Annotated in this window: 42 protein-coding genes; 22 read left to right on the plus strand and 20 right to left on the minus strand. The window is 72.7% G+C overall.

The annotated features are described in order from the left end of the window. Window positions 1-86 precede the first annotated feature (86 nt). Window positions 87-446, plus strand: a complete 360-nt coding sequence (locus tag AB0E67_RS10110) for a zinc ribbon domain-containing protein YjdM (RefSeq protein WP_362023367.1) — start codon at window positions 87-89, stop codon at window positions 444-446. A 104-nt stretch (window positions 447-550) separates the two neighbouring features. On the opposite strand, the gene AB0E67_RS10115 is transcribed toward AB0E67_RS10110, so the two are convergent. The 4 genes from AB0E67_RS10115 to AB0E67_RS10130 form a co-directional block, all read right to left on the minus strand. Continuing rightward, window positions 551-2065: an FG-GAP repeat protein gene (locus tag AB0E67_RS10115; RefSeq protein WP_362023370.1), complete on the minus strand. Its 1515-nt coding sequence runs from the start codon at window positions 2063-2065 to the stop codon at window positions 551-553. Window positions 2066-2443: 378 nt separating this feature from the next. Then, window positions 2444-2917, minus strand: a complete 474-nt coding sequence (locus AB0E67_RS10120) for an anthrone oxygenase family protein (RefSeq protein ID WP_362023372.1) — start codon at window positions 2915-2917, stop codon at window positions 2444-2446. Between the two features lie 170 nt (window positions 2918-3087). Continuing rightward, window positions 3088-4083 carry an ABC transporter permease gene (locus AB0E67_RS10125; RefSeq protein WP_362023375.1) on the minus strand — a complete coding sequence of 332 codons (996 nt, stop codon included), beginning with the start codon at window positions 4081-4083 and terminating at the stop codon, window positions 3088-3090. Continuing rightward, window positions 4080-6845, minus strand: a complete 2766-nt coding sequence (locus tag AB0E67_RS10130; RefSeq protein ID WP_362023378.1) for an alpha/beta fold hydrolase — start codon at window positions 6843-6845, stop codon at window positions 4080-4082. The genes AB0E67_RS10125 and AB0E67_RS10130 overlap by 4 nt, the downstream gene beginning before the upstream one ends. Before the next feature lie 250 nt (window positions 6846-7095). Between AB0E67_RS10130 and AB0E67_RS10135 the strand changes: the two genes are divergently transcribed. Continuing rightward, window positions 7096-7650, plus strand: coding sequence for a hypothetical protein (locus tag AB0E67_RS10135; RefSeq protein WP_362023381.1), 555 nt, complete (start codon window positions 7096-7098; stop codon window positions 7648-7650). A gap of 99 nt (window positions 7651-7749) precedes the next feature. Here the strand turns inward: AB0E67_RS10135 and AB0E67_RS10140 are convergent, their stop codons facing one another. The 3 genes from AB0E67_RS10140 to AB0E67_RS10150 all read right to left on the minus strand — a co-directional run bounded on the left by AB0E67_RS10140 (window position 7750) and on the right by AB0E67_RS10150 (window position 9915). Then, window positions 7750-8472 carry a DUF981 family protein gene (locus AB0E67_RS10140; RefSeq protein ID WP_362023384.1) on the minus strand — a complete coding sequence of 241 codons (723 nt, stop codon included), beginning with the start codon at window positions 8470-8472 and terminating at the stop codon, window positions 7750-7752. A 149-nt stretch (window positions 8473-8621) separates the two neighbouring features. Continuing rightward, window positions 8622-9293 (minus strand): DUF4291 domain-containing protein, encoded by a 672-nt coding sequence (locus AB0E67_RS10145; protein ID WP_362023386.1) that lies wholly within the window; start codon window positions 9291-9293, stop codon window positions 8622-8624. A gap of 130 nt (window positions 9294-9423) precedes the next feature. Continuing rightward, complete coding sequence (locus AB0E67_RS10150; protein WP_362023389.1) at window positions 9424-9915, minus strand: transglycosylase SLT domain-containing protein; 492 nt, start codon at window positions 9913-9915, stop codon at window positions 9424-9426. A gap of 443 nt (window positions 9916-10358) precedes the next feature. On the opposite strand from AB0E67_RS10150, the gene AB0E67_RS10155 reads away from it, so the two are divergent. Beyond that, entirely contained in the window at window positions 10359-10805 is a 447-nt protein-coding gene (locus tag AB0E67_RS10155; protein WP_362023391.1) for a hypothetical protein, read from the plus strand. Window positions 10806-10980: 175 nt separating this feature from the next. Here the strand turns inward: AB0E67_RS10155 and mmsA are convergent, their stop codons facing one another. The 4 genes from mmsA to iolC all read right to left on the minus strand — a co-directional run bounded on the left by mmsA (window position 10981) and on the right by iolC (window position 16618). Then, window positions 10981-12480 (minus strand): CoA-acylating methylmalonate-semialdehyde dehydrogenase, encoded by a 1500-nt coding sequence (gene mmsA / locus AB0E67_RS10160; RefSeq protein ID WP_362023394.1) that lies wholly within the window; start codon window positions 12478-12480, stop codon window positions 10981-10983. 118 nt (window positions 12481-12598) lie between these two features. Beyond that, on the minus strand, window positions 12599-14488 hold the full coding sequence (gene iolD, locus AB0E67_RS10165; RefSeq protein WP_362023397.1) for a 3D-(3,5/4)-trihydroxycyclohexane-1,2-dione acylhydrolase (decyclizing): 1890 nt from the start codon (window positions 14486-14488) through the stop codon (window positions 12599-12601). Continuing rightward, the gene (gene iolB, locus AB0E67_RS10170) at window positions 14485-15369 is read right to left on the minus strand and encodes a 5-deoxy-glucuronate isomerase (protein ID WP_362023400.1); all 885 of its coding nucleotides are present in this window, start codon (window positions 15367-15369) and stop codon (window positions 14485-14487) included. The genes iolD and iolB overlap by 4 nt, the downstream gene beginning before the upstream one ends. Window positions 15370-15502: 133 nt before the next feature. Next, complete coding sequence (gene iolC / locus AB0E67_RS10175; protein WP_362023402.1) at window positions 15503-16618, minus strand: 5-dehydro-2-deoxygluconokinase; 1116 nt, start codon at window positions 16616-16618, stop codon at window positions 15503-15505. A 137-nt stretch (window positions 16619-16755) separates the two neighbouring features. Here iolC and AB0E67_RS10180 point away from each other — a divergent pair, with 137 nt between their 5' ends. From AB0E67_RS10180 to AB0E67_RS10195, 4 genes are all read left to right on the plus strand, one after another. Further along, window positions 16756-17796 (plus strand): sugar phosphate isomerase/epimerase, encoded by a 1041-nt coding sequence (locus AB0E67_RS10180; RefSeq protein WP_362023404.1) that lies wholly within the window; start codon window positions 16756-16758, stop codon window positions 17794-17796. Window positions 17797-17915: 119 nt separating this feature from the next. Next, window positions 17916-18416 (plus strand): peptidoglycan-binding protein, encoded by a 501-nt coding sequence (locus AB0E67_RS10185; protein WP_362023407.1) that lies wholly within the window; start codon window positions 17916-17918, stop codon window positions 18414-18416. A gap of 207 nt (window positions 18417-18623) precedes the next feature. Beyond that, window positions 18624-18935 (plus strand): heavy-metal-associated domain-containing protein, encoded by a 312-nt coding sequence (locus AB0E67_RS10190; RefSeq protein ID WP_362023410.1) that lies wholly within the window; start codon window positions 18624-18626, stop codon window positions 18933-18935. 124 nt (window positions 18936-19059) lie between these two features. Further along, entirely contained in the window at window positions 19060-21501 is a 2442-nt protein-coding gene (locus AB0E67_RS10195; protein ID WP_362023413.1) for a heavy metal translocating P-type ATPase, read from the plus strand. Window positions 21502-22068: 567 nt separating this feature from the next. On the opposite strand, the gene AB0E67_RS10200 is transcribed toward AB0E67_RS10195, so the two are convergent. Both AB0E67_RS10200 and AB0E67_RS10205 read right to left on the minus strand, forming a co-directional pair. Further along, complete coding sequence (locus AB0E67_RS10200) at window positions 22069-23367, minus strand: citrate synthase (RefSeq protein WP_351521881.1); 1299 nt, start codon at window positions 23365-23367, stop codon at window positions 22069-22071. 129 nt (window positions 23368-23496) lie between these two features. Beyond that, on the minus strand, window positions 23497-25797 hold the full coding sequence (locus tag AB0E67_RS10205; protein WP_362023416.1) for an ATP-dependent RecD-like DNA helicase: 2301 nt from the start codon (window positions 25795-25797) through the stop codon (window positions 23497-23499). Window positions 25798-26068: 271 nt separating this feature from the next. On the opposite strand from AB0E67_RS10205, the gene AB0E67_RS10210 reads away from it, so the two are divergent. Further along, window positions 26069-26587, plus strand: a complete 519-nt coding sequence (locus AB0E67_RS10210; RefSeq protein WP_362023419.1) for an SRPBCC family protein — start codon at window positions 26069-26071, stop codon at window positions 26585-26587. Window positions 26588-26871: 284 nt separating this feature from the next. Beyond that, the gene (locus AB0E67_RS10215) at window positions 26872-27597 is read left to right on the plus strand and encodes a hypothetical protein (RefSeq protein ID WP_362023422.1); all 726 of its coding nucleotides are present in this window, start codon (window positions 26872-26874) and stop codon (window positions 27595-27597) included. 12 nt (window positions 27598-27609) lie between these two features. On the opposite strand, the gene AB0E67_RS10220 is transcribed toward AB0E67_RS10215, so the two are convergent. Continuing rightward, the gene (locus AB0E67_RS10220) at window positions 27610-27933 is read right to left on the minus strand and encodes a hypothetical protein (RefSeq protein ID WP_362023425.1); all 324 of its coding nucleotides are present in this window, start codon (window positions 27931-27933) and stop codon (window positions 27610-27612) included. A 485-nt stretch (window positions 27934-28418) separates the two neighbouring features. Here AB0E67_RS10220 and AB0E67_RS10225 point away from each other — a divergent pair, with 485 nt between their 5' ends. Next, window positions 28419-29486 carry a serine hydrolase domain-containing protein gene (locus AB0E67_RS10225; protein WP_362023653.1) on the plus strand — a complete coding sequence of 356 codons (1068 nt, stop codon included), beginning with the start codon at window positions 28419-28421 and terminating at the stop codon, window positions 29484-29486. Window positions 29487-29832: 346 nt separating this feature from the next. On the opposite strand, the gene AB0E67_RS10230 is transcribed toward AB0E67_RS10225, so the two are convergent. From AB0E67_RS10230 to AB0E67_RS10240, 3 genes are all read right to left on the minus strand, one after another. After that, the gene (locus AB0E67_RS10230) at window positions 29833-30660 is read right to left on the minus strand and encodes a sugar phosphate isomerase/epimerase family protein (RefSeq protein WP_362023428.1); all 828 of its coding nucleotides are present in this window, start codon (window positions 30658-30660) and stop codon (window positions 29833-29835) included. After that, entirely contained in the window at window positions 30657-31838 is a 1182-nt protein-coding gene (locus AB0E67_RS10235) for a dihydrodipicolinate synthase family protein (protein WP_362023431.1), read from the minus strand. The genes AB0E67_RS10230 and AB0E67_RS10235 overlap by 4 nt, the downstream gene beginning before the upstream one ends. A gap of 80 nt (window positions 31839-31918) precedes the next feature. After that, the gene (locus AB0E67_RS10240; protein ID WP_362023434.1) at window positions 31919-33070 is read right to left on the minus strand and encodes a Gfo/Idh/MocA family oxidoreductase; all 1152 of its coding nucleotides are present in this window, start codon (window positions 33068-33070) and stop codon (window positions 31919-31921) included. A gap of 208 nt (window positions 33071-33278) precedes the next feature. Here AB0E67_RS10240 and AB0E67_RS10245 point away from each other — a divergent pair, with 208 nt between their 5' ends. The 5 genes from AB0E67_RS10245 (at window position 33279) to AB0E67_RS10265 (ending at window position 43973) form a co-directional block, all read left to right on the plus strand. Further along, complete coding sequence (locus AB0E67_RS10245; protein WP_362023437.1) at window positions 33279-34526, plus strand: LacI family DNA-binding transcriptional regulator; 1248 nt, start codon at window positions 33279-33281, stop codon at window positions 34524-34526. Window positions 34527-34935: 409 nt separating this feature from the next. Further along, entirely contained in the window at window positions 34936-38013 is a 3078-nt protein-coding gene (locus AB0E67_RS10250; protein WP_362023439.1) for a type 2 lanthipeptide synthetase LanM family protein, read from the plus strand. A gap of 239 nt (window positions 38014-38252) precedes the next feature. Next, a complete protein-coding gene (locus tag AB0E67_RS10255) occupies window positions 38253-38444 on the plus strand; it encodes a hypothetical protein (protein ID WP_362023442.1) in 192 nt (63 codons plus the stop codon). 75 nt (window positions 38445-38519) lie between these two features. Further along, on the plus strand, window positions 38520-41534 hold the full coding sequence (locus AB0E67_RS10260; RefSeq protein WP_362023445.1) for an AAA family ATPase: 3015 nt from the start codon (window positions 38520-38522) through the stop codon (window positions 41532-41534). Window positions 41535-41861: 327 nt separating this feature from the next. Continuing rightward, the gene (locus tag AB0E67_RS10265) at window positions 41862-43973 is read left to right on the plus strand and encodes a BTAD domain-containing putative transcriptional regulator (protein WP_362023448.1); all 2112 of its coding nucleotides are present in this window, start codon (window positions 41862-41864) and stop codon (window positions 43971-43973) included. Window positions 43974-44091: 118 nt separating this feature from the next. Here the strand turns inward: AB0E67_RS10265 and lanKC are convergent, their stop codons facing one another. From lanKC to AB0E67_RS10280, 3 genes are all read right to left on the minus strand, one after another. Continuing rightward, on the minus strand, window positions 44092-46698 hold the full coding sequence (gene lanKC / locus AB0E67_RS10270; RefSeq protein ID WP_362023450.1) for a class III lanthionine synthetase LanKC: 2607 nt from the start codon (window positions 46696-46698) through the stop codon (window positions 44092-44094). 36 nt (window positions 46699-46734) lie between these two features. After that, window positions 46735-48234: an MFS transporter gene (locus AB0E67_RS10275; protein ID WP_362023452.1), complete on the minus strand. Its 1500-nt coding sequence runs from the start codon at window positions 48232-48234 to the stop codon at window positions 46735-46737. A 219-nt stretch (window positions 48235-48453) separates the two neighbouring features. Then, window positions 48454-48612, minus strand: coding sequence for a hypothetical protein (locus tag AB0E67_RS10280; RefSeq protein WP_199883168.1), 159 nt, complete (start codon window positions 48610-48612; stop codon window positions 48454-48456). A gap of 494 nt (window positions 48613-49106) precedes the next feature. On the opposite strand from AB0E67_RS10280, the gene AB0E67_RS10285 reads away from it, so the two are divergent. The 7 genes from AB0E67_RS10285 to AB0E67_RS10315 all read left to right on the plus strand — a co-directional run bounded on the left by AB0E67_RS10285 (window position 49107) and on the right by AB0E67_RS10315 (window position 57345). Beyond that, entirely contained in the window at window positions 49107-50270 is a 1164-nt protein-coding gene (locus AB0E67_RS10285; RefSeq protein ID WP_362023455.1) for a radical SAM protein, read from the plus strand. Continuing rightward, window positions 50267-51064, plus strand: a complete 798-nt coding sequence (locus AB0E67_RS10290; RefSeq protein ID WP_362023458.1) for an iron-containing redox enzyme family protein — start codon at window positions 50267-50269, stop codon at window positions 51062-51064. The genes AB0E67_RS10285 and AB0E67_RS10290 overlap by 4 nt, the downstream gene beginning before the upstream one ends. Further along, a complete protein-coding gene (locus AB0E67_RS10295) occupies window positions 51061-51261 on the plus strand; it encodes an aroma-sacti cluster domain-containing protein (RefSeq protein WP_073783162.1) in 201 nt (66 codons plus the stop codon). Before AB0E67_RS10290 ends, AB0E67_RS10295 begins: the two co-directional genes overlap by 4 nt. 222 nt (window positions 51262-51483) lie before the next feature. Then, window positions 51484-54912 carry an adenylate/guanylate cyclase domain-containing protein gene (locus AB0E67_RS10300; RefSeq protein WP_362023461.1) on the plus strand — a complete coding sequence of 1143 codons (3429 nt, stop codon included), beginning with the start codon at window positions 51484-51486 and terminating at the stop codon, window positions 54910-54912. Window positions 54913-54914: 2 nt separating this feature from the next. Next, window positions 54915-55856, plus strand: coding sequence for a S8 family serine peptidase (locus AB0E67_RS10305; RefSeq protein ID WP_362023463.1), 942 nt, complete (start codon window positions 54915-54917; stop codon window positions 55854-55856). Continuing rightward, the gene (locus AB0E67_RS10310; RefSeq protein WP_362023465.1) at window positions 55856-56476 is read left to right on the plus strand and encodes a GAF domain-containing protein; all 621 of its coding nucleotides are present in this window, start codon (window positions 55856-55858) and stop codon (window positions 56474-56476) included. Before AB0E67_RS10305 ends, AB0E67_RS10310 begins: the two co-directional genes overlap by 1 nt. A 71-nt stretch (window positions 56477-56547) precedes the next feature. Beyond that, window positions 56548-57345: a sugar phosphate isomerase/epimerase family protein gene (locus tag AB0E67_RS10315; protein ID WP_362023467.1), complete on the plus strand. Its 798-nt coding sequence runs from the start codon at window positions 56548-56550 to the stop codon at window positions 57343-57345. Window positions 57346-57671 lie beyond the last annotated feature (326 nt).

The following is a 57671-nucleotide window of genomic DNA, read 5'->3' on the forward strand; positions in this document are numbered from 1 at the left end:
CCTCGCGGCCGGCGCCCCGGCCGACGGCCGTCCGCCCACAGTTGCAAAGTTTCGCAATTCGTATAATCGGCAGTTACCGTACCGGGGTGATCGCGAATCTGCCGCCCTGTCCCAAGTGCTCGTGCGAGTACACCTACGAGATGAACGCCCTGGTGGTGTGCCCCGAGTGCGGCCATGAGTGGGTCCCCGCCGAGGGCGACGCCCAGGACGAGGGCGCCTCCGGGGAGCGGGTGATCAGGGACTCCGTCGGCAATGTGCTGAAGGACGGGGACTCCGTGGTCGTGGTCAAGGCGCTCAAGGTCAAGGGCAGTCCGTCCGGGATCAAGGCCGGTACGAAGGTGCGCGGCATCCGGCTCGTCGACGGGGTCGACGGGCATGACATCGACTGCCGGATCGACGGGTTCGGGGCCATGCAGCTCAAGTCCGGCGTGGTCAAGAAGGCCTGATCCCGATGTGTGACCGGTCCCGCCGGGGAGCGGCGGGACCGGTCGCATCCGCGGACGGGGCCGGTCGCGTCGACGGGTGGCCGGTCGCGCCGACGAGCGGTCGGTCAGCGGTTGAACGACGAGCCGAGCCCCGCTTTCGTCGGGGTGGTGCCCAGCGTCCCGTGGCCGAAGGTGAACGACCCCTTGGCGGTCGGGCCGGAGGCCGTGGTCGGAAAGACCCAGAGGGAGCCCGCGTCGGCGTTCTCGCCGGGGGCGCCGACGAGCAGTTCCGCGCGGCCGTCGCGGTTGGCGTCGACCAGGGTCGCGGCGGCGCCGAAGCGGTCGTTCGGCTCGGCGACGCCGGGGACGTCCGCCGTGTCCTGGTTGAAGCCCACCGTGCCCTTGCCGGTGGGGCCGGACGCGGTGCCGGGGAGGACCAGGACCGAACCCGCGTTCTTCGTCGTGCCCAGGTCCTCACCGGGTACGCCGACGGCGATGTCGCCGTAGCCGTCGCCGTTCACGTCCCCGATGGAGACGGAGGCTCCGAATCCGTCGGACCGTTCGGCGGCGCCCGGGACGCCGGGGCTGTCCTGGTTGAGGACCTGGGCCCGGTCCCCCCGCGGGCCGGTGGGACCGCCCGGCACGTAGGTGATCATGCCGCCCTTGGCGAGCGGGAGGTCCACGTCGCTGTCGTAGCCGTCGACCGGGCGGCCCACGACGAGGTCGGCGTACCTGTCGCCGTTCACGCGGCCCGCAGCGATGGTCTCGCCGCCCTGGAGACGGGAGCCGTCCGCGCGGTCGACGACGGTGTACTCCTCGCTCGGGCCGGTGGCGCCGCCGCTGCGGATCAGGATGCGCCGGGCGTCGTACTCGTCGCCGTCGTGGACCACCGCGGCCAGGTCGTCGCGGCCGTCGCCGTCGAAGTCGCCCGCGGTGATGTCGAGGTAGCGCAGGTCGTCCATGTCGCGGATCACCCTGACGGGGGCCGCCGGACCGCCGTCGCGCCCGAACGGGCCGGACAGGACGTGCGTGTCGCCCTGTCCCCTTCCGAGAGTGACGACGTCGACGGCCCCGTCGCCGTCGAAGTCGCCCACGGCGGTCCGGGTGCCCATCCCCTGATACTGCTCGTCGCCGGTCAGCAGCGTGGCACCGCCGGACAGGCCCCGCGGGCCGCCCCAGATCACGGTGAGCGAGCCGGCCTCCTCGGTGGTGCCGGCCGACTCCCCGGGCGCGCCGATCACGAGGTCGTCGTACCCGTCCCGGTCGAGGTCGGCGGAGACCAACGAGCTGCCGAACGCGTCACCGGGCTCGGCCCCGTCCGGGACGCCGGGCGAGTTCTGGGTGAGGACCTGCTTGGTGGAGGTCTTCGGACCGCTCGCGGATCCGTACACCACGCCCACGTAACCTGCCCCGGCCTTGCCGTCGACGGTGGCACCGGGCGCGGTGAACGCCACGTCCGGGTAGCCGTCGCCGTTGAAGTCGTTCCGCCCCGGCGGCTGGGCGGGGGCGGACGCGCCGGGCGCGGATGCGACGGTCTCGACGGGCACGGCGGGTGCGGCCGTCGCGGCGGCGGCCGCCGTGGCGGCGAGGACGACGGTGGTTCCGAGAACAGCAGCGGTTCCGAGGACGCGGGATGTCACGTCGATTCCTTTGTTCGGGCATGAATATCGGATGTGAATACCGACACTCCACCCATTCGGACCGGCGGCCGGACGCGTTGGTTGCGCGGCCCGCCGTGACCGTCACAGCTCCTCCACCCGTACACAGCACCTCGCCCACAGAACGGCCGTCCGAGAAGGCGGAACGATCATCGGCGAAGGCGGAACGGAAGTCCGCGAGAAGGCCCGTCGGCCAAGGGCCGTCCCGTCGGCCCCGGCGGGCGCCCGAGGTCGGCCGCGGCACCTCGCCGCATTGCCGGAACGCCCGCATGCCTCCCCGTACACGGGCGTCCCTCCGTCCTGCGAGGCACCGCATCCGACGCCGCGCGCCGATCCGCCACGGATCACGGGGCGGCGCCCTCAGACGACGGCCATCGCGGTCAGCAGGACGAACGCCGCGAGGGAGAGTGCGGTCCGGATGCGGTGGAGGCCGTTCCAGCGGGCCTCGAACGCCGCGCGGGCCGCCCCGTCGTCGCCGTCGCCCTCGGATTCCGCGAGCGCCTTGTTCAGCGGGATGTTCCCGGCGATCGTGACGAGGTGGCTGCCGAGTGCGCAGGCCAGGGCCGCCACCGCGCACGCCCGTTCCGTGCCGCCGGTCCCGGCGCCGCTCGCGAAGGCGGTGACGACGACGGCCGCCGGGAGGACGACCACCCCGACGAAAAGGACCAGGAAGAGTGGGCCGGGCACCTTCTCGTTGAAGCGGCGCATCGCGTCCGCGAACCGCTCGTCCGGCAGCAGCGCGATGCCCGGCATGATCGCGACCAGGAACGTCAGCAGGGATCCGGCGTAGATACCGGTCGTGATCACCGCGAATATCAGGAAGAGGGAGGGCATGGCCTCCATCATGGCCACGGCGGGCGGCGCGCACAGCCGGTTTCCGCGGGAGCGGCCCGCGCACAGCCGGCTCCCGTACGAACGGCCCGCACCGCCGGTTCCCGGCTCCCGATCGCGAGTTGCGGCTTCCGGTTCCGGCTCCCGAACCCGGTCGCGGTACGGGCGAGGAGTCAGGACACCACGTCCTTGCGGCCGAACCCCCTGAACGCGAGCGCGAACAGAACCAGCGCGTACGCCACCGAGACCGACGCCCCCTTCAGCATCCCGCCCCATTCCAGTTCGGGCTGGAGCGCGTCCGCCCACGCGAACTGCCAGTGCGCGGGCAGGAATTCGCGCCAGGAACCGAGCGCGGTGACGGCGTCCAGCACATTGCCGACGATCGTCAGCCCGACCGCCCCGCCGACCGCGCCCAGCGGGGCGTCGGTCCTCGTCGAAAGCCAGAACGCCAGCCCGGCGGTGACCAGTTGGGACACGAAGACGAACGCGAGGGCGAGCGTCAGCCGCGACATCGCCGTCGTGGCGTCGAGCGCGCCGCCGGTGGGGAGCTGGAGCGGCCCCCACCCGTACGCGACCGTTCCCGCGGCCAGGGCGACGAGCGGCAGCAGCACCATCGCGGCCAGGCTGAAGCCGAGGGCCACGACGAGCTTGCTCCACAGCAGCCTGACCCGGGGCACGGGCGCCGCCAGCAGATAGCGCAGCGAGGACCAGCTGGCCTCGGACGCCACCGTGTCGCCGCAGAACAGTGCCACCGGGATCACGAGCAGGAACCCCGCGGACACGAACAGGCAGGTCGCGGCGAAATTCGCGCCGGACGCGGTCGCGGTGTCCATCAGGGTGATCCGTCCGCCACCGCCGCCCCGCGAGGACGGTGTGCCGCCGATCGCGAACGCGGCGATCAGGACGAACGGCAGCAGGGCCAGCACCGCGCCCATGAACAGCGTGCGGCGCCTGCGCAGTTGGCGCACCGCCTCGACGCGCAGCGGAAGGGTGCGCCGGGCGCGGTAGCCGGGCGCACCCGCCCCGCCCCCGGCACCGTGCGCACCGGAGACACCGGAGACACCGGAGACACCGGATGCACCGGATGCACCGGATGCACCGGACGCTTCGGATGCTGACGGCACGTCGATCGCCGCGCCGGTCTCTGTGGCATCGCCTGTGGCACTCATGCGGAGCCTCCGGAAATCAGGGTCAGGAACGCGTCCTCCAGGCGGCGGCGCGGCCCGACGCCGGTCAACGGCACGTTGAGCCGGACCAGTTCGGCGATCAGATCGGACGTCGTGGTGCTGGTCCCGTCGAGGCGTACCAGCAGTCCCCGCCCGTCGTCCGTACGCGTGGCCGAGCCGATCCCCGGCAGCGCGGCCACCTTCTCCACGAGGGGGTCGGGCAGTTCGCGTGCGGTGGTGACCAGCAGCACGTCGCCGGAGCCGATGATCTCGGCGACCGGGCCCGCCTGGACGAGCCGGCCCCGGTCCATGACCACGAGGTGGGTGCAGGACTGTTCGACCTCGGAGAGGAGATGGCTGGAGACGATGACGGTACGGCCCCCGGCCGCGTACCGGATCATCACGTCGCGCATCTCGCGGATCTGGGGCGGGTCGAGCCCGTTCGTCGGTTCGTCGAGGATGAGCAGGTCCGGCATCCCGAGCATGGCCTGGGCGATGGCCAGCCGCTGCCGCATGCCCTGCGAGTACGTGCGGACGGCGCGGGCGAGCGCGTCGCCGAGCCCGGCGATCTCCAGGGCCTCGTCGATGCGGGAGTCCTCGGCGGGGCGGCCGGTGGCCGCCCAGTACAGCTCCAGATTGGCGCGCCCGGACAGGTGCGGCAGGAATCCGGCTCCCTCGACGAACGCACCGACGCGCGACAGCACGGGCGCGCCCGGCCGGACGGTCTGCCCGAACACGCGGATCTCGCCGTCGTCCGGTGTGATCAGGCCCATGAGCATGCGCAGGGTGGTGGTCTTGCCCGCGCCGTTGGGGCCGAGGAGTCCGAGTACCTGCCCCTTCTCGACCTGGAAGGACAGGTCCTTCACCGCGAATGGGGTCTCCCCTGCTCGAACGAAGTTGAGAGCTCGGGAAATCTCGGCCGACCTGGCGTACCTCTTCGAGAGGCCGGTGATACGGAGGGGGACGTCGGCGAGCGCCGGGTCGGGTGCGGTGCCGGGCGCCGGGTGCGTGGTACGCCGGGCGCCGGGGCCGGAGGTGCGGCGGGCGGTGAACAGCAGCAGGGCGGCGATCACCGCGGCGGCCGCCGGGAGCCCCCAGGTCCACCGGGGCAGCGCGGCCGCGGCCGTCCTCAGGGCGGGGGCGGTGGGGACGGTGAGCGGTCCGGTGGTGGTCGCCGTGTACGTCGCCGGTTCGGCCGGTGAGGCGTAACCGAGGTCGGTCGCGGAGAGGACCAGCCGGAGCCGGTGCCCCGCGTCGAACCGGTGGTCGATGGCGGGGAGGGTCAGCTCCACGTCCCGGCCCTGCCGGTCCGGGGTGACGCGGAAGGGGGCGACGAGTTGCGCGGGCAGCACCTGTTGCCCGCCGTCCGGCGATACGTCGTAGACCTTGCCGAACAGCACGGCGTCGCCGTGGTCCGCCTTCACGTTCATCCGCACGGTCGGGGAGCCGGTGACGCGCACGGGCCCGTCAAGCGGCGCGGAGTCGAAGCGCGCGTACTGTCCGGGGAAGTCCATGGAGAGGCCGACACCGAGCGAGGACAGCCGGGTCAGCCCGCCGCCGACGCCCGGTACGGCGGAGATGCCGGGCGGGTTGGCCCCGGCCGGGTTGCGGAACGTCTGCGTCCGCCGTCCGAGGCCGATCGTCCTCTCCCCGTCGCCGGCCAGTCCCGGGTACGTGGCGCTGCTCGCCCCGCGCGTACGGGCGGCGCCGTCGGTGGAGTCGACGCCTCCGGTCCGGGTGACGCGGAAGGCGGGCCCGGTGTCGGCGTTCGTGTCGTCCTTGAGGTAGCGGTCGAACCAGTCGGTGATCCGGCCGTGGATCCGGTCGGCCTCCAGGTCGCCGCCGTCGTGCCCGCCCGCGATCCAGTCGACCGCGACCGGTGCGCCGTTGGCGCGGATCGCACGGGCCATGGCGTCCGCCTGGCCGAGCGGGAAGAGGGAGTCGGACTGGCCCTGCACGATGAGCGCGGGCACTCCGATCCGGTCGGCGACGGCGCTCGGGGACCGTTCGGTGAGCAGTGCGCGCGCGGCGGTGTCGGGTTTCCCGGTGACGGCGACCCGTTCGTACATCGCGCAGATCCGCTTCTCGAACTTCTGGCAGCCGCCGCCCGTGGTGACGAAGATCCCGGCCCACAGCTTCTTGAAGACCCCGTCGGGGAAGAGCGCGTCGGCCAGGTTCCAGTACGTGATCTGCGGAGCGACGGCGTCCACGCGCCGGTCGTACCCGGCGGCGAGCAGCGAGGCGGCACCGCCGTAGGAGGCGCCGGTGACGCCGACACGCGGGTCGCCCTCGGCGTCGAGCCGCACCTCGGGCCGGTCCGCGAGCCAGTCGATCAGCCGCGAGACGTCCTTGACCTCGCGGTCGGGGGCGTTGAGCGAGATCTCCCCGCCCGACTTCCCGAACCCCCGGGCGGACCAGGTCAGCACGGCGTACCCGGCACCGGCCAGCCGCTCGGCCTGCGCCCGTACGTCGTTCTTGCTGCCGCCGAACCCGTGCCCGATCAGTACGGCCGGGCGGCGTTCCGTGCCGCCGGTGGTGAAGTACGAGGTGTCGAGGGACACCCCGTCGACACGCATCGTCCGGTCCTGGCGGTGCACGGCCGGGGTGCCGTCGTCGGCCACGGCGTTCCACGTCCCGGCGGCGGCCAGTACGGCGAGCGCCGCGAGGCCCGCGGCCCACCGGCCGCGCGCGCCCCCGCGCCCTCGCCGGCGGGCCCGGGGCAGCGGAAGCCGCCATCGGGACGTACGCGCTCCAGGGGTTTCCATGCTTCCCGACCCTAAGCGGACGGCCGCCGTACGCGGGCAGCCGCCAGGGGGAAGTCTCCGGCCTCCGCCCGGTGCACGGCCGCCGCCCGGCGTACTCCGTACGCGGTACGCCGGGCCGATACGCGGTACGCCGGGCCGATACGCGGTACGCGCCGCGGATGCGCGGCAGGGGCCGCTGGGAGGAATCGAAGGGACGCCCGACACGGGCGGGCGTCTCGCGGTGGCCTTCGCGGACTGGCACCCTGCCGACATGAATCAGGCGGAGGTATTACTCATCGGCGGGCGCGCGGGCGTGGGGAAGTCGACCGTGGCCTGGGAGGTGTCGGCGCTGTTGCGGGCGGCGGAGGTGGCGCACGCGGTGCTGGAGGGCGATCTGATGGGGCAGGTCCATCCGGCTCCGCCGGGCGATCCGCACCGGGCGGGGATCACCGAGCGCAATCTGGCGGCGGTCTGGTCGAACTTCGCGGAACTCGGATACCGGCGGCTCATCTACACCAACACGGTGAGCGTGCTGCCGGAGTCGGCGGCGATGTTCGAGCGCGCGATGGGCTCGCACGTACGGATCGTCCGCGTTCTGCTCACCGCCTCCGACACCACGACGTACGGCCGGCTCCAGGGCCGGGAGATCGGCTCGGAACTGGACCGCGAGGTGGCGAACAGCATGCGCAGGGCCCGTTTCCTGGACGAGCACGCACCGGCGGACACGGTGCGTGTGGCGACGGACGGCCGGAAGGTCACGGATCTCGCGCGCGAGGTGGTGGCCGTGACGGGGTGGGCCGATGCGGTGGCCCCCGAGGGGCCGTAGCGCTGTTGGGACGGGGCCGGATGCCGTGGTAGGGCTCCGGCCCTCGCGCCCCGGGCCGGGTGCCGTGGTTCCCGGGGCCGTGGTGGCGCCCCGCCCGCCTCACTTGGTGTTCATGATCAGGCCGATGTGGGTGAAGTAGGCGAGGGCGCCGAAGAGGAGGAACGCCAGCCCGGACAGCCCCCAGGCGACCCCGATGACCTGGGCCGCCCGCCCCCGGGGCCGACGCAGCATGAACGGGAACAGGATGGCCCCGACGCCCACCAGGAGGTACGCCGCGGACACGAAGGACGTCTCCACCCACGGCCACCGTGCGAACTCCCCGGCGACGGGTTCCTGCGGAGGCGCGGCGAACAGCGTGTACTTCCAGCCCGCGGCGGCGATCCCCAGACAGGCCAGCCCGACGCCGAACACCAGGAGGGAGATGGGCGCGGTGACGCGGGCCGTGTGGACGACGCGGTTGGCGCTGTTGATGTCGGCACCGCGTTTCCAGAGGTAGAGGGCGGCGGCGAGGAGGAGGACACCGAAGAGCACCGCCGGTTCGCCGAAGGCGATGTTGTTCTGCGGGAAGCCGCCCCCGGCGAGTGGCCAGGTCAGGACCATGTGGAGACCGGCCACGACCAGGACGAAGCCGATGGCTCCGAACGCCAGCGCCCATCCGTCGGGGGTGATGGTGCGCCCGGGCTTCAGGAGCTGGTACCCCAGCGCCACCACGAGCAGCAGCCCGGCACCGGCCGTGACCGCGATGATCGTGTTGTACGTCGGCATCCCGGCCCAGTCGATCTTCGGACCGGGCGCCGACAGCAAGAGGGCGTGGTGGGTCATACGCGGAACGTAACGCCGGGCCTGTCACCCCGCAGAAGCATTGGCCCGCTCGCCTGATCCACGAGGCCGCACGCGCTGCCCGGTCACGCGATGTACGCGCCCGCGCGTGGTCGCCCCCTCCCCCGCACCGGCGAACAGCGGGGTGGAACTCAAGAGGCGGTGTGGCCCGTCGCCCCGGGGTAGGGCAGCTCCCTCGGCAGCAGTTGCGTCGCCTCGTCGAGCCGCCCCGCCGTCACGTGTTCGTGGATGCGCCGGGCCAGCGGCGTGACGTCACGGATCGAGACGGTCCACTCGTCCGCGTACCGTCGCGACGCCTCGCCGGACAGGCCGAGTTGCAGCGAACGGTACGGGAGCCGGTCCAGGCGCAGATCGCGTTCCGGGTCCCACTGGACGCGGGCCGGGCTCCGGCGCAGGCTGTCCTGCCAGGCGGCACGGTCGGCGTGAACTCCGCGCACGTAGTGGGAGAGTTCGGAGTGGGCCAGCGCCCAGTCGAATCCCTCGCGGGCGATCTCGACGGCCAGAACGGTCTCCTGGCCCTCCTTCATGGCCCAGCCGCAGCGGTACATCATCCACAGGAAGCTCGGCTTGATCCATGTCATGCGGTCGCGCTTCCACGCCTCCGGGAACCGCCCGTCGCGCGCCGCCGGCTGTCCGATGAACGGGGCGTACGCCTGGTAGACGGTGATCGTCGTGTCCGTGTACAGGGCGCGGATCTCGTGCTGCGGCCTGACCGGAGCGGTCGTGGCCGGGACGGGCACGGACGGGGCGGGCACGGACGGGGCGGTGGGCGCGGTCGGAGCGGTCGCGGTCGGGGTGTTCATGGCCCCATCACAGCATCGGCGAGGCGTACGCCGCGAGCGAGTTGCACCGCGCCGACGGCGTCGACGCCGAAAACCGGGGCAGGGGAGCCGTGACGGCTCCCCTGCCCCGGTCGTTCTTCGGCTGCCCCGCTCAGTAGGCGGAGTTGACGTTGTCGATGGAGCCGTAGCGGTGGGCGGCGTAGTTCGCGGCGGCGGTGATGTTGGCCACCGGGTCGTAGACGTTCTTGGCCGTCCCGCTGACGTGGTAGGCGTTGAACGTCGGGTCGATGACCTGCAGTAGCCCCTTGGACGGAATGCCCTTGGCGGCGTTGGAGTCCCAGTTGTTGATGGCGTTCGGATTGCCGCCGGACTCACGCATCAGGTTGCGGTGGATCCCGTCGTACGAGCCCGGGATGCCCTTCGCCCGCATGACCTCCAGCGCCTGCTTGATCCAGGCGTCGACGTTGCCGCCACTCGCCTGGGTGGGGGCGGCGGGAGCCTGGGCCGGGGTGGCGGCCGAGGCGGCCGGGGCTCCGGCGACGGCACCGGCGACAACCGCCGCGCCTGCCGCGAGCACGCCCAGAGAAGTCTTCTTGGTGCGGGTCATACGAGCGAAATTCTTGGGCATCGCAGTGATCTGCATTCAGCAATTCCTCTTCGATCGGGGGTGATGTCAAAAATTGTTATGCGAGGAGCAAATCCAAGTCAACGAGGACCTTTTACTAGAACGGATCGTAGGTGTCGGTGGAAATGATCCGAGAATTCCGCACTGAGCAGTGAAACGCAGGGAGCACGGCTCCGGAGCGCCCTACTATCCATCCTCATAGTGACCGCCGCCACATGACCCACCCCACACGGCAAAGGCCCCAAATCGGGACAAGAGTGGCGCGTATCACGTGGCCTGCGTCACACGAGAAGCCTTCTTTTCACTCGCCGTCATAAGAGAAATGCGCGGCGCATTCACGCGCATGACCTCAGAGGTAATTGAGCGGGTGCCGCGTGCGTCCGTACCTTCCTCGTGCGGCACGCGGCTTCGCCGAAGGCGCGACACGACAGACCGCGTGACAACGACAGGAGGACCCAGTGATGGCGTACCGGAACGCGAGTACGGCCCCGGCACCGGGCACGAAGGACACGGCGGGCACGACGGGCGTCGCCCGCACCGACGGACTGCTCCGGACGGCCCTCATGGCGGACGTGGTCCTCACCGGCGCCAACGGCATCGGCTATCTCGCGCTCGCCACGGTCCTGGACTCGTTCCTCGGTGTGCCGCGCCCGGTGGAGTACGCGGTGGGCGTGTTCCTCACGGTGTACGCGGCGTGGCTGCTGTCCGTCTCCCGCCGGGCCGAGCTCCACCGGGGCGCGGTCGCCGTCGTCATCGCCCTGAACACCGCCTGGGCCGTGACGAGTGTCGTCACCGTGCGCGTGGACGCGCTGACGGCGACGGGGATCGGCAACGGATGGATCGTGTTCCAGGGGCTGACCGTGGCGGGCATGGGGGCGCTGCAGTACCTGGGGCTGCGGCGCATGTGAGCCCCTGGGACGCACACGCGGTCCGCCCGGGGCCGTGGTCCACCCGACCGCGGACAAGAAGCGACGGCCCGCCCGGACACGGAACGCGGCGACGGCCCGCCCGGACACGAAGAAATGTGTCCGGACGGGCCGTCGCGTCGGGGGTGGATCGGGGCCCGCGGGCGGGGCAGTGGGATCAGTGGTTGCGGGGGAAGCCCAGGTCCACTCCGGCCGGTGCGTCGGCCGGGTCCGGCCAGCGGGTGGTGACGACCTTGCCGCGGGTGTAGAAGTGCACGCCGTCGTTGCCGTAGATGTGGTGGTCGCCGAAGAGGGAGTCCTTCCAGCCACCGAAGGAGTGGTAGCCCACCGGCACCGGGATCGGCACGTTGACGCCGACCATGCCGGCCTCGATCTCCAGCTGGAAGCGGCGGGCGGCGCCGCCGTCACGGGTGAAGATCGCGGTGCCGTTGCCGAACGGCGAGGCGTTCATGAGGGCCACGCCCTCCTCGTACGTCTCCGCGCGCAGCACGCACAGCACCGGGCCGAAGATCTCGTCCTTGTACGCGTCCGAGTCGGTGGACACGTGGTCGAGGAGGGAGAGGCCGATCCAGTGGCCGTTCTCGAAGCCCTCGACGGTGAAGCCGGTGCCGTCCAGGACGACCTCGGCGCCCTGGGCCGCCGCGCCCGTGACGTAGGAGGCGACCTTGTCGCGGTGGGCGGCGGTGATCAGCGGGCCCATCTCGGAGGACGGGTCGTTGCCCGGGCCGATCTTGATCTTCTCGGCGCGCTCCTTGATCTTGGCGACGAGTTCGTCGCCGATGGAGCCGACCGCGACGACAGCGGAGATCGCCATGCAGCGCTCACCGGCGGAGCCGTACGCGGCGGAGACGGCGGCGTCGGCGGCGGCGTCGAGGTCCGCGTCCGGCAGCACCAGCATGTGGTTCTTCGCCCCGCCGAGCGCCTGGACGCGCTTGCCGTTGGCGGAGGCGGTGGCGTGGATGTAGCGGGCGATCGGGGTGGAGCCCACGAAGGAGACCGCGGCCACGTCCGGGTGGTTCAGCAGCCCGTCGACGGCGACCTTGTCACCGTGCAGGACGTTCAGCACACCGTCCGGGAGACCGGCCTCGGCGGCCAGCTCGGCCAGCAGGACGGCGGCCGACGGGTCCTTCTCGCTGGGCTTGAGCACGAACGTGTTGCCGCACGCGACGGCGAGCGGGAACATCCACATCGGCACCATGGCCGGGAAGTTGAACGGGGTGATTCCGGCGACGACGCCGAGCGACTGGCGGATCCCGGCGACGTCGACCCGGCTGGACACCTGGGTGGACAGCTCGCCCTTGAGCTGGGTCGTGATGCCGCAGGCCAGCTCGACGATCTCCAGACCGCGGGCCACCTCGCCCAGGGCGTCCGAGTGCACCTTGCCGTGCTCGGCGGTGATGAGGCGGGCGATGTCCTCGCGGTGGGCGTCGAGCAGCGCGCGGTAACGGAAGAGGATCGCGGTGCGGGTCGCCAGCGAGGACGTGCCCCAGGTGGCGTAGGCCTCCTTCGCGGCGGCGACCGCGGCGTCCACCTCGTCGGGGGAGGCGAGCGCGACCCGGGTGGTGACCTCGCCCGTGGCCGGGTCGGTGACCGGGCCGTAGTTGCCCGACGCACCCTCGACGGTCTTGCCACCGATCCAGTGGTTGACGGTCTTCATGACAGAGCTCCTTCGATGGCGTTCGGTGGGGGTTCGATGGCGTTCGGTGGCGTCTTCGGACAGCTGGACGGTGCCGACGGGAAGGGCGGTCTCCGGGCACTGAGCGGCGGTCGTCGCTTCAGAGGTGATGGCGTCGGTCGGCGGCATTCCGGTCGTACGTCTCGCGGGCTTTCACGGCCGACGGCCGGGTGGCCGTCTCGGCCACGGGGACATCCCACCACGCCTGCGCCGGAGGAGGGCCCGACACTGTGTCTGCCGTTTCGGTCTCGACGTAGACACAAGTGGGAACGTCCGAGGCCCGCGCCTCGGCGAGGGCTTCGCGCAGGTCGCGCACGGTCCTGGCGCGCAGCACCCGCATGCCGAGCGAGCCCGCGTTGGCCGCGAGGTCGACGGGCAGCGGCGGGCCGGTGAAGGTGCCGTCGGTGGCGCGGTGACGGTAGGCGGTGCCGAAGCGCTCGGCACCGACCGTCTCGGAGAGGCCTCCGATGGACGCGTAGCCGTGGTTCTGGAGCACGACGAGCTTCACGGGCAGCTCCTGCTGCACGGCGGTGACGATCTCGGTGGGGTTCATCAGATACGTGCCGTCGCCGACGAGCGCCCAGACGGGGCGGTCGGGGGCGGCCAGCCGGACCCCGATCGCGGCCGGGATCTCGTAGCCCATGCAGGAGTAGCCGTACTCGACGTGGTACTGGTGCGGGGAACGGGCCCGCCAGAGCTTGTGCAGGTCGCCGGGGAGCGAACCGGCCGCGTTGATCAGTACGTCGTCCTCGGTGACGAGCGCGTCGAGGAGGCCGAGGACCTGGGCCTGGGTGGGGCGGGCGTGCGGGTCGTCGGCGGTGAACGCGGCCGTCACCCGTCGTTCCCACTCCTTCTTGGCCTCGGTGTACTCGGTCTCGTAGGCCGGGTCGACGCGATGGTGGTGCGCGGCCAGCTCCACGTCGAGCGCCTTCAGCGCGGTACGGGCGTCGGCGACCAGCGTGAGGGCGCCGAGCTTGTGCGCGTCGAAGCCGGTGATGTTGACGTTGAGGAAGCGGACCGCCGGGTTCTGGAAGAGGGTGGCGGAGGCGGTGGTGAAGTCGGAGTAACGGGTTCCGACCCCGATCACCAGGTCCGCGTCCCGGGCCAGCGCGTCGGCGGTCGCGGTGCCGGTGTGGCCGATGCCGCCGACGTCGGCGGGGTGGTCGTGGCGCAGGGAGCCCTTGCCCGCCTGGGTGGAGGCGACGGGGATGCGGGTGGCGGCGGCGAACGCGGCGAGGGCCTCCCCGGCCCCGCTGTGGCGCACCCCGCCGCCCGCCACGATCAACGGCCGTCGGGCACCGCGCACGGCCCGTACCGCCCGCTGAAGTTCGTACGGGTCGGGGGCGGGGCGGCGCACGTACCAGACGCGCTCGGCGAAGAACTCCTCCGGCCAGTCGTGCGCCTGGGCCTGTACGTCCTGCGGCAGCGCCAGCGTGACCGCGCCGGTCTCCGCCGGGTCGGCGAGGGTCCGCATGGCCTGGAGGGCAGCCGGGATCAGGGCCTCCGGGCGGGTGATCCGGTCGGAGTAGCGGGAGACGGGGCGCAGGCAGTCGTTGACGGAGACATCGCCCGCGTACGGGACCTCGAGCTGCTGGAGCACGGGGTCGGCGGGCCGGGTCGCGAAGATGTCGCCGGGCAGGAGCAGGACGGGGAGGTGGTTGACGGTGGCGAGGGCGGCTCCGGTGACGAGGTTGGTGGCGCCGGGGCCGATGGACGTGGTGACGGCGTGCGCGGAGAGCCGGTCGGACTGGCGGGCGTAACCGACGGCGGCGTGCACCATGGCCTGTTCGTTGCGGCCCTGGAAGTACGGCATGGACCGGCCGGACTCGACGAGCGCCTGCCCGATCCCGGCGACGTTGCCGTGGCCGAAGATGCCCCAGGTGGCGCTGATCAGCCGCTGCCGGCGGCCGTCGCGCTCGGTGTACTGGCGGGTCAGGAAGGTCACCAGGGCCTGGGCGGTGGTGAGCCGGCGGGTGGCTGACGCGCTCACGAGGCTGCCTCCGGTCCGTACAGCGGAAGTCTCGGGTCCACGGGCTGCGAGGACCAGGTGTCGCGGATCCACGCGTGGTCGGGGTGGTCGGTGATGAGCCACTCCCGCTCCCCCGGGCCCGCCATGACGTTGAGGTAGTACAGCGTGCGGCCGGGCGGTGCGATGGACGGGCCGTGCCAGCCGTCGGGGATCAGGACGGCGTCGCCGCTGCGGACCTCGGCGAGGACGTCCGTACCGCCGGGACGGGACGGCGACACCCGGTGGTAGCCGAGGCCGTCGCGCTCCACCTCGAAGTAGTAGATCTCCTCCAGCACGGACTCGGCGCCGGGCCGGTGCTCGTCGTGCTTGTGCGGCGGGTACGACGACCAGTTGCCGCCGGGCGTGAGGACCTCGACGGCGATCAGCCGGTCGCACTCGAACGTGTCGGCGGCGGCGAAGTTGTTGACCTGCCGGGAGCAGTTCCCGGAGCCGCGCAGCTCCACGGGGACCTCCGGCGCGGGGCCGTAGCGAGCGGGGAGTCGTCGCTCGCACTTCGCTCCTGCCAGGGCGAAGCGGCCTCCTGCGCCGGAGGCGATCTGTGCGTGGGCGTCGCGCGGTAGGTAGGCGAAGTCGGATACCCCGCTGAACACGCTTTCCCGGCCCAGCAGTTCAAAGATCTCACCTGAGGTATGCACCGTACAGCCACCGGTCAACGGCAGGACGATCCACTCGCTCTCCCCGGTGACGAGCGTGTGAATTCCACCCGGATCCAAGGCGAGCACGCGCAGGCGGGACCGGTCCCAGCCGGCGCGTTCCGGAGAGATGTCGAGGGTGTAGGAGCCGCTCGCCGTGCTGCCCGCGCAGAGGTGGTGGCGCGGTTCGTCGTCGTCATCCGTCGTCATGTCTCTTCCCTACCCGTCCCTGCCCGTCGCTCGCCGACGTGCTGCCCGATGTCCGGGCCGGTGCGTGACCCGATGCGCGCCCCGGCGCTCGGGGTGGTGCGCGACCCGACGCACGGGGTGGTGCGTGGCCGCGTCATGGTGCGGCTCCGGTGCGGTGGGCGGTGACGGCCCCCTCGGCCAGGACCGCCTCGACCTCGTGCGGGAACGGCATGGCGGACGAGCAGGAGAGCCGGGAGGCGACGATGGCCCCGGCCGCGTTGGCGTACCGCATGACGCGTGCGGCGTCCCAGCCCGCGAGCAGCCCGTGGCAGAGCGCCCCGCCGAACGCGTCGCCCGCGCCGAGGCCGTTGACCACCTCGACGGGCAGCGGGGGCACGTCGGTGATCGTGCCGTCGCGGTGGACGGCGAGCACGCCCGCGGGGCCCCGCTTCACGACGGCCAGTTCGACACCTGCGGCGATCAGGGCGCGGGCGGCGTCGTACGGTTCGCTCTCCCCGGTCGCGATCGCGCACTCGTCGGGGTTGCCGACGGCGACGGTGGCGAGTGCGAGGGCCTCGCGGTAACGGGCGGCGGCATCCGTCACCCGGCCGGAGGTGCCCGGCACCTGGTCGGAGGCGTCCGACAACCGACCCTGAGGGTCCGGCGCCCGGCCGAATGCGTTCGGCGCGACGGCCGCGTCCGGTGCGGTGACGGCCTCCGCTGTGGCGTCGCCCCAGAACATCGGGCGCCAGTCGAGGTCGAACACGGTGATGCCGGACCGGCCTCGGGCGCGCAGCGCGGCGAGGGTCGAGGTGCGGCTCGGCTCGGCGCACAGGCCGGTGCCCGTCGCCCAGAAGACCCGCGCGGACCGGATCGCGTCGAGATCCAGTTCCTCGGTCCGGATCTCCAGGTCCGGGGCCTTGGGGCGGCGGTAGAAGTAGAGCGGGAAGTTGTCGGGCGGGAAGACCTCGCAGAACGTGATCGGCGTCGGGTACGCGTCGACGGGTGTCGCCCACCGGTCGTCCACCCCGAACTCCCGCAGCTGGTGGCGCAGATAGTCCCCGAAGGCGTCCCGCCCGGTGCGCGTCACCACCGCGGTCCGCCGGCCGAGCCGCGCCGCCGCGACGGCGACGTTGGAGGGCGAGCCGCCGAGGAACTTGCCGAACGTCTCGACCCGGGCCAGCGGCACACCGATCTGCAGGGGGTAGAGATCGACACCGATCCGGCCCATGGTGATCACGTCGTACGGCTCGGGCTTCGGCTCGGGCATGGGCGTGCACATCCCTTCGACCGGCGGCGCTGACGGCTGTTCAAGGTCTAACGGCCCTCCGACCCCCTGTCAACGCTATGTCCGGACATAAGGACGAATGATTGACAGGGGTTCCGGGGCCCGGAAGTCTGGGCCGCATGGTCTCTCCCTCCCGAGCACCTGCTCCGTCGCGCATCCGCATCGGTTCGGCACCCGACTCGTGGGGGGTCTGGTTCCCCGACGATCCGCGGCAAGTGCCCTGGCAGCGCTTCCTCGACGAGGTCTCCGAGGCGGGTTACGAGTGGATCGAGCTGGGCCCGTACGGCTATCTCCCGACCGATCCGGCCCGGCTCGCCGACGAGACCGGCCGCCGGGGGCTCAGGGTGTCGGCCGGGACGGTCTTCACCGGATTGCACCACGGGCCGGGTGTCTGGGACCGGACCTGGGCGCATGTCGCCGGCATCGCGGCACTCACGCGGGCGATGGGCGCCGGGCATCTGGTGGTCATCCCGGCGTTCTGGCGCGACGACCGGACGGGCGAGGTCCTGGAGGACCGGGAGCTGACCGCGGAGCAGTGGCGCGATCTCACCAGCCAGACGGAACGGCTGGCCCGGGAGGTACGGGACCGGTACGGGCTGCGCGTCGTCGTCCACCCGCACGCCGACACCCACATCGACGAGCCGGAGAACGTCGGCCGCTTCCTCGACGCCACCGATCCCGACCTGGTCTCGCTCTGCCTCGACACCGGTCATTACGCGTACTGCGGCGGCGACAGCGTCGAACTGATCGAGACCTACGGCGAGCGGATCGGCTATCTGCACCTCAAGCAGGTCGATCCGGAGGTCCTGGCCCGGGTGGTGGCGGACGAGGTGCCGTTCGGGCCCGCCGTGGCGCGGGGCGTGATGTGCGAACCGCCGGGCGGGGTGCCCGCGCTGGAACCCGTGCTCGCCGCGGCCCGCGCCCTGGACGTCGACCTCTTCGCCATCGTCGAGCAGGACATGTACCCGTGCCCGCCCGACAAGCCGTTCCCCATCGCCCGCCGCACCCGGGACTACCTCCGTTCCTGCGGTGGCCCGCGCCGCCCCGGCGTACCGACCGACCCGCAGGGGGGTGACGGACCGGTCGACCGGCGGGGGAACGTCGCACCGGCCGACCCGCCCGGGAACGGCGCGCCGACCGGACCGCACCGGGCCGGCTGACACGCCGAACGGTTCCGGGAAGTGACATCGTGGCGGTACGCGGTGTTGTCCTCGACAAGAGGGCGGTGCGCGGCCCCGGTCGCGCACCCCGCCGCACCGCACGAGGAGCACGACCGACCATGACCCGGAAGACGCCGCTGTCCCGCAGGACCCACTGGACACACAGGCCGGACAGGACGCGCGGGACGGACAGGACGCGCGGGACGGACAGGACGCGCAGGGCGGCGGGGGCCGTCGCCCTGGCCGTGGCCACGCTGACCGCCTCCCTGGCCGCTTCCCTCAGCATCGCCCCGGCCGCATCGGCCGACCCGCAGAACCCGGTGCCGCCGCCCGGTTCCAGCCCGGTCTGCGCCTTCTACGACGGCGACGCGCCGACCGTGTACGGAGAACGGGGCGACCGGGTCTCCCACCAGGTCCAGTGCATGCTCGCCAACCGTCACTACCTGCCGTGGTCCGGTCTCGGCGGACGGTTCGGGCCGCAGACCTTCCTGGCCGTGCGGCGCTTCCAGGCGGACCATCCCCCGCTCGCGCCGAACGGCCTGGTCACCGAGGCCACCTGGTCGGCGCTCTGGCACGCGGGACCGAGCCGTACGAGCCGGCTCCCCCACCCTCCGATGTGAGGCGACTCATCCACCGGTGACACTCGCCCATTGACGGGGATACTCGCATTCATACCCCCTAGGGGTATAAGGTGACGAGTGTCGGAGCCCACCGGAACCGCCGGGTTCCCGACGCCATGCCGTTTCGCGCTCGCCGCGACCGGAAGGCCGCGGCCGGAACGCCGCGGCCGAAGAGTGGCAGTCGAAGAGTCGAAGAGGAGAACACCCATGACCGTCGAGACCCAGCTTCCCCAGGCCACCGGCTCCTGCTGCTCGCCGAGCGGCTCCTGCCACGACAGCGCCGGCGGCGACTCCGCGGCGGGCGCGGTGACCACCGTCTACCAGGTGTCCGGCATGACCTGCGGGCACTGCGAGGGGGCGGTCTCCGGGGAGATCTCCGGCATCAAGGGCGTCACCTCGGTGAAGGCGGTGGCCTCCACCGGCCAGGTGACCGTCGTCTCCGACGCCCCGCTGTCCGAGGAGGACGTGCGCGCCGCGGTCGACGAGGCGGGCTACGAGCTCGTCGGCGCCACGGCCTGACCCACGGGCCCGGGACGAAGCCGCTCCCCGGGCCGACCCGCATCACCCCGCGTTGTCGCCGGGCCGGACCTGCCAGCAGATACTGGTGGGGTACGGCCCGGTCGGCGTTTCAGGAGTTTCGGACATGCACAGCGCGACGGAAGCCGGGGCACCGGCGACCGACAACTTCCGGGCCGAACTCACCATCGGCGGGATGACCTGCGCCTCCTGCGCGGCCCGGGTCGAGAAGAAGCTCAACCGCATGGACGGCGTCACCGCCACGGTCAACTACGCGACCGAGAAGGCCCGGGTGTCGTTCGGTCCGGGCACCGGGATCGCCGATCTGATCGCCACGGTCGAGAAGACCGGTTACACGGCACAGCCCGTATCCGGCGCCACGCCGGCCCCCTGCCCCTCCTCCCCCGCCCCGGCACGGGCCCCCGCACGACCTCCCACGCCCCGGACCGGCACCGAAGCCGACCGGCCCACCGACGTCACCGGGCGGGTCGATGTCCCAGGACGGGCCGCTGTCCCCCCGGACCGGCCCGCCGACACCACCGACCGGTCGGCCGACGTCACCGAGCAGCCCGCCGACGCCGCCGAACGGGAGGCCGACGCCGCACTCGCCGCACTGCGGCAGCGCCTGACCGTGTCGGCGGTCCTCGCCGCCCCCGTCGTCCTGCTCTCGATGATCCCGGCCTTCCAGTTCGACAACTGGCAGTGGCTCTCCCTCGCTCTCGCCGCCCCCGTCGTCGTCTGGGGCGGGCTGCCCTTCCACCGCGCCACCTGGACCAATCTGCGGCACGGCGTGGCCACCATGGACACCCTGGTCTCGGTCGGCACCCTCGCCGCCTTCGGCTGGTCCTTGTGGGCCCTGTTCCTCGGTGACGCGGGCGTGACCGGGATGCGGCACGGTTTCGACCTCATCGCCTCGCGCCACGGGGCCTCCTCCACCATCTATCTGGAGGTCGCGGCGGGCGTCATCACCTTCATCCTGCTCGGCCGCTACCTGGAGGCCCGCTCCAAGCGGAAGGCCGGTTCCGCCCTGCGCGCGCTGATGCACCTGGGCGCGAAGGACGTCTCCGTCCTTCGCGACGGCGGGGAGGTGCGCGTTCCGGTGAGCCGTCTCGCCGTCGGCGACCGCTTCGTCGTACGGCCCGGCGAGAAGATCGCCACCGACGGCACGGTCGTCGAGGGCGCGTCGGCCGTGGACGCCTCCATGCTCACCGGGGAGTCCGCCCCGGTCGACGTGGGCGTCGGGGACTCCGTCACCGGGGCCACCGTGAACGCCTCCGGCCGGCTGGTCGTCGAGGCGACCCGGATCGGCGCCGACACGCAGCTGGCCCGGATGGCCAGGCTCGTCGAGGACGCGCAGAACGGCAAGGCGGCGGCACAGCGCCTCGCGGACCGGATCTCGGCCGTCTTCGTCCCGGCCGTCATCGCGCTCGCCCTGGCCACACTGGTCGCGTGGCTGCTCGTCACGGACGACGTGACGGCGGCGTTCACGGCCGCCGTGGCCGTACTGATCATCGCCTGCCCGTGCGCCCTGGGCCTGGCCACCCCGACCGCCCTCATGGTCGGCACCGGCCGCGGCGCCCAGCTCGGCATCCTGATCAAGGGCCCCGAAGTCCTGGAGACCACCCGCCGAGTCGACACCATCGTCCTGGACAAGACCGGCACCGTCACCACCGGCCGCATGACCCTCCTCGACATCCACACCACCACGGACACCACCGAGACCGAAGTCCTGCGCCTCGCCGGCGCCCTGGAACACTCCTCCGAACACCCCATCGCCCAGGCCGTCGCCACCGGCGCCACCGAACGCACCGGCACCCCCCTCCCCACCCCCGAGGACTTCACCAACGTCCCCGGACTCGGCGTCCAGGGCATCGTCGACGGCCACGCCGTCCTCGTCGGCCGCGAACAACTGCTCGCGGAGGCGGGCATCAGGATCCGCGCCGATCTGGCGGGCGCCGTGGCGCACGCGGCGGGCCGGGGCCGTACCGCGATCGTGGTCGCCTGGGACGGCGAGGCACGTGCGGTCCTGGAGGTCGCCGACGCCGTCAAGAGGTCCAGCGCGGAGGCCGTCGCCGAACTGCGCGCGCTCGGTCTGCGTCCCGTTCTGCTGACCGGCGACAACCGGGCGGTGGCCGAGGCCGTCGCGGCCGAGGTCGGGATCGACACGGTGTACGCGGAGGTCATGCCCGAGGACAAGGTCGACGTCGTCAAGGAACTCCAGTCCCGGGGGCGCTCCGTCGCCATGGTCGGCGACGGCGTGAACGACGCGGCCGCCCTGGCCACGGCCGATCTCGGGCTGGCCATGGGGACCGGCACGGACGCCGCGATCGAGGCGAGCGATCTCACGCTCGTTCGTGGAGATCTCAAGGTGGCGGCCGATGCCATCAGGCTCTCCCGACGCACCCTGACCACCATCAGGGGCAACCTTCTCTGGGCATTCGGTTATAACGTCGCCGCCCTGCCCCTTGCGGCATTTGGGCTGCTCAACCCTATGATTGCCGGAGCGGCGATGGCGCTCTCATCGGTCTTCGTCGTGACGAACAGCCTGCGGTTGCGTGCCTTCACGTAACTTCCACAAAGAGACTTAGATCACATCGATTTGAGGGTAACCATCCGATGGGTTCGCGAGTCTAAGAGTGCGATGCCAAGGATGTCTTGGGGGACGTCCGGCGAAGCGTCTTGGGGGACGCTTCGGGCAAGCGTTGGCCGGGGCACGTGCACCGGGGAGCTTTGAGCGGCCCTCCCGTGCGTACGTACCCCGGCAGATCGCACCGGAAGTACAAGTGAAGAACGTAGTCCGCAGTGGGCGAGGGTATGCCCTGGAGCCTCGGCTCCCGCAGACACCCGGCCGGATCCCGTGGGGGGAATCCGCTCCGGGATATGGGAAGCGCCTCGTTGTCGGCCCGTGGGGGGATCGACGGCGGGGCGCTTCTCCCTGCCCGCCGCCCACCCCGCAACGCACAACTGCCCCGCAACGCGAATCGCCCCGTGCTCCGCGCTCTGTGCGACAGCGCGGTACACGGGGCGAAGACCCACCGGCCGACCGGCGACCGGAATGGTGCGAGGTGCCACGAGCCTCAATGGATCGGGACCGGTCCGCCCGGGCTCGATCGGCTCGGGCTCGGTCCGCTCGGACTCAGCGGCTCTCGACCGGGACGAAGTCGCGCAGGACCTCGCCGGTGTAGATCTGGCGCGGGCGGCCGATGCGGGAACCCGGCTCCTTGATCATCTCGTGCCACTGGGCGATCCAGCCCGGGAGGCGGCCGAGCGCGAACAGCACGGTGAACATCTCGGTCGGGAAGCCCATGGCCCGGTAGATGAGACCGGTGTAGAAGTCCACGTTGGGGTAGAGGTTGCGCGCGACGAAGTACTCGTCGGAGAGCGCGTGCTCCTCCAGCTTCAGCGCGATGTCGAGCAGCTCGTCGGACTTGCCGAGCGCGGACAGCACGTCGTGGGCGGCGGCCTTGATGATCTTGGCACGCGGGTCGAAGGACTTGTAGACGCGGTGGCCGAAGCCCATCAGCCGGACGCCGTCCTCCTTGTTCTTCACCTTGGTGATGAAGGAGTCGACATCGCCGCCGTTGGCCTGGATGCCCTCCAGCATCTCCAGCACCGACTGGTTGGCGCCGCCGTGCAGCGGACCCCACAGCGCCGAGATGCCGGCGGAGATCGAGGCGAACATGTTCGCCTGCGAGGAGCCGACCAGACGCACGGTGGAGGTCGAACAGTTCTGCTCGTGGTCCGCGTGCAGGATGAGCAGCTTGTCGAGCGCGGAGACGACGACCGGGTCGAGCTCGTACTCCTGGGCGGGGACCGAGAAGGTCATGCGCAGGAAGTTCTCGACGTACCCGAGGTCATTGCGCGGGTAGACGAAGGGGTGGCCGATCGACTTCTTGTACGCGTACGCGGCGATCGTCGGCAGCTTGGCCAGCAGCCGGATCGTCGAGAGGTGGCGCTGCTCCTCGTCGAACGGGTTGTGGCTGTCCTGGTAGAACGTGGACAGCGCGCTGACCACCGAGGACAGCATGGCCATCGGGTGGGCGTCGCGCGGGAATCCGTCGAAGAACCGCTTGACGTCCTCGTGCAGCAGCGTGTGCTGGGTGATCTCGTTCTTGAAGGCCGACAGCTCGTCGACCTTGGGAAGCTCACCGTTGATGAGGGTGTACGCGACCTCGAGGAACGTCGAGCGCTCGGCGAGCTGCTCGATGGGGTAGCCGCGGTAGCGCAGAATGCCCTGCTCGCCATCGAGGTAGGTGATGGCGGATTTATAGGCCGCGGTGTTGCCGTATCCACTGTCCAGCGTCACCAGACCGGTGTTGGCGCGGAGCTTCCCGATGTCGAAGCCCTTGTCCCCGACGGTGCTCTCGATCACCGGGTAGGTGTACTCGCCGTCGCCGTACCGCAGTACTACAGCGTTGTTGGTGTGCTCGCTCACGTCATCCCTCACCGACGTAGTGCCTCTTCTTCGAGGTTCCCTGACTATCTCCACCCTCCCCCATTCGGCCCAGGAGAGTGCACTCGAGGTCGTCCATTGGACCTACTCGCGGCACTGAGTGCCGCGAGCCTACTCATCCTGCCCCGTCCGTTCCGGTTCCGGAAGGGCTGCGTGATGTTTCCCACCGATTTGATCGATCATTTTTTCCGGGGACCCTCCGCCGGAGGCTCCCGCCAGCCGGAAATCCAGCGCCGTACAGCGTCTGCCCGCGGAAACCGTGCGGACCGCCTGGCCGATCGCCTGCCGCGAGCCGACCAGGACGACGAGCTTCTTGGCCCTGGTCACGGCGGTGTAGAGCAGGTTCCTCTGGAGCATCATCCAGGCGCTCCTGGTGACGGGAATGACGACGGCGGGGTACTCGCTGCCCTGGGAGCGATGGATCGTCATGGCGTAGGCGTGGGCCAGCTCGTCGAGCTCGTCGAAGTCGTAGTCGATCTTCTCGTCCTCGTCGGTGAGGACCGTCAGCTTCTGTTCGTCCTGGTCGAGGGCGGTGACGACGCCGACCGTGCCGTTGAAGACACCGTTCTCGCCCTTGTCGTAGTTGTTGCGGATCTGGGTGACCTTGTCGCCGACCCGGAAGACCCGGCCGCCGAAGCGCTTCTCGGGCAGGTCGGGCCGGCCCGGCGTGATGGCCTGCTGGAGCAGCCCGTTGAGCACGCCCGCACCGGCCGGACCCCGGTGCATCGGGGCGAGGACCTGCACGTCGCGCCGCGCGTCCAGGCCGAACCTGGCCGGGATGCGCCGGGCCGCCACGTCCACCGCGAGCCTGCCCGCGTCCTCGGTCTCGTCCTCCACGAAGAGGAAGAAGTCCTTGAGACCCTGAGTGAGGGGCGGCACCCCGGAGTTGATCCGGTGTGCGTTGGTGACCACCCCGGACTGCTGGGCCTGGCGGAAGATCGTGGTCAGCCGAACTGCCGGAACGGGGCCGCCGTCGGCGAGCAGGTCGCGCAGCACCTCCCCCGCACCGACCGACGGGAGCTGGTCGACGTCCCCGACGAGCAGCAGATGGGCACCGGGTGCCACCGCCTTCAGCAACTTGTTGGCGAGCAGCAGATCGAGCATCGACGCCTCGTCGACGACGACGAGATCGGCGTCCAGCGGCCGGTCCCGGTCGTACGCGGCGTCGCCGCCGGGCTTGAGCTCCAGGAGCCGATGCACGGTCGACGCCTCGGCCCCGGTCAGCTCGGAGAGCCGTTTGGCCGCCCGCCCGGTGGGCGCGGCCAGTACCACTTTGGCCCGCTTGACCCGGGCCAGCTCCACGATGGAGCGGACGGTGAACGACTTCCCGCAGCCGGGGCCTCCGGTCAGCACGGCGACCTTGCGGCTGAGCGCGAGCCGTACCGCTGCCTCCTGCTCCGGGGCGAGCGACGCCCCCGTGCGCGTCGCGAGCCAGGCCAGGGCCTTGCCCCAGTCGACGTCCTGGAAGGCCGGCAACCGCTCCTCGGGCGTCCGCAGCAGCCGCCGGACCTGCGCGGCGAGCGAGACCTCGGCCCGGTGGAACGGCACGAGGTAGACGGCGGTGACCATCTCGCCGCCCTCGGGCGACGGCACCTTCTCCCGTACGACGCCCTCCGGTTCCTCGGCCAGTTCGGCGAGGCAGTCGATGACCAGTCCCGTGTCGACCTGGAGCAGCTTCACCCCGTCCGCGATCAGCCGTTCCTCGGGGAGGAAGCAGTGCCCCTGGTCGGTGGACTGCGACAACGCGTACTGCAATCCCGCCTTGACCCGCTCCGGGCTGTCGTGCGGGATGCCGACGGCCTGGGCGATCTTGTCGGCGGTGAGGAAGCCGATGCCCCAGACGTCGGCGGCCAGCCGGTAGGGCTGGTTCTTCACGACGGAGATCGAGGCGTCCTCGTACTTCTTGTAGATGCGCACGGCGATGGAGGTGGAGACGCCGACGCCCTGGAGGAAGACCATGACCTCCTTGATCGCCTTCTGCTCCTCCCAGGCCGACGCGATCATCTTCGTCCGCTTCGGTCCGAGTCCGGGCACCTCGACCAGGCGCTTCGGCTCGTTCTCGATGATGTCGAGGGTGTCGACGCCGAAATGCGTGGTGATCCGGTCCGCCATGACCGGGCCGATGCCCTTGATCAGGCCGGAGCCGAGATAGCGGCGTATGCCCTGGATGGTGGCGGGCAGCACGGTCGTGTAGTTCTCCACGACGAACTGCTTGCCGTACTGGGAGTGCGACCCCCAGCGCCCCTCCATCCGCAGGGACTCCCCCACCTGGGCACCGAGCAGCGAACCGACCACGGTCAGCAACTCCCCCGCGCCCCGGCCGGTGTCGACGCGGGCGACGGTGTACCCGTTCTCCTCGTTGGCGTACGTGATGCGCTCCAGCACGCCTTCGAGGACCGCCATGTTGGACATGCTCCGACCGTATCTGGCGGCACCGACATCGCGGGGCGGGGGCTTCGTCGGGCGTAGGGGGCGCGGCTCGGAATGCCGCTCCCCGGGTGCTGCGGGGCCCCATCCAGGGGACCGGGCCCGGACCGTTGCGCCCAGAAGGCGCGATCGGAATGATCAATGGGCGCGACGAGGAGGGCACCTCCGAAGAAAAGAGGGGAGCGCCTCCGAGGAGCGAGAAGATCAAAGGAAGATCAAAGAGGGGGATGCTTTGAGATACGCCGATGGTCCGAGCATGCAGTGTGCCGTCCATGTCGAGGCGGCCGTGCCGCGGGTGTGGGAAATGGTGACGGACATCCACCTGCCGACCCGGTTCAGCCCGGAGTTGAAGCGCGTCGTCTGGCTCGACGGGGCGGACGGTCCCGTGGTGGGTGCGCGCTTCGAGGGCTTCAACCACAACGAGAGGCTCGGCGAGTGGCAGACCGTCTCCCAGGTGACCGAGGTGGCCGAACAGCGCGCCTTCACCTGGGCCGTCCTGGACGCCAACGGGCGGTACGGCGAGGCGACGCTGGACCCGGAGCGATGCCTGGCGTCCTGGCGCTACGAGATCGAGGCCGAGGGCACGGGCACCCTGTTGCGGCAGACGGTCCGCCTCGGGCCGGGTCGCAGCGGGCTCACCGTGGCCATCGAGAAGATGCCGGACCGGGAGGAGGAGATCATCGCCTTCCGGCTGAAGGATCTGCGTGCCGGAATGGAGACCACCCTCGACGGCATCAAGACGCTCGCCGAGAAGGACGGTCGAAGCGGCGACTGAACCGGAAAGGCCAACGCCGGGCCGGAACGACCGAGCCGAGGCGGGCCCGGTGGCCGACCGGCGCCGAGGCCGGAAGGACCGACGCCGAAGCCGCACTGAATCGGTGCGGCTTCGGCGGGCTTCGACGGAGCCTCGTTGGGTCTCAGTGGGGCTGGACACTTCCGTGCGCCACGGAACCGACCACCGGACGCACTCGAACACGCGCCAACTCCCTTGCCAGACCGTACGCTTGAGACGTCCGCGCGTTTCACTCCGAAACGATCGGTCACAGGGGGAGGTCGTACATGCAGGCTTCGGAACTGGCCGCGCGTGCGGTGCGGGTGCTGAGCGGGAACGCGCCGCTCCCGGACCGGCAACGGGCAGCGGTAAGGGAACTGGTGTGGGGACGTCTCGGGCAGGACTCCCTGGGGGCCTCGGCGCTGGCCCGCTTCCAGGAACGGCCCGACGGGGGAACGGCGAGCATCGTCGGTTCCGTCCTCGCCGACGAACTCCGCGCCGACCCGGACTTCGCCGCCCTGCTGCACAGAGCCCTGAACCCGCCCGCCCCCGTCCCGCCGCCCCCTGCCCCGCCGAAGCCGTCCGTCGCTCCCCCGCGTGGCTCGGCCGACGGCTCTCCGGGGGCAACCGTCGGCCGTTCGCGTGCCGGCGCGGGTTCCCCACCGCGGTTCCCGCCCTCCGCGCCGGCCGCCGCATCACCGCGACCGGCCGCCGCCCCGTTCCCCACCGTCCCCGACGCGGCCGACGTCAGGAAGGTGTGGCTGCTGGGGTTCCCGCAATTGCTGCTGGCCTACGTCGTCATCGTCCTTTTCACACGGTTGAACGGGCCGGGATTGCTGACGGTCCTTCTCCTGCTCGCCTCGACCGGCCTGGCGGCCTACGGAGCCTGGTGCGGTATCCGTCTCCTCCTGCGCCGCACGAGCAGCGTGCCGCTCATCGCCGGAACCGTGGTCGACGTGCTCGTTCTGATCAGGCTGGTCATCTGGCTGACCTCTTGGGCAGCGGCGTTGTGACCTCTGACCACGTCACCGGCGGCCCTGCCCGGTCAACTGCGTGAGCCGGGCTCCTCGACTCTCCGCGACCCGTTTGATGTCCCGCAGGGACTCCGCCAACCGCGAGGCCAGGAAGTGCAGTTCGCCGCCCGTCACCCGCCGGTCCGCCAACAGCACATCCGCATGGCCGAGCAGGTCGTCCGCCATGCCGAGCTGAATGCTCTCGACACCGTCGGCCATCCGTGACACATACCCAGTGCCGTCCCCGATGGCGTAACACGGCCCGCCGTCCGCCCTGGTCCAGGGCAACAGCCCCACGGCGCCGCCGCCGTCCGCCCCTCCCGCCTGCCCCGTCACGCAGCAGCCTCCGCCGCTCGGTGAGCGGTGACGGGACCGGCCACGTACACACAGCAATACGGCCGGGCAACAGCCGGGAGCGGACGCACCAAGCTCACCAATGACTTGGTGAGCCGACGGACGAAAACCTTCATGACGACGTGCTCTCCTTACGTAATCACCCACGAACGGATGCGTTCTGTGTCGAACTCATCACAGAGTGGGGTCGCGCGCCGAGCGCGCCGTTCCTCGGCCCTCCTGCCCCGTTCCTCGTCGTCTGAGGGCGGCCGGGGGGACAGCCCTACCCGCAGCTGGGCGGTTGGCCGGATCGTCCCGGGTGATCGCGTCGGAGAAGCTGGGGCCCGGTACACACCACCGGTCTCCCAACGATCTCCATAAGGGGCTTACTCGTGCATGAGCACACAGGGCAGAAGTCGCGTTCGTCCGGGCGACGGCGGAATGCCCTCAGAGCCGCAACGGCCGTGGCCGTGGTGGTCGGCGGCATCATGGCGATGAGTGCCCCGGCGCCGTCCACGGCATCGGCCGCGCCCAGGCCGGACACGGTTCAGCAGGGCTTGAACGCACTGGTGGGCTCCGATGGCGTGCCCGGTGCGCTGGCGAGCGTCAAGGACCGTGACGGTCGCACCCGCACGTACACCGCGGGTGTCGGTGACCTGGCCACCGGCACCAAGGTGCCCGGCAACGGACAGGTGCGGATCGGCAGCAACACCAAGACGTTCACCGCGGTGGTCGTGCTGCAACTCGTGGCCGAAGGCAAGATCGGCCTCGACGCCCCGGTCGACACCTACCTCCCCGGCCTCCTGCGCGGCGACGGGATCGACGGACGCCGCATCACCGTACGCCAGCTCCTCCAGCACACGAGCGGGCTTCCCAACTACACCAAGTACCTCAGCGACGACATCCGCTACTACGAGCCCCGCGAGCTCCTCGGCCTTGCTCTGGAGCACAAGGCCGACTTCGCCCCCGGCGCGCGGTGGGAGTACAACAACACCAACTATCTGGTGGCTGGTCTCATCGTTCAGGAGGTCACCGGGCGCCCCCTCGCCGAGGAGATGGACCGGCGCATCATCAAGCCCCTCGGGCTGCGTCACACCTACTTCCCCGCCCCGGGCGAGGTGACCATCCGGGAGCGCCACCCCAAGGGCTATTACCAGGACTCTCCAGGCGCGCCCCTGGTCGACGCGACGCAATGGGACCCCTCCTGGGCTTGGGCGGCCGGCCAGCTGGTCTCCACCAACGCCGACCTGAACCGATTCTTCTCCGGGCTCCTGTCCGGCCGTCTCCTGCCGAAGGCCCAGCTCGACCAGATGCGCACCACCGTCCCCGCCGGCTACCCCTTTGCCACCGGTGCCCGCTACGGGCTCGGACTCGTGAGCACCCCGCTCTCGTGCGACAGCCTCTACTGGGGCCACGGCGGCAGCATCACCGGATACGAGACCCGGGGCGGCGTCACCGAGGACGGGCGCGCCGTCAATGTCGCAGTCACGATGCAGCCGGGCCAGGCCGCCAAGGAACGCATGGACAGCATCGTGGACACAGCCTTGTGCCGCTGACCCCGGTCACCGACCTGATCGAACAGCGCACCTGGCGTCGCACCCGGTGCGCTGTTCGGCTCCCGGCGGTCCGGTGGCCGGGGTGTCCGCCCACGGCTGCCGCTCCGCGAAACTTCCCCGGGGGAGCGGAAACGGCCCCCGGGGAAAGCGGTCGACACAACGAAACGGGGCCCGGTCGAAGTGACCGGACCCCCCTCGCTTTCCCCCTCCGTCAGTGCTTCCCGATCCCCCCGGATCCCCTCCCCGGAAGCACCCGACGCCAGATACGACTCGGCGGCCCCCGAAACGGTTGCACGCCTTGACGATCTCTTTACCTTAGAGGCAAATGGAGCGTCAGAAATGCTTCTCAGCAGGCGTGTTCGGCGTAACGGGCGGCGACCTCCGCGAGGACTTCGGCGCCGTCGCGGGCCCAGAGGGCCTCGTTGAAGATCTCCACCTCGATCGGGCCGTCGAAGCCGGTGGCCTCGACGAGCGAGCGGAGTGCGCGGAAGTCCACGGACCCGTCGCCGAGTTGACCGCGACCGAGCAGGACACCGGCCGGGAGCGGGGTGATCCAGTCGGCCAGCTGGAAGGAGTGGATGCGGCCGGTCGCGCCCGCGTGGCGGATCTGCTCGGGCGCCTGGTCGTCCCACCAGATGTGGTAGGTGTCGACGACCACGCCGACCTGGTCGGCGGGGAAGCGCTCCGCGATGTCCAGCGCCTGGGAGAGCGTGGAGACGACGCAGCGGTCCGAGGCGAACATCGGGTGCAGGGGCTCGATCGCCAGGCGCACCCCGCGTTCCGCCGCGTACGGGGCCAGCTCGCCCAGGGCGTCCGCGACGCGTTCGCGTGCGCGGTACAGGTTCTTGTCATCGGCGGGCAGGCCGCCCGAGACCAGGACCAGGGTGTCGGTGGACAGGGCCGCCGCCTCGTCGATCGCCGCACGGTTGTCGTCCAGGGCACGGGCCCGCTCCGCCGGGTCGACGGCGGTGAGGAAGCCGCCGCGGCACAGGCTGGTGACGGTCAGTCCGTTGTCGGCGAGGAGAGCGGCCGTGCGCTCCACGCCGTACTCCTGGACGGGCCCGCGCCACAGGCCCACCTTGTCGATGCCCGCCTTGGCGCAGCCCTCGGCCAGTTCGGGCAGCGACCACTGCTTGATGGTCTCCTGGTTGATGGAGAGACGGCCGTCGCTCATCGGGTGCCTCCGTTACCAATGTTGCCGCCCTTGCCGCGGTCGCCTCCGTTGACCGCGAGCAGGGCGCGCATCCGGGACTCGGCCCGCTCCGGGTCGGGGAACAGGCCCAGTCGGTCGGCGAGTTCGTACGCCTTCGCCAAATGCGGCAGCGAGCGCGCGGACTGGAGGCCGCCGACCATGGTGAAGTGGTCCTGGTGGCCGGCCAGCCAGGCGAGGAACACCACACCCGTCTTGTAGAAGCGGGTGGGGGCCTGGAAGAGGTGGCGGGACAACTCGACGGTGGGGTCCAGGAGTTCGCGGAAGCCCTGGACGTCTCCGGTGTCGAGCACCCGTACCGCGTGCGCGGCCAGCGGGCCCAGCGGGTCGAAGATGCCGAGCAGGGCGTGGCTGAAGCCCTGGTCGTCGCCCGCGATCAGCTCGGGGTAGTTGAAGTCGTCGCCGGTGTAGCAGCGGACCCCGCCGGGGAGGCGACGGCGCACGTCGATCTCGCGGTCGGCGTCCAGCAGCGAGATCTTGATGCCGTCGACCTTGTCCGGGTGCTCGGCGATGACCTTCAGGAACGTGTCGGTGGCGGCGTCGAGGTCCGTGGAGCCCCAGTAGCCGTCCAACGCGGGGTCGAACATCGGGCCCAGCCAGTGCAGGACGACCGGTTCGGACGCCTGGCGCAGCAGGTGCGCGTACGTCTCCAGGTAGTCCTCGGGCCCGTTCGCCGCGGCGGCGAGGGCGCGGGAGGCCATCAGGATGGCCTGGGCGCCGCTCTCCTCGACGACGGCGAGCTGCTCCTCGTACGCGGCGCGCACCTCGGAGAGGGTCGCCGGGCCGGCGGGGAGCTGGTCGGTGCCGACGCCGCAGGCGATCCGGCCGCCGACCGCCTTGGCCTCGGCGCCGGAGCGGCGGATCAGCTCGGCCGCGCCCGCCCAGTCCAGGCCCATGCCGCGCTGGGCGGTGTCCATGACCTCGGCGACGCCCAGGCCGTGCGACCAGAGGTGGCGGCGGAAGGCGAGGGTGGCGTCCCAGTCGATGGCGGCGGGGTCGTCGGGGCTGATGTCCGCGTACGGGTCGGCGACCACATGGGCGGCCGAGAACACCGTGCGGGAGGCCAGCGGTGCGCCACCGGGGGCGAGGTCGAGCGGGGTGGTGCGGGGCTCGTAGGGGCCCTGCGGGAGGTGGATGGTCACTCAGATCAGCTCCGATGCGGCGCGAGGGCCGTTCGTGGCGTCGTGTGTGGTGCCGTGCGCGAGGGCGACGGTCACGGCGGTCACAGGGTCAGCTCCGGTACGTCGAGGCGGCGGCCCTCGGCGGCGGACCTCAGGCCCAGCTCGGCGAGCTGGACGCCGCGGGCCCCGGCCATCAGGTCCCAGGTGTACGGCTCGTCGAGCACGATGTGGCGCAGGAACAGCTCCCACTGGGCCTTGAAGCCGTTGTCGAAGACGGCGTTGTCGGGGACCTCCTGCCACTGGTCGCGGAACGACTCGGTGACCGGGAGGTCCGGGTTCCAGACCGGCTTGGGCGTGGCCGAGCGGTGCTGGACGCGGCAGTTGCGCAGCCCCGCGACGGCGGAGCCGTGCGTGCCGTCGACCTGGAACTCGACGAGCTCGTCGCGGTTGACGCGGACCGCCCAGGAGGAGTTGATCTGCGCGACGGCACCGCTCGCCAGCTGGAAGATGCCGTACGCGGCGTCGTCGGCGGTGGCGGTGTACGGCTTGCCCTGCTCGTCCCAGCGCTTCGGGATGTGCGTCTGGACGTGCGCCTGGACGGTGCTGACCGGGCCGAACAGCTCGTGGAGCACGTACTCCCAGTGCGGGAACATGTCGACGACGATGCCGCCGCCGTCCTCGGCGCGGTAGTTCCACGACGGACGCTGGGCCTCCTGCCAGTCGCCCTCGAAGACCCAGTAGCCGAACTCGCCGCGCACGGACAGGATCTCGCCGAAGAAGCCGCCGTCGATCAGACGCTTCAGCTTCAGCAGACCCGGCAGGAAGATCTTGTCCTGGACGACGCCGTGCTTGATGCCGGCGTCACGGGCCTGGCGGGCCAGCTCCAAGGCGCCCTCGACGTCCGTGGCGGTGGGCTTCTCGGTGTAGACGTGCTTGCCCGCCGCGATCGCCTTCTGGAGCGCGTCGACGCGGGCCGAGGTGACCTGGGCGTCGAAGTAGATGTCGACGGTGTCGTCCGCGAGGACCGCGTCGAGGTCGGTCGACCACTCGGTCAGACCGTGCCGCTGGGCGAGCTCCTCCAGCGCGTGGGCGCGACGGCCGACCAGGACCGGCTCGGGCCACAGCACCTCGCCGCCGCCGAGGTCGACGCCGCCCTGCTCGCGGATCGCGAGGATCGAGCGGACCAGGTGCTGCCGGTACCCCATGCGTCCCGTCACACCGTTCATGGCGATGCGCACTGTCCTGCGTGTCACGAAATTTCCTCCATACAGCCCGGGCGAGCACCGGCGTCGTCGCCGAGGCCGGGAGCGACGTCGGCGGCGGCACAGCCGCGTAGCAAGCGCTTTCTATCGAGCATGACGCTAGCCTGCCGACAGCGGCCCGGACAAGAGGGGGCACGCTGACGGCTTCTTCCACCCCTCACCTCTTGCCTCTCACCGTGTCGCTCCTCGGAGGAAAGTGATGACAGTCACCCTGGCGGACGTGGCGGCCCGCGCCCGGGTGTCCGCGGCCACCGTCTCCCGCGTGCTGAACGGCAACTACCCGGTGGCCGAGGCCACCCGGGAGCGGGTCCTGCGCGCGGTGGACGAACTGGACTACGTGCTCAACGGGCCCGCGAGTTCGCTGGCGGCGGCCACGTCGGACCTGGTCGGGATCCTGGTCAACGACATCGCCGACCCGTTCTTCGGGATCATGGCCGGCGCGGCGCAGTCGGAGATCGGCGAGTCGGGGGCGGGAGGCGACGCCGGGTGGGCGGGGGCCGGGGGCGGCTCCGGGCGGGCGGGCTCCTCCGGGCGGGCGGGCTCCTCCGGGCGGGCCGGGGGCGAGAAACTCGCCGTCGTCTGCAACACCGGCGGCTCCCCCGAGCGCGAGCTGACCTACCTCACGCTGCTCCAGCGTCAGCGCGCCGCGGCCGTGATCCTGACCGGGGGCGCCGTGGAGGACCCGGCCCATCAGGCGGCGATCTCCGCCAAGCTCACGAAGCTCGCGGACGCGGGGACGCGGGTGGTGCTGTGCGGGCGGCCCCCGCTGGCGGGCGGCGAGGCGGTCGTGGCCGCGCTGGCCTTCGACAACCGGGGCGGTGCACGCCGCCTCACCGAGCACCTGCTCGCGCTCGGCCACACGCGGATCGGCTACGTCGCGGGCCCGGCGGAGCGCACGACCACCCGTCACCGGCTGGAGGGCCACCGGGACGCGATGCGGGCGGCCGGACTCGGTGGCGGGGTCGGTGGAAAAGTCGGCGACGGGCCTGGTGGCGGACTCGACGGCGGTGAACGTGCCGGTGACGGACTCGGCGGTGCGCGGGGGACCTCCGACGAGGAACGGCTGACCGTCCACGGCCTCTACGACCGCCGTTCCGGGTACGTCGCCACCCTCGAACTCCTGCGCCGCGAACCGGAGGTGACGGCGATCGTCGCCGCCAACGACACGGTGGCACTGGGTGCCTGCGCGGCGATCCGGGAGCGCGGGCTGCGCATCCCCGAGGACGTGTCGGTGGCGGGCTTCGACGACCTGCCGTTCTCGGTGGACGCGGTTCCGGCGCTCACGACCGTGCGGCTGCCGCTGTTCGAGGCGGGCGCGCGGGCGGGGCGGCTGGCCATGGGCAAGGAGACACCCCCGCCGGGCGGCATCGCGACGATCGCGGCGGAACTGATGGTCCGGGGGTCGACCGCCCCGCCACGCGTCGACGCGGCGGTGCCGGAACGGTGAGCCGGGAACGGTGAGCCGGAAGGGCGAGCCGGAGGGCCGGACCACGGGCCGTGCTCCGCGGGCACGCGCGGTGAGCCGACGGTGAGCGAGCCGGAGTGGGGCCGTCGGCCCCCGGATGGACGAGCCGGAACGGTGAACCGGAGGGCCGGACCGCGGGCCGTGCTCCTGTCCGTACCCCGCGCTCGGGTCCCGTGCCCCGCCCCCGTCATCCGTACGCGTAACTCGTACCCGTGCCCCGTCCCCCTGGCCCGCACGCGCGCCCTGTGTCCGTGTCTCGCGGCCGTCGTCCGTACCCCCGCGTACGGCCGGGGCAGAAAGATGGGGGCGCTGCCCCCATGTCCTCCGGGCCTCGCGTCGGGAGTATGGACGTGGCGGACCGGTGACACCGGCGCCGGACCGAGGAGGTGCGATGACGGGTGACGAAGCGATGGGCGGCGCACGGCTGTGCGTCTCCCCCGTGACACGTCCGTCGGATGCGGACCGGACCGGGGCTCCCGGGTCCGCCCTGCTGGACGGACCGTGGTGGCGGCCCGCGCTCACCGCCGGTGAACCGCTTCCCGACCACGCGCCGGACTGGGCGGTGTTCGTCCGGGAGGCGGTCCTCGCCGCTCCCGAGAAGGCGGTCGTCGACGACGGGGACGGCTTCCCGGGGCTGCACGGCTTCGCGTGCGCCCTCGCCCCGCTCACGGTCCGCGCGGCGGACCGCATGCTGGAAGGGCTGCCGCAGCGGCCGTACGCGTACACCGAACTTTCCTCCTTGCAAAGCGACTTCGAGCAGCATCTGGCCAGGCGGCTGGCCCGGCTCGCCGCCCGCACCCTGGTTCTGGAACTGCATCTGGCGCGCAAGGACGGACGGCTGGCCGGGGAGAGCCCCGAGGACCGGTTCGCGGACTTCGTGCGGCTGACCGGATCCCAGGACGGACTGGCCGCGCTGTTCGCCACATACCCCGTACTCGCCCGCATCCTGGCGCGGGCCGCGCTCGACGCCGCGGCGGCGCTCACCGAGATGCTGGTCCGGTTCGCCGCCGACCGGCCGTTGCTGCCGGGCATGGGGGGCGGTGACGGAGCAGCGTGCGGCGGAACGCACGGCAGCGGAAATGTCCATGCCGGTACGCCAGATGCCGGGGCGGCCGACGACCACCGGGCAGGCAGGCGCGGGCTGCTGGTGGGGGTCGAGCCCGGCGCCGGGGACGGCCACCGGGGCGGGCGGACCGTGATGCTGCTCCGGTTCGAGGACGGCTCCCGGCTGGTCTACAAGCCCCGGCCGCTCGCCGCCCACCGGCACTTCAACGAACTCGTCCGCTGGTTCAACGCACTGCCCGGCACCCCGGGACTCCGTTCGCTCGCCGTGCTGGACCGGGGGGACTACGGCTGGGTGGAGTTCGCCGCGGAACGGCCCTGCCGCTCGGCCCGCCAGGTGGAGTCCTTCTACCGGCGCCAGGGCGCGCTGCTGGCCCTGCTGCACGTGCTGGACGGGACCGACCTGCACTACGAGAACCTGATCGCCGACGGAGAGCACCCGGTGCTCGTCGACATCGAGACACTGTTCCACCCGCCGCTGCCCGTCGCGGAGTCGGACGATCCGGCGGCCCGCGCCCTGCACGACTCGGTGCACCGGGTGGGGCTGCTGCCGCAACTGCTCGTCGGGGACGAGACGGCCCTCGACATGTCCGGCATCGGCGGCGGGCAGGCCGCCCCCTCCCCCGTCCGCACCGCCGATTGGGCCGATGCGGGGACGGACCGGATGCGGCTGGTACGGCGGCCGGGCCACTTCGGCGAGTCGGCCAACCGGCCCCGGCTGACCGGGACCCCGGCCGATCCGTCCGCGTTCACCCGGTCCCTCTGCGCGGGATTCCGTGCCGGATACACCGCGATCAGCCGCGCCCGCTCCGAACTCCTGCACCCTGGCGGACTGTTGGAACAGTTCGCGCAGGACGAGGTGCGGGTGGTGGCCCGGCCGACCTGGGTCTACTCGACGCTCCTCGACGAGTCCACGCACCCGGACCTGATGAAGGAGGCGGGCGAACGGCACGAGGTGCTGTCCCTGTTGGGCACCGACGTGCTCGGCCCCGCCGCGCTGCCCGGTCTGCTGGACGAGGAACTCACCCAGTTGTGGTCGGGGGACGTGCCACTGTTCACCACCCGGCCGGAAGGCACCGGCCTGTGGAGCGCGACGGGCCGGGCACTGCCCGGAGTCCTCACCCGGACGGGTCTGGCCCGGGTCCGGGCGAAGCTGGCCGCCATGGACACGGTGGACCGTCAGGACCAGGAACGGATCATCCGGGCCGCGATGGTGACCACCTCGCGCGAGCCCGCCCACGGCTCCGGGTCCGGGCCGCGCAGGGTCCGTACGGCGGCGACCGCCCCGGAGCCGGAGCACCTGCTCGCGGCGGCCCGGTCGATCGGCGACGAGCTGGTGTCCCAGGCGTACTCCGGGCCCACCCGGCTCAACTGGATCGGCCTGGAACTGCTCGGCGAACGCTACTGGCGGCTGGGGCCGATGGCCGCCGACCTGGCGGGCGGCTACACCGGTGCGGCGCACTTCCTCGCCCAGCTCGCCGCGCTCACCGGTGCGGACCGCTACGCCACGGCCGCCCGGGAGGCGCTGACGCCCCTCGCCGGGCTGCTGGACGCGCTGCACAGCCGTCCGGACGACCTCGGCCCGGTGGGCTCGGGCGCGTTCGCCGGGCTCGGCGGCATCGCCTACGTGCTGGGACAGGTCGCGGAGACGCTGGACGATCCGCGCCTACGTGAACTCATCGTCCCCGCACTGCGGTTGACCCGTGCCGCAGCCGCCGCGGAGACCGAGTACGGGGTGCGCGGCGGCACGGCCGGCGGACTGGTCAGCCTGATCGCCGGTTACCGGGCCACCGGGCGGGCCGATGTGTGGCGCGGCGCCGAACACTGCGCCGGACTGCTGCGCGAGGCACCGCTGCCGGACGGCGCGGGGTTCGCCGACGGGGCCGCCGGGATCGGCTGGGCGCTGCTGCGGTTCGCGGAGGCGGGCGGCGGTGAACCGTACCGCGCCTCGGGCCTCGCGGCGCTGCGGTCCGCGACCGGCACCGTGGACTCCGGCGCCTCCTGGTGCCGGGGCCGGACGGGCGTCGCACTGGCGGTGCTGGACAGCCCCGCCGCGCGGGCCGACCCACGGCTGGCGGCCTGGGCGGACGAGGCGCTGGCGGACCTCGCGCACGCGGACCCGCCGCTCGACGACAGCCTGTGCCACGGCGAGCTGGGGGTGCTCGAACTCCTGCGGCTGGGCACGACGGCGGGCGCCCGGGCCCGCTGGGTGGAACGGGCGGGGGCCCTGCTGGCGGCGGCCGACCAGGCCGGGCCGCGCTGTGGAACCCCTGGTCAGGCGCCGCATCCGGGTCTGCTGACCGGGCTCGCGGGGATCGGGCACGGACTGCTGCGGGCCGGCTTCCCCGACCGGGTGCCGTCACTGCTGCTGCTCGCCGAACCCGCCGCGCCGGCCTCCCCCGGGTGACCGCGCGTCACACCTGTGGCGACGCGCTCGCGGCGACGCGCCTGACACGGCGGACCTGTCGTGGGACTCGTCGTATGCCGCCGGTCACGATCCATCGCTCCACGCACTCGTGCTCACACTCGCACTCGATCGGAACCGCTCCTGAACCATCCGGGCACCGTCCCGGAGCCCTCACGGAACCACACCGGGCACCACTTCGGAAACCACCTCGGAACCACTCACGAGAAGAGGCAGGAATCATGCAGACGAACGACGTGTCGGCCCTCCACACCATCGAACTCCTCAACGACGGCGCCACCGAGCACCCCGCGGGCGGGATCGCGCTCGGCGGGCACGGTGGTCTCGGGCTGCGCAGCAGACTGCTCAGAGTCTCGGAGGGCGAGTCCGGCTACACGAACGACCTGCCGTTCACCACGATGACCATTTTCTGATCTGACCCAAGTGCCCGGCGGATCAACATGTTTGGCATACTCCCCCGACGGATTCGGCTCAAGTAGCCTGCGTCCATGCGTGCCACTTCGTCGGTGATTGTCGGAAGAGTCACAGAGACCTGCCTGTTGGGCAACGCCCTGGACGACGCGTCGCGACGTTCGGGGCGTGCGGTTTTTTTTGTCGGGGACGCGGGCATCGGCAAGTCCCGGCTGGTCGGTGAGTGCGCGTACCGGGCGTACGCGCGGGACATGCCGGTGCTTCGCGGCAGGGCCACGTCGACCGGACTCGTCGTACCGTTCCGGCCGTTGATCGAGGCGCTGTCCTCCCGGTTCCGGGCGGCCGGGCCGCCCACCGACCCGGAGTTGGACCCGTACCGTCCGGCGCTGGCCCGGCTGGTGCCCGAGTGGCGCCGGGGCTCCTCGCCCGGCTACCCGGAGACGGTGGTCGAGCTGGCGGAGGCGCTGCTGCGGCTGCTGTCGGTGCTCGGGAAGGAGCACGGGTGCGTGATCCTGCTGGAGGATCTGCACGACTCCGACACCGAGACGATCGCGGTGGTCGAATATGTCATCGACAACGTGGCGGAGCTGCCGGTGCTGCTGCTGGGCACACTGCGCCCGGAGCCCGGCGCCGCCCTCGACCTGGTGCGTTCCGCCGAGCAGCGGCAGGTCGCCACCGTGCGGGAGCTGACACCGCTCGGTGCGGCGGAGGTGCTGGAGATGACCGCCTCGTGCCTGGAGACCACCCCGGAGGAGGTGCCGCAGGCCACGCACGAGCGGCTGGCCGGGCGGGCCGGTGGCAATCCGTATCTGGTCGAGGTGCTGCTGGCCGATCTGCTCGACTCCGGGCAGTTGCGACGCTCCGGGGACCGGTGGCAGGCGTACTGCAGCCCGGACGCGGCCGTGCCGACCGGGGTGGTGCGCAGCTGGGCACGGCGGCTGGACCGGTTCGACGCACCGGTGCGCGAAGTGCTGTTGTGCGCGGCCACGCTGGGCAGTCAGTTCTCCGTCTCCGTGCTCCAGACCGTCACCGGGCTGGACGACCGCACGCTCTTCAGCCATCTGCGCTCCGCCGTCGAGGCGAGCATCATCGCCCCCGACGGGGCGGACCCCGACCGCTACACCTTCCGGCACGCACTGACCGCCGAGGCGCTGGTGGCCTCCCTGGCCCCGGCCGAGCGGGCCGCGATGGCACGCCGCGCGGCGCACTCCCTGGAGGCGGTCGCGCACGAACTCGGCGACGAGCAACTCCAGTTGATGGCCTCCTTACAGATGGCCGGGGGCGACAGGCACGGCGCGGCCCGGCAGTTCGCGGCCGTCGGACGGCGGATGCTCACGGCGGGCGCGTCGGGTTCCGCCGTCATCCTGCTGGACCGGGCCCGTTCACTGGCCCACGCGTCCGACGTACGGGCCGTCACCGAGGCGCTGGCGGTCGCCCATGCCGAGGCGGGCGAGCTGGACACGGCCCTGACCCTGGCCGCGGAACTGCCCCCGGTGCCGGCCCGTTCGCAGGCCGCCGAGCAGCGCGGCGAGACCCATGTCCGGATCGCGTGGGCGGCCGTGATGGCGGAGCGTACGGAGGAGGCCGCCGGTCAGATCAGGGCCGCGCGGAGCCTGCTGGGCGCGGCGCCCCCGCCGGAGAAGGAGGCGGCGCTCGACGTGGTGGAGGGGCATCTGGCACTGCTGCCCGGCCAGTCCCGACCCGAGCAGCCCCAACCCGGGCGCACCGCTCCTGACCAGTCCCTGCCCGAGCAGTCGCGCCCCGGGCAGGAGAGCCGGGAGAAGGCGGCCCAGGAAGGGGAGGCGCGGGAGGCCGTACGAGACGCGGCGCGGCGGGCCGCCGCCGTGGCCGAGGAGCGGAACCTCCCCGTGGTCGCCTGCCAGGCATGGCAGTTGCTGGCGTTGCTGTCCCGGGAGCACGGCTTCGACGAGGCCGATTCCTGTCTGGAGCGAATGCTGTCCGTGGCCGAGCAGCACGCCCTCCCGGTGTGGCGGGTGGAGGCGCTGGTCCGGCTGGGAGCCAACACGTTCATGCGGACCGGTGATCCGGCCCGGCTGGAGACGGCCCGGACCGCCGCGGAGTCGCTCGGCGCGCTGGTGCCGACCCAGACCGTGGACGGGCTGCTCGCCATGAACGCGGTGATGCGCGGCGAGTGGGACGGGGCGCAGGAGATCGTCGAGCGGTCGGTGGCCGCCAGCGCCCGGATCCGCAACCTGGGGGCGCACCGCTACCTGCTGCTGGCCTCGGCGACGCTCGCGGCGCACCGGGGCCGAAGACGGGACCTGGACCGGGCGCTGGTCCGGTTCCGCCGAGCGGGCGGTGAGGAATCGTTGCTCGTTCCTCTGCAACTGGGGCTGTGCCGTGCTTTCGCCGCGCTGCTGGAGGAGGACCGCGGCCAGGCGCTGGCCGATCTCGATGCCTCGCTGGCCTGGGAGAGCGAGCACCCAAGCTTCTTCTATCTGAGCGGGCGGCACGGGCTGCGCCCGCTGCTGCGGACCATCGAGGGGCTGGACGGACGGGCGGAACTCGCCGCCGTACTGGGGAGTCCGGGCGCCGACCTGGCCTGGAACCAGTTGTTCCTGCGGCTGGCCGATGCCGTCCTGCGGGGCAGGGAAGGCGATACGGAACGGGCCGCGCGAATGGTCCGTTCGGCGGTCGCGGACGCGGCCGTGTTCCCCCTCGCCCGTCATCTGGGGCTGCGGCTGGCAGCGGGTGCGGCGCTCACCGAGAAATGGGGCGAGCCGGTCGCCTGGCTGCGGGCGGCGGAGGAGTACTTCTACGCGGCGGGAATCCAGCCGGTCGCCGCCGCCTGCCGTGCCGGGCTGCGGCAGGCGGGGGTCAGCGTCGGGCAGCACCGGGGCGGCTGGGACCGCATACCGGCCCGGCTGCGGACGAGCGGGGTGACGCCGCGCGAGTACGAGGTCTTCGTGCTGCTGGCGGAACGGCCGGGGAACCAGCAGATCGCCCGGCGGCTGTCGATATCGCCGCGCACGGTGGAGAAGCACATGGCGAGCCTGCTGAGCAAGACGGGGCGGTCGGACCGGGCGGCGCTCTGCGAGTTCTCCGCCGAGTGCGCGGCGGAACACGACTGACACGCACGGCGTGCGGACGCCTCGGTCGCGTGCCGACGCGTACCGGGCCACGCCCGTCGCGCACGGACGCACGCACCCGCCTGCCCGCCCACCCACGAATCGCCCGCACGGATACCCGGGCGAGGGCCGGACGGGCGGGGTCGGGGCCCGGCGGGGCGGATCGTGGAGGTCCGGGTGTCCAACATGGGGGCACGGGGCGGGTTTGGTCGGGCTCCGGTACGGAACATGCGGGAACGGCACCGATGTGGTGGCGGTCACCCCCGGCGGACCATCCAGGTGTGCGACCGGCAGACAGCTGTCCGTCCCCGGTTCTTCGGAGGCCCGTCCATGACCCCACCCCCCACCCGCACATCGCCGCCCGGCGCGCTCAGCCTCTCGCTCCTCGGCCCGCTCTCCGGAAGCGTGGGCGGGCGGCCGTTGCCGCTCGGCCCCCGCAAACAACGGCTCGTCCTGGCCATGCTGCTCAGCCGGCCCAACACCCCGGTGCCGGTGGACGTCCTGACCGACGCGGTGTGGCCGGACGCGCCACCCCGTACGGCACGCAAGAACCTTCAGGTGTACGTCAGTTCGGCCCGCGCACTGCTGGGCGCGCGATGTTCCGGAGGGCCGGACGGCGACGACCGGGAACGGCTGGCGCACTCCTGCGGCGGCTATGTGCTGCGGGTCGGCGAGGAGGAGTTGGACAGCCTGCGCTTCCGGTCACTGGCCGCGGCGGGGCGGCGGGCGGCCGACGAGGGCGACCCCTCGGCCGCCGCCGGACTGCTGCGTCAGGCACTGGATCTGTGGCAGGGGCCGCCGCTGCACGGGCTGTGCGACTCCCCGGAGGTCGCCGCCGAGGCGGAACGGCTGGAGGCCCGGTGTCTGACCGTGCACGAGGACTGGGCCGAGACGGAGATATCCCTGGGACGGGCGTCCGCCGTGGTGGACGGGCTGCGGGACCTCGCCGAGCGGCATCCGCTGCGCGAGCGGATCCGTACCGCGTGGATGGACGCGCTGCACCGGACCGGGCGCCGGGCCGAGGCACTGGCCGTGTACGACGACTACCGCCAGTCGCTGGCACGGGAGTTGGGGCTGGAGCCGGGGGCCGCCATCGCCGCCAGGCACCGCGCGATACTCACCGGACGGGGCGACGGCGACCGCCCCCGGTCGGCGTCCGGGGCGGGCTCGCGGACACCTGCGGCGTCGGGCCGCGCCTCGAGACCGATGCCGGCACCGGGGCAGGGAAAGGCCGCGACACCGGCACCGGCGGCGGCGCCCGTACCGGTGTCGCCGACCGCACCGCCCGCACTTCCCGCCGTTCTCCCCGACTTCACCGGGCGGGGCGAGCAACTGCGTGAACTGCTGGACGTCCTGGACGGGGAGAGCGGCCGGGTGGTCGTGGTCACCGGGGCCGCGGGAACCGGGAAGACGGCCCTCGCGGTCCGGGCGGCGCGGCTGCTGGCGGAGCGGTATCCGGACGGTCTGATCCACCTACGGGTCCGCGACGAACGCGGGGTGGTGCGCCCGCCCTCGGGGCTGGCCGGCGAGCTGTTGCGGCGGGCTGGCGCCGCCGACCCGGCGGGTCCGGTGCCGGAGCCGGACGCGGAGCGCTGGCGGTACTGGGCGGCGGGGCACCGCCCGCTGGTCGTGCTGGACGACGTACCGGACGAGGGGACGGTTCGCGAACTGCTGCCGGGCACCGGCCGCGGCTCGTTCGTGCTGACCGCGCGGGGCCAGCTGGCCGGACTGGCCCCGGTGCACCGGATGGCGCTGCCCCCACTGGCCCCGGCCGAGGCGCTGGAACTGCTCGGCCGGCTGATCGGGCCGGGGCGAGTGGGCCTGGACCGGGCCGCGGCGCTGCGGATCGCCGAGTCCTGCGGCCATCTGCCGCTGGCGGTGCGGGTGAGCGGCATGCGGCTGGCGGTGATGCGCCATCTGCCGCTCGCGGAGTACGCGGAGCGGCTGGCCGATCCGGACGGGGCCCTGGACGAACTGGTGGCCGGTGATGTGTCCGTGCGGGCCGGACTGGCCTCCGGCTGGCAGGACCTGTCGTCCGGGAGCCGCCCCGCACTGGCCCGGCTGGCCCGGACGGTACGCGAGGGGCCGTTCACGCTGCCGGAGGCGACGGCGGCGTTCGGCTGCGACGAGCGCCGGGCGCTGCGGACGCTGGAGTCGCTGATCGCCGCCGGCGTGGTGACGTGTCCCAGCGGCGAGGTCACCGCGCACGCGGTGCTCTACGAGCTGCCGCGCCTGACCGCGCTGTACGCCCGCGAGCGGTCGTCCACCCCGGTAGGAACCGAAGTCCCCGGGGCGCCCGGCGTGGCCGGCGTAACCGGCACGGCTGGGGTCCCCGGTGTGCCCGAGGGTTTCGAGGTGCCCGGAGTCGCCGGGGATTCCGCAGGCCCCGGACTCGCCGACCCGGCGGCCACGGTCTCCCGTACCGCGCTGCCGGTGGGCTGAGTCCGCGTCAGCACGACGCGGCAGGCCGCCCGGCCTCGCCCCGGGGAGGGGAGGAACGGGGCGAGCACGACGCGGCGGGCCGCCCCGGGAAGAAGGGGGCGGCCGGCCGCGTCGCTCATCACCCCAGCGTCAGCACGTCCAGCAGGTCGGGCCGTTCGTCGGGCGCGGCGAACATCGTGTGCAGGGCGAGCAGCACCCCCGCCGCGCCGGTCGCGAAGTCGGCGGAGAACCGGCGCAGTCGCGCTCCCGGCACCAGCAGCCGGTCCTGTTCGGCGACCAGATGCCAGGAGAGGTTCCGCACCGACTCCAGCAGTTCGGGGCGCCACGCCTCGATGCCGCCGTTCCCATGGCGTGCCGACCGGTGGCCGGGACGTGCCAGCTGATGGGCGGTGGCCGCCAGTCCGCTGCGGCCGGTGACGAGCCCCGGCTCGCGGACGAACTCCAGGACGCACCCCTCCTCGATACCGGGCAGCAGTGCGGCGAGCGCCGGGTCCTGCCGGTGGGCCAGGTAGCGCTGGGCGACCAGCGCGATACCGCCGCTGCCCTGGTCCAGGTAGAGGAGATGACGCTTCCCGTCCTTCACCTGCACGCTGCCGCCGGGCATGTCCACGCAGTGCCCGGCCTCCCGGGTGAGAGCCGCCCCGGCGGCCCGCAGCAGCCAGTCCTCGCCGGTGAGCGCGTACAGCTCCAGCTGGAGCAGCGCGGCTCCGGAGAGCCCGCGCAGCAGGCCCGCCGAGGGCGGTGCGGGCGGGCCGTCGGTGGCCTCGCCACGGACCAGCGAATCGAGTTCCCAGGCGGTCCGCAGGGCCCGGTCGAGGAGTTCCGCGTCGAGGAGTTCCGCGTCGGGCGCGGCGAGCCGCAGGGCGGCCAGCGCCGTCCCCGCCGTGCCGGTGCGCAGATCGGCGGAGGTGGCGGCAGGTGCCCGCAGGGCCCGGTCGAGCAGTTCACGGCCCTCCTCGCGGCGGCCGAGCCGGGCCAGCACCACGGCGATGCCGGGCAGCCCGTCGTACAGCCCGCCCGGAGCGTCCGGGTCGCGCCGCAGGGCCGCCCGCGCCAGCCAGTCGACGTGCTCGTCGGGGACCGGGGCGCCGACGCGGTGCAGCGCGTACAGCACCCCGGCGGCGCCATGGGCGGCGCAGGCACCACCAGTGGCGAAGCCCGCCAGGTCGCCGGGGTAGAGCCGGTCGGTGCGCTCGGGTGTGGCCCCGGCGCGGATGCCGGCCAGCAGCCGTTCACGGATGCCGGGCCAGTCGGGTACCGGACCGCGCAGCAACCCGTCCACCGTCGGCTCGCCGCTGTCCGCCGGCAGGCCGTGGGCGAGGACGGCCGGTCGCGGCGGCCCCGCGTCGGGACCCAGCCGGTACCGGGCACGGGCCCAGCGTTCGATGGTGAGGGCCTTGCCCCGGTCGTGGTCGGTCACCTCCATCAGCGGCATCAGGGTGTGCAGCCAGATCGCCCAGAGCGCGTAGGCGTCCGCCTCGGCTCCCCTCTTGACGCCGAGCGGCGCCTGGAGTCCGGGGGCGCCGGCGAGCGGCGTGTCCTGGTCGTCGAGATCGGTGGCGTACTCGAAGTCGATCAGGACGACCCGGCCGTCGGGGCGGAGGATGACGTTGGCGGGGTGCACGTCCGCGAACCGCAGCCCGCGGGCGTGGATCCGGTCGAGGGCCTCGGCGAGCCCGGTCGTCACGGATTCGGCCCAGCGGGAGTAGGCGTCGAGTTCGGCGGGGGTGCGTTCGCCGCGTACCAGCGGGAAACGCTCGACGATCTCGTCGAACAGGGTGGTGCCCTCGATGTACTCCTCGATCAGGAAGTGGTGTTCCCAGACCGTGCGGACGCCGTACACCTCGGGCACGCAGTCGAGTCCGGCGAGCCGGGTCAGGGCCCGGTGCTCACGGTGCAGCCGGGTGACGGCGTCGTCCCCTGCGGGGTCGAGACCGCAGTGCGGCCGGGCCTCGCGCAGCACCACCTGCTGCCCGGTGGTGCGGTGCTCGGCCAGGTAGATGCCGCCCGCGTTGGAGAACTGGAGTGCCTTGGTGACCTTGTACGGGAAGTCGTCGTCGCGGGCGGCGGCACGAGCGGCGAGATGGGGGCGCAGCGGCTCGGGGACGGTCACCCACTCGGGTATCCGGAAGACCACGCCCCGGGTGTCGGGGACGAGTTCGCCGGACGGGTGGCGCATCGCGCGGACCCGGTTCCCGTCGACGTCCCGGCACCAGTGCTCGACGAACGCGCCGTAGCGGACGTGGACGGGAGAGTTCCCGATCCGCAGATCGCTGAGGATGTACGGTCCGCTGCGCCCGTCCAGGGCCCGGGTCAGGGCGTCCAGCACCCGCAGGAACGCGGCTTCGCCGTCGGGGTAGAGGGTGAGGAACTTGCCGGCACCGGACCGGTTCATGTACTTGGCCGACATCAGCCGCAGGGCGCGTGCGCTGCGCAGGAACTTGAACGGCACCCCCTGTTCCAGGCAGATCCGGGCGGTGTCGGCGAGAGTGCGTTCGGCCTCGTCGGGGAGGGTGGAGATGTGGATCTTCCAGCCCTGCTCGGGCAGTTGGGCGGAGGCGGGGTGCAACGCGGTCCACAGGCCGGTGGTGCCGCGCCGCCAGCCCTCGGGCGGTTCGGCGCGGTCGAGCGGGTAGCGGGTGTCCTCGTCGGGCAGCCGGGCCGGGGTCTCGTAGTAGCGGCGGTCGGCGAGGCAGTAGAGCTGGGTCTCCTGGATGCCGGGCACGGCATACCTCCTGGGCTGGTCTCCTGTGACGCGTGGTCAGGGGCGGGGGCTGCCGGCCCCGGTGCGGTCCGCACCGGTCTCGTGCGCGAGGGCCCCGTTCGCGGGGGTCCGGATCGCGGGGGTTCCGTCGTCGGCGATCGCGTCCGCGCGGGTCTCCTCCTCGTACGGTGCGGAGGGTGCCGGGCTCCCGTCCTCGGCCGGGCCGGAGGGTTCGGTGGCCCCGGAGGGTTCGGTGGCCCCGGAGGACTCGGCGGCGCCGGAGGACTCGGCGGCGCCGGAGGACTCGGTGGGCCCCGGGGAGGCGCCCGACCTGGAAGAGGCGGCCGCCGCGACCACCGCCGGGCCCGGCCGGGCGGACGGGGCGAACGTGACGACGGCGGCGGACACGGCGAGGACCGTGGCGATCGCCCCGAACGTCGCGCGGCTGCCGAAGGCGGTGAGAAGCGCGCCCCCGGCCAATGGCCCGAACGGCTGGACCAGTGAGGAGAGGAACCCGGCGGCGCTCTGCACCCTGCCCACCCGGTCACCGGGGGTGACGGCCAGCAGGGTGGAGAGGAAGCCGATGCTGGCCACGGTGGACAGGCACATGCAGGCGGCGCAGAGCAGACCGGCGAACAACGGGATCCGGACCCAGGCCATGGCGAGGGCGCCCGCCACGCAGAACCAGCAGGTGGCGGCGATCAGCGCCCAGGTATGGCGTTCGGGGCGCAGCCGGGGGGCGAGGAGCGCGCCGGTGAGCGCCCCGACCGAGATGAAGGTGACGACGGTGCCGCCGCCGAGCCCGGACCTCCCGCCGCCCGAGAAGACGGTCAGCGCGGTGAACGTCAGGGCACCGAAGGCGAAGTTCATGCCGAGCCCGAAGACGAGGAGCACGGTCCGCAGATAGGGCAGCCGCCACAGGAACGAGAGCCCGGCGGTCAACTCGGCCTTGCTGAAGGCGGATCCGGCCCTGGCCTCGGACCTGGACCGGGTGCGTACCAGGGCCACGCAGATCGTGGACAGCAGCAGCCCGATGGCCTCGGCGAGGAACGGCAGGACCGGGTGCAGTCCGAACAGGGCGCCCCCGACCATCGGCCCCACCAGCCGCGCGGTGGCGGTACGGGCCTGGAGGCGGGCGGTCGCGGTCCCCATGTCCTCGGGGGGTACGACGCTCCGCATCAGCCCGAAGGCTGCGGGCCCGTAGAGGCTGCCGATGACGGCGCCCGCGCCCGCGACCAGGAGCACCAGCGGCAGCGGGACGTGCCCGGTCCACACGGCCACGACGAGGGCGCCGACGACGCAGAAGCTGCCCAGGTCGCACAGGCGCATCAGCCTGCGGCGCTCCACCCGGTCGGCCATCACCCCGCCGGGGAGCATGGTGATCAGGACCGCGGTGACGGACACCGTGCTGATCGCACCGGCCTGCACGGCCGATCCGGTCTCGCGGAGCACGAGGAGAGGCAGGGCCAGTGCGGTCATCTGGGTGCCGAGAACGGCGAACAGGCCGCTCATCCACAGCAGTCGGAAGTCCCGGTTGGTTCGTAGCGTGGCGGCCATCGTCGGCTCCCGGTCGGTGATTCGGGGACAGGGCTCGGCCGGTGGCCCGGCGAAGGCGACGGCCTGGCTGGGGGGCGGGGACCCGGTGAACGCGGGGCCGGCCCGGGAAATCGAGGCGGGGCGGTCTCCGTGACACGGAGCCGCCCCGTTTCGGCCGGCCGGGCGCCACGGGGAAGACGTTCCTTCCCCGGGGTGGCGCCGCGGCCCGGTCATCAGCCCTTACTGCTCCGACAGAACGAGGCTCACGGTGCTGACGCAGCTGCCGTCGATCTCGCGCTCGTGGTTGACGGCGGTCTCCTGGAGGTCCAGCACGGAGTGCGCCTCGACCTCGGGGGTCTCGTTGTTGTCGTCGGCGACGGGCTTGGTGTTCTCGGACATGGTGGTCTCCGTCCACTCGTCTATCGCGGTCGTCTCCGGTCGCCCCGGGCGTGGCCCGGTCCTTCCGGTGCGGCCGGCGGGTGCCTGCCGCTGACCAGAAAGTTAGGAACCCCGGCCTGGCAAACGGCTCGACGCCGGTATGGGGGCGGTATCGCGGCTGCTCACCGGGGATGGACGGACGACGGACGGGGGCGGACAGCGGTACGGGGGCGGCCACCGGGCCGGGCGGCGGTCCGCCGGACGGCGTCCGGCCTGCGGCCATACCGGTTCCGGGCCGGTGCCGGGCCGGTGCCGAACCGTCCGGCCGGAGGCTGTGTACGCGCACGGCCACCGCGCGCCGTACCTCGTTCCAGCACCTCCCGCACCTCCCGTGGTTCCCGCATGTTCCGCACGCCCAGTACCTCGCGCACGCCCAGTACCTCGCGCACGCACCTCCATACCTCCCGCACGACGCGCGCACGGAGACGCCCCCTACGCCCGAAGGAGACGGCCGGATGGAACTCGCCGAACTCATCGGACTGCGGCCGGTCCCGGCCGGTGGAGTGCTGGTCACCCTGACCCGGCGCTGCCCGTTGCGCTGCGCCCACTGCTCCACCGGCTCCGCACCGGAGGTACGGGAGGAACCGGGGGCGGAGGCGCTGGAACGGTTCGTCTCCTCGTTCACCGCCGCGGACCGGCCCGAGGTGATGATGCTGACCGGTGGTGAACCGCTGCTCCGGCCGCGCCTGGTGGCCGCACTCGCCCGTTCCGCGCGGGCCGTCGGGACCCGGACCGCGCTGCTCAGCGGGATGTTCTTCGCCCGGTCGGGCGGGCTCCCGGAACCGGTGCGGCGGGCGGTCCGCACGCTCGACCACTTCTCCGCCAGCCTCGACCTGCATCACGAGCGGGAGGTGCCCCGGGCCGCGGTGTTCCGGGCGGTACGCGAGATCCGCGGGCTGGGGGTCGCGGTCAGTTTCCACCTCACCGGGACCGGCGAGGACGACCCCTATCTCGCGGACGTGACCGCGGACATAGAGCGGACGTTCGGCGGTACGGTGCCGTCCCTGGTCAACGAGGTGCGGCCGTTCGGCCGTGCGGCGTCCTGGGCCCGCCCGGCGCGTACCGTCCCCGCCGCCCGTGACGAGCCGGGCGGCGGGGGCGCGCTGCCGTGCGCGATGGCCGCCTGGCCGGTGGTCGCCTTCGACGGGACGGTCCTGGCCTGCTGCAACCAGGACACCGTGGACCGCCGCCCCGCCCCGCCCCATCTGCGGCTCGGTCATGTCGCGGAGGACGACTGGGCCTCCGTACGGGCGCGGACGCTGCGGTCCCCGCTGCTGCGGCTCGTCCGCACGGTCGGCCCTGCCCACCTGCGACAGCGGTGGGCGCCGGGCACCCCGTCCGGTTCCTACTGCGGGGACTGCCGGGCGCTGGGCGACCGGTCGGAGGTGGTCGCGGCGGCCGGTGCCCTGGCAGCGGGCGCCGCGGGCGCGCTGCTCGACCTGACCGCGGCCCGGCAGCAGCACGCCCAGGGGCCGGTGGCCCTGGTGAGGCGCCACGGCTGCGCCGCGTACGCCGACCTGGTGGCGGCCCCGGGCGGCGGCGAGCAGACCCCCGACCAGGCTCCGTCACCGGCCGCGTACCCGGCTCCGTACGGGGTGACGGGAGGCACCCGGACATGAGTGCCGTCGAACCGACCACCCCGTCCGTCTCCGAGCGACCGTCCGCCTCCGAGGGCCCATCGGCGGCCGGCCGGCCGTCGGCCTCCGAGCGGCTGCGCGTCAAGCTGTCCTTCGCCGAACCGGCGTTGCGGACGGCCCTGGCCGGACTGTGGCGTACCGAGGGCCTGTTGCCCCGCTACCAGGCGTACCTGAGCACGATGCACGCGGTGATCCGCGCCTCCGTACCGCTGATGGAACGTGCCGCCGAACGGGCCGCGCTGCTGGAGCGGTACGGCGATCCGCTGAGCGCCTCGCTCGTCCCCTATCTGGACGGTCACATCCGGGAGGAGGCGAACCACGACGCCTGGCTGCTGGAGGACCTGGCGGCGGCCGGCGCCGACCCCCGGGACGCGGTGGACCGGGTGCCCGATCCGCTCGTCGCCTCGCTGGCGGGCGCCCAGTACTACTGGATCGAGCACCACCACCCGGTGGCGCTGCTCGGTTACATCGCCGTTCTGGAGGGCCACGCCCCGGCCGCCGGACTCGCGCCCCGGCTGGCCCGGCTGACCGGGCTGCCCGCCCCCGCCTTCCGTACCGTGCACGAGCACGCGCGCCTCGACGACGGCCACTTCGCCGAGCTGCACGCGCTGCTCGACCGACTGCCGCTGTCGCGGGGGCAGGAGACCGCGGTCGCCGTCAGCGCCCTGCACACCACCGACGCGCTCACCCAGTTGTTCGTCCGGCTCGGGCGCGCCGTACCGGACCGTCCGGTGCGGGGGGCCGGACGGTCCGTCTCGATGGGAGGCCCGTCATGACCGAACCACCGGACCGGCTCGCCGTGCTGTACGGCGCCGGGTTCGCCGTCGATCTGCTCACCGATGAACAGCGCCGGGTGCTGAACGACCTCGCGCCGGAGGAACTCACCGTGCTGCTCGACATCAAGTCCCGGCTGGACGCCGTCGGACCCGAAGTGGAGGCGCACGGCGAGATCGCGGGCGGAGCCCTGTTCTAGTGCCGCTCCCGGCAACGTCGAACTGCCGCCACTCGGCCGGAGGCGGGGCCGGGCGGCGCCCTGTTCCAGGGCCTCTCGGCGCCGGCGCCGTGCCCGGTGCCAGTAACAAGCCCCACCGGCACCGGGCCCACCGGCTCCAGCGGAAGCCGACGAGGACAGGCGAAGGCAAGAAGAGAAGCGGACAAGCAGATGCGAGCAGCGACGAGCAGAGAGGAAGCGCCGATGAACTGCACTTCGTGCCGGCACCGACTGCCCGCCGATGCACGGTTCTGCCCGTCCTGCGGCACCCCGTGCCCGGCAGCCGCCGCGACCGCGCCTCCGGAGGACGAGCGCAAGCTGGTCACCGCGGTCTTCTGCGATCTGGTGGGCTCGACGACCCTGTCCGGACAGCTCGACCCGGAGACCCTGCGCACCGTGACCCTGCGCTATTTCGCCGTCATGAGCGAACGGATCGAGGCGCACGGCGGCACCTTGGAGAAGTTCATCGGCGATGCCGTGATGGCCGTCTTCGGAGTGCCCGTGATGCGCGAGGACGACGCGCGGCGGGCACTGGCCGCGGCGCTCGGGATGCGCGAGGCGCTGGCCGATCTCAACACCGAGCTGGAGGCCTCGCTGGGCATCCGGCTCAGCGTCCGGATAGGCGTCAACACCGGTACGGTCGTGGCGGGTTCCGATGCGGGTGCCCGGCAGGCACTGGTCTCGGGCGAGACCGTGAACGTGGCCGCCCGGCTGGAGCAGAACGCCGCCACCGACGAGATCCTCATCGGCCCGCAGACCCTGGAGGCCGCCGGGCCGACCGTGGTCGTCGAGGAGGTCGGCCCGCTGCGGCTCAAGGGCAAGAGCGACCGGGTGACCGCGTACCGCCTGATCGCGCTCGGCGCCGACGACCCCGAACTGCTGCGCCGCTTCGACGTGCCGTTCATCGGCCGGGCAGAGGAACGGGCGGTGCTGGACGAGGCCCTGGACCGGACGGCCCGCGAGGCGGGGCCGGGGCTGGTCCGTCTGGTCGGCGACGCCGGGATCGGCAAGACCAGGCTGGCGCGCGAATGGCTGGCCGGGCTCGCCGGACCGGGCCGACCGGTCATCGGTACCGGGCGCTGCCGCAGCTACGGCGACCACGGCACCCTGACCCCGCTGGCCGACGCGGTACGGGAGGCGCTGGCCTCCCCCGACGCCCGGGAGTCCCTCGGCGCGGCGGCCGGGCGGGCGAGGGCGGCAGTGGCGGACGCGCGGGCGGTGCTGCGGGGCGGCCTGCTGCACGACGGCACGCCCAACGCCCCGTTCGAGGACATGTGCGCGGCCCTGATCAGCGTGCTGGGCAGGGCCGCGGCCCGGCTCCCGGTGGTGCTGGTCATCGACGACTGGCACTGGGCCGAGCCGCTGCTGGTGCGGACGGTGGACCGGCTGGCCGGGCCGCTCGGCCGGGCGGGCGTGCTCATGGTGTGCCCGGGCCGCCCGGACGGCCCCCCGCCCGCCGCCGATCCTCCCGCGCACCCGGCCCAGGTCCTGCCGCTCGCCGGTCTGTCCCGCGCCGAGGCGGCCCTGCTGGTCCGCACGCTGACCGGAACGGCGGACGCGACCGCGACCGCGGGGAACGGCGACGGACCCCACGGACACGAGGCGCACGGGCAGGAGACGCACGGGCAGGAGACGCACGCGCACGGCGCGCACGGGCATGAAGCGCACGGGCACGGTCTCCACGGCCATGACCTGTACGACCGCGCCGAAGGCAATCCGCTGTATCTGGAACAGCTGCTGATCCCCGCCGGGCCGGACCGGCCGACCCCGCCTCCGGGCCCCCGTACCACCGGCGAACCGGCGCTTCCGCCGACCCTTCAGGCGCTGCTCGGCGCCCGGATCGGCGCGCTGGAGCGCACCGAACGCGCCACCCTCGACCTGGCCGCGGTCCTCGGCCGGGACTTCACCGCGCCGGAACTCGTCCGGCTGACCCGGGCCGCGCGCGCGGCGGAGACCGTGGACCGGTACGGCCTGTACGGCCTGTACGACCCGTACGAGCACCCCGACCATGCCTCCGGCACCCCCGGAGCCTCCTCCGCCTCCCTCTTCTCCTCCCCCGTCTCCCGCACCCCGCTGGAGGAAGGGCCATCGGTGCCGGAGGACGACGACCGGATCCGGGTGACTCGGGCGCTGACCCGGCTGCGGCGGCGCCGTCTCGTGGAGGCCGCGCCGGGCGGCGATCCGGACGCGGGACGGCACCGGTTCAGCAGTGGCCTGGTCCAGGAGGTCGCGTACGCCTCGATGTCCAAGCGGGCCAAGGCGGAACGGCACGCCTGGGCGGCCGAACTGCCCAGTGTGACGGCTACGGGCGAGGCGGCGGTCGGCGGTCACCTGGAGCGGGCGTACCGGTACCGCACCGAACTCGGTCTGGCCGACGGCCGGGCCGATGCCCTGCGGATCCGGGCCGCGTCCGCGCTCGCGTCGGCGGGGGCGCAGGCGCTGGCCCGTTCCGATCTGCACTGGGCGCGGGGACTGCTGGAGCGGGCCGTGGCCCTGCATCCGCCGGGCGACCCCGCCGCGGCACCGGCGCTGCGCCGGCTCGGCGAGGTACGGCTGGCGCTCGGTCACCCGGAGGAGGGTGAACGCCTGTTGAGACAGGTCCTGACCGTCGAGGCGGCTCCGGTGGAGGCCGCGCACGCCCGGCTCGCGCTGGCGTCGCTCGACCCGGGCGCGGTGAGCATGTCCTCGGCCGCCCGCACGGTGCTGCCGCTCTTCGAGTCCGCGGGCGACTCCGTCGGCCAGGCGCGGGCCCGGCTGCGGCTGGCGCAGCAGTTGCAGCGGGCCGGACGGCACGAGGAGGCCGACCGCGATCTGACGCTGGCCCTGGACCACGCGGTGCGGGCCGAGGCCGAACCGGAACGGGCGGCGGCGCTCGGCGCCATCGGGATCTCGTTGTGGCGGGGCCCGGAACCGGTACCGGTCGCGGTGGCGCGCTGCCGGGACCTGCTCGCCGCGCACGGGGCCGGACGGCCCGCCGTACGCACCACGCTGAACTGTCCGCTGGCCGTGCTCCACGCGCTGCACGGCCGGGCGGACCGGGCCGGGGAGTGCCTGGCCGAGGCGGAACAACTGGCCGAGGACCTGGGCTATGCGGAGGCGGAGGTCTTCATCCCGGTGTTCCGGGCGACGGTCGAGGCGCTGCTCGGGCACACCGATCCGGCCCTGGGCCTGCTCGTCCGGGCGGACCGCGCGGCGGCGCGCGCCGGGGCCCGGTCCATGCGGCCGGCCATCGCGCTGGAGGCGGCGCGGCTGCTGCTCGACGACGGCCGGCCGGACGCCGCCGGTCCGTGGCTCGAAGAGGTCGGGGCGCCCCGAGCGCTGCCGCACGCGGACCGGGTGGACCTCGCCGGGCTGCGTGCCCGGCTGGCGGCGGAGGCCGGGGAGCGGGAGGCCGCCCTGCGCCGCGCGGACCGCGCCGTACAGGACGCCCTGCTGACCGACTCGCCGCTGGTACGGGCCACCGCGTCGCTGGACCGGGCGCGGACGCTGGCACTGCTGGACGATCCGGACGGGGCAGCGGCGGCGGCGCGGGAGGCCCGGGAACGGTTCGCGGAGAAGGGACATCTGCCGGGCGAGCGGTGGGCGGCGCGGCTCGCCGCGGGACCGGCGGCGGCCACGACGGAGAAGAGCTGAGGATGACGACCACGGAAACGGCCCCCGGACCGGGACAGGCACCCGTACCCGCACCGGCATCTCGGCCGGCCCCGGCACACGCCGCCTCGCCCGACGCGGGGCTGACGTGGAGTCTGCGGGGGCGCGGCCCCGACGACGTGGTGGTGCGGGCCGACCCCGGTCCCCGGCCCGGCGACGGCGGTGGCGACGGCGGCCCCGTGCCGGGCACCGGGCGGGGCGTGCGGGTCTGCGTGGTGGACTCCGGGGTCGAGCGCGACCACCCGGGGGTCGGGCCGGTGGCCGGTTCCTGGGTGGTGGTCAAGGACCCGGAGACCGGCGACACCGAGATCAGGGAGACCGACACCGGGGACACCTGCGGGCACGGCACCGCGTGCGCGGGGATTGTCCGCCGGACCGCCCCGGAGTGCGAGCTGTACAGCGTCCGCGTCCTGGGGGAACGGTTCTCCGGCACCGGGGACGTCCTGCTCGCCGGGCTGCGATGGGCGGTCGAGCAGGGCTTCGACGTGGTGAACCTGTCGTTGTCCACCACCCGCGCCCGGTTCGCCCAGGAGCTGCACGCGCTGGCCGACCACGCCTACTTCAGCCGCACGGTCGTCGTCGCCTCGGCGCACAACAGCCCGGTGGAGAGCTATCCGTGGCGGTTCGCGTCGGTGATCTCGGTGGGCAGCCACCAGGAGGACGACCCGGATCTGCACCTCTACAACCCCGAACCGCCGGTGGAGTTCTTCGCCCCCGGCCAGAACGTGTCGGTGCCCTGGCTGGGCGGCACATCGATCCGTACCACCGGGAACAGCTTCGCGACCCCGTACATCAGCGGGCTGTGCGCGCGTCTCCTGTCGGCACACCCCAGGATGACGGCCTTCCAGCTCAAGAACGCTCTTTATCTCTCCGCGGCGAACGTGCGGTTCGGCCCGCGGCCCTCCGATCCGGCAGGAGAGGTCTGATGACTCCAGGAACCGAATCAGCGTCAGTGACTCCGGGAACGGCCCAGGAGGCGCTCCCGGCGGTGGCCGCGGCCCGGCGCGAACTTCTCCAGTCCGTCGTCGACGTGGCGCGGGCCATCTTCGGCGCGGCGGCGAGCTCGGTCTTCCTGCTGGACGAGGAGGCCGACGAGCTGGTGTTCCAGGCGGTCTCCGGACAGGGCGAGGAGTTCCTGGTGGGCCGCCGCTTCCCGGCCGGGCGTGGGATCGCGGGCTGGGTGGCGACCTCGGGCGAGCCGATGGTGGTGGACGACCTCGATGCCGACCCGTCCTTCGACCGGTCGCTCGCCGAGTCCACCGAGTACGTGCCGAGCGCGCTGATGGCGGCCCCGCTGATCAGCGACGGCCGGGTGCTCGGCGTGCTGGAGGTGCTCGACCCGTCGCCGTGCGCCCGTACGGACCTGCGGGAACTGGACCTGCTCGCGATGTTCGCCCGGCAGGCCGCCGCGGCACTGCGGGTGGTGGCGTACGCGCCGGCCGATACCGGGACGCCGGGCGCGGGCGGCCGGCTGGACCCCCGTCAGCGGGCGGACGCGCTGCGGCTGCTGGGTAGTCTGGAACAGCTGCTCCGAGAGCCGTGCTGAACGACGGGGAGCCGTGACGTGCGTCCGGAAGCCGAGCAGTGGCGAACGGCGACGACGGAAGGACCACGCACGTGAAGCTCGCTTTTTCGACCCTCGGGGTGCCGGGCATGCCGATGGCGGAGGTCGTCCGGCTCGCCACCGAGCACGGCTATCAGGGCGTGGAGCTGCGCGCCCATCCGGAGGAGCCGGTGCACCCGGGCCTCTCGGCCTCCGAACGGGCCGCCGTTGCCGAGGAGTTCGAGAAGCACGGCGTCGAGATCCTGACCGTGGCCGGATACGCCCGGGTCGCGGCCGAGGGCGACGACGGGCCCGTGTTGGACGAGATCGCCGCCCTGGTGGAGCTGGCCCACGACCTGGGCGCGCAGAACGTACGGGTCTTCCCGGGCGGCGGCGGCCAGGACCCCGCGACGGCCGACGAGACGGCCGCCCGGAGGCTGGCCGCCGCCGCGCCGCACGCCGAGGACCTGGGCGTACGCGTCCTGCTCGAAACCCATGACTCGCACCGGGCGGGCGCCGACGTGGCCCGGGTCGTCGGCACGGTCGGGCACCGGCGGATCGGCGCGCTGTGGGACGTCATGCACACCTGGCTCGCGGGCGAGGACCCGGCCGCCGGCCATGCGGTGCTGGCCCCGCACCTGGGCTACGTACAGGTCAAGGACATCGCCGCGGCGGACGACCCGACGCCGCTGCCGCTCGGCGCCGGGGTACTGCCGCTGGCCGCCTGCCTGGAAGCGCTCGGCGGGGACGCCTGGGACGGCTGGGTCTGCTGGGAGTACGAGAAGCGGTGGCACCCGGCGGCGGCGGAACTTCCGGGCCTGCTGGCCGCCGGCCGGGACCACCTGCTGCGGTTGGGGGCGGCGGGGCGGTAGGGCGCCGGTCGGCTCCCGCGCCCGCCGACAGCCGCCCCGGTACCACTGCCACGCGTCCGGCCGGAGTGACGGTGTCCGCCTCCGCGGCTTCGGCCGGACCTGGCGAGGTCAAACGACGCGGGAGCGACGACTTGCCGAGCCGCGAGGAATACTTTGGCAAGTGACCGCGCAGTGAACCGGTCCGTACCACGAGTGGCTTCGGGTCTCGCGCCTCTCGCAGCGTTCGCACTACACCGCGAAACGGAGGAAGCACCGATGGGCGCAGAAGGAGTTGCTGGAGCTGCCGAAATGCCACACCGGGCATCCTCTCCCTCTGCGATGGCGGA

The organism is Streptomyces sp. NPDC032161, assembly GCF_040636995.1.
GTDB lineage: Bacteria > Actinomycetota > Actinomycetes > Streptomycetales > Streptomycetaceae > Streptomyces.

Bases quoted from the DNA above. Each gene is read 5' to 3' on its own strand.
- AB0E67_RS10120 (WP_362023372.1), bottom strand. From the start codon at position 2,917: ATGCCCTCCCTCTTCCTGATATTCGCGGTGATCACGACCGGTATCTAC.
- AB0E67_RS10125 (WP_362023375.1), bottom strand. From the start codon at position 4,083: ATGAGTGCCACAGGCGATGCCACAGAGACCGGCGCGGCGATCGACGTG.
- AB0E67_RS10130 (WP_362023378.1), bottom strand. From the start codon at position 6,845: ATGGAAACCCCTGGAGCGCGTACGTCCCGATGGCGGCTTCCGCTGCCC.
- AB0E67_RS10135 (WP_362023381.1), top strand. From the start codon at position 7,096: ATGAATCAGGCGGAGGTATTACTCATCGGCGGGCGCGCGGGCGTGGGG.
- AB0E67_RS10140 (WP_362023384.1), bottom strand. From the start codon at position 8,472: ATGACCCACCACGCCCTCTTGCTGTCGGCGCCCGGTCCGAAGATCGAC.
- AB0E67_RS10145 (WP_362023386.1), bottom strand. From the start codon at position 9,293: ATGAACACCCCGACCGCGACCGCTCCGACCGCGCCCACCGCCCCGTCC.
- AB0E67_RS10150 (WP_362023389.1), bottom strand. From the start codon at position 9,915: ATGCAGATCACTGCGATGCCCAAGAATTTCGCTCGTATGACCCGCACC.
- AB0E67_RS10155 (WP_362023391.1), top strand. From the start codon at position 10,359: ATGGCGTACCGGAACGCGAGTACGGCCCCGGCACCGGGCACGAAGGAC.
- mmsA (WP_362023394.1), bottom strand. From the start codon at position 12,480: ATGAAGACCGTCAACCACTGGATCGGTGGCAAGACCGTCGAGGGTGCG.
- iolB (WP_362023400.1), bottom strand. From the start codon at position 15,369: ATGACGACGGATGACGACGACGAACCGCGCCACCACCTCTGCGCGGGC.
- iolC (WP_362023402.1), bottom strand. From the start codon at position 16,618: ATGCCCGAGCCGAAGCCCGAGCCGTACGACGTGATCACCATGGGCCGG.
- AB0E67_RS10180 (WP_362023404.1), top strand. From the start codon at position 16,756: ATGGTCTCTCCCTCCCGAGCACCTGCTCCGTCGCGCATCCGCATCGGT.
- AB0E67_RS10185 (WP_362023407.1), top strand. From the start codon at position 17,916: ATGACCCGGAAGACGCCGCTGTCCCGCAGGACCCACTGGACACACAGG.
- AB0E67_RS10190 (WP_362023410.1), top strand. From the start codon at position 18,624: ATGACCGTCGAGACCCAGCTTCCCCAGGCCACCGGCTCCTGCTGCTCG.
- AB0E67_RS10195 (WP_362023413.1), top strand. From the start codon at position 19,060: ATGCACAGCGCGACGGAAGCCGGGGCACCGGCGACCGACAACTTCCGG.
- AB0E67_RS10205 (WP_362023416.1), bottom strand. From the start codon at position 25,797: ATGTCCAACATGGCGGTCCTCGAAGGCGTGCTGGAGCGCATCACGTAC.
- AB0E67_RS10210 (WP_362023419.1), top strand. From the start codon at position 26,069: ATGCAGTGTGCCGTCCATGTCGAGGCGGCCGTGCCGCGGGTGTGGGAA.
- AB0E67_RS10215 (WP_362023422.1), top strand. From the start codon at position 26,872: ATGCAGGCTTCGGAACTGGCCGCGCGTGCGGTGCGGGTGCTGAGCGGG.
- AB0E67_RS10225 (WP_362023653.1), top strand. From the start codon at position 28,419: ATGGCGATGAGTGCCCCGGCGCCGTCCACGGCATCGGCCGCGCCCAGG.
- AB0E67_RS10230 (WP_362023428.1), bottom strand. From the start codon at position 30,660: ATGAGCGACGGCCGTCTCTCCATCAACCAGGAGACCATCAAGCAGTGG.
- AB0E67_RS10245 (WP_362023437.1), top strand. From the start codon at position 33,279: ATGACAGTCACCCTGGCGGACGTGGCGGCCCGCGCCCGGGTGTCCGCG.
- AB0E67_RS10250 (WP_362023439.1), top strand. From the start codon at position 34,936: ATGACGGGTGACGAAGCGATGGGCGGCGCACGGCTGTGCGTCTCCCCC.
- AB0E67_RS10255 (WP_362023442.1), top strand. From the start codon at position 38,253: ATGCAGACGAACGACGTGTCGGCCCTCCACACCATCGAACTCCTCAAC.
- AB0E67_RS10260 (WP_362023445.1), top strand. From the start codon at position 38,520: ATGCGTGCCACTTCGTCGGTGATTGTCGGAAGAGTCACAGAGACCTGC.
- AB0E67_RS10265 (WP_362023448.1), top strand. From the start codon at position 41,862: ATGACCCCACCCCCCACCCGCACATCGCCGCCCGGCGCGCTCAGCCTC.
- AB0E67_RS10275 (WP_362023452.1), bottom strand. From the start codon at position 48,234: ATGGCCGCCACGCTACGAACCAACCGGGACTTCCGACTGCTGTGGATG.
- AB0E67_RS10280 (WP_199883168.1), bottom strand. From the start codon at position 48,612: ATGTCCGAGAACACCAAGCCCGTCGCCGACGACAACAACGAGACCCCC.
- AB0E67_RS10285 (WP_362023455.1), top strand. From the start codon at position 49,107: ATGGAACTCGCCGAACTCATCGGACTGCGGCCGGTCCCGGCCGGTGGA.
- AB0E67_RS10290 (WP_362023458.1), top strand. From the start codon at position 50,267: ATGAGTGCCGTCGAACCGACCACCCCGTCCGTCTCCGAGCGACCGTCC.
- AB0E67_RS10295 (WP_073783162.1), top strand. From the start codon at position 51,061: ATGACCGAACCACCGGACCGGCTCGCCGTGCTGTACGGCGCCGGGTTC.
- AB0E67_RS10300 (WP_362023461.1), top strand. From the start codon at position 51,484: ATGAACTGCACTTCGTGCCGGCACCGACTGCCCGCCGATGCACGGTTC.
- AB0E67_RS10305 (WP_362023463.1), top strand. From the start codon at position 54,915: ATGACGACCACGGAAACGGCCCCCGGACCGGGACAGGCACCCGTACCC.
- AB0E67_RS10310 (WP_362023465.1), top strand. From the start codon at position 55,856: ATGACTCCAGGAACCGAATCAGCGTCAGTGACTCCGGGAACGGCCCAG.